Below are 57671 nucleotides of genomic sequence, written 5' to 3'. Positions count from 1 at the left end.
TGGACCGTGGACCGAGGCGTCGGTCGACTACTCGCGTCGTTGGCTGGTGGTCACGGGCTACACGGTCCCGGTGCTGGCGATGCTGTCCGCGGCATTCGTCCGGTGGAAGCACCGCGCCTACTTCGTCGCATTGATCGTCGTCGGGGTGGCAATCGCCGTCGGTACGCACCCGTACGACGACCCGTCGCCGTTCGGCGCGGTGGTGAAGAAGTTCGGCGAGGGATCCACGGTGGGTCTCGGTTTGCGCAGCGTCGGGCGCGCGGTGCCGCTCTTGGTACTCGGAGTGGCGGTGCTCCTCGGCGTTGGCGCGAACGTGCTCTCTGAGCGACTTGCGCAGCGTCATCGTCCTCGGATGGCGTTTGCCGTGTGCGCGGTCCTCGCCGTTCTGGCCGCGGTCAACCTTCCTCTCTTCTGGACGGGTGACGTCTACGGGGCGAACGTCCAGCGCCGCGATGAGATCCCGGTGTACTGGACCGATGCGATCAACGCGCTCGATGGCGAGGGCCACGACACCCGCATCCTCGAGCTACCGGGGATGGATGCCGCGGTGTACCGCTGGGGCGACACGAACGTGCCGATCACGCCCGGGCTCACGGACCGACCATATGTGGCTCGCGAGCTGATCCCGTACGGCTCGGCCGCGTCGGCCAACCTGCTGGAGGCGTTCGATCGGCGCATCCAGCGCGGATTGCTCGATCCCGACTCCGTTGCCCCGATCGCCGCGCTCATGAGCGTGGGTGACGTCGTGCTTCGCAGCGACGTTCAGGTCGATCAGTACGACCTCGCGCGACCGCGGGAGGCGTGGCTGGTGTTCCGCCCGACGCCCGACGGTCTCGTCGCGCCGGAACGCTTCGGAAACAAGCTCGCGCCACCGCTCGAGCTCGACCAGCTCGACGCCCGAGAGCTCGCCGTCCCGGACGCGGTGCCGTCACCTCCTCCGGTCGCGGTGTTCGGAGTCGAGCGCACACGACCGATCGTGCGTGCCGAGCCGGGTTCGCGCCTGTTGCTGGTCTCGGGTGACGGCGACGGTCTGGTCGACCTCGCCCAGGCCGGCCTCTTGGTTGACTCTTCCGCGTTGCGCTACTCGGCGTCGTTCTCACATGACCGCCGTCTCCTCGTGCGGGCGCTGCATGCGGACTCCGTGCTGATCGTGACCGACACGAATCGCTCACGGGCTCAGCACTGGTCGGAGCACGACGACCTCGGCTACACGCAGCGCCCGAACGAGCGGCAGATTGTGGAGGACGACCAGGACCAACGGCTCGACGTGTTCCCGGACGCAGGGCAGGACGCGTTCACCGTGATGGAGCAGCGTGGCGCAAAGGTGTCAGCGTCCGCGTACGGGACGGCCACGAGGTTCGTGCCATCCGATCGTCCCGCGCGCGCTCTCGACAGCGACCTGGGGACGGCGTGGAGGGTCGGTGCCTATGGGCCGGTCCAAGGTGAGTGGATCAGCATCCGCCCTGGCGAGGCCATCACGACCGACCACGTCAACCTCGTGCAGCCCCTGACCGGCCGTCGGGATCGGTACCTCACGCGTGTCGAGCTGCGCTTCGGTGACGGGAACGGCCGGTCGGTCGGGCAGCCCGTCACCGTGGACCTCGGTGAGGTGTCGCGCACCGTCGATGGTCAGGACGTCTCGTTCGAGCCCCGTCGGTTCGCGCAGCTCGAGGTGATCGTGCTCGCTGACAATGTGGGCGACCGCGACCGCTACCAGCACGACAGCGCCGTCGGGTTCGCCGAGATTCGCCTCGCCGACGAATCGTCGGCCGAACACGCCGTAGTCGTCGATGAGGTCGTGCGGATGCCCACGGACCTGGTGGGCACGGCGGCGGCCCGTATGCTCAGCAACCCACTTCTCTACGAGATGACGCGGCTGCGCTCGGTGCTCTCCCCGCCGAACGTCACCGAAGAAGAGGGGAGGTTGGCGCGCTCATTCCTCGTGCCGACTGCTCGCGATTTCGGCGTCGCTGGCACTGCCCGACTCTCGCCGGCGGCGCCCGACGACGTGCTCGACCGTGTGCTCGGCATTGCCGACGCCGACTCGGGGGGCGTCACCGTGCGGGCGTCTGGGCACCTCCGGACCACGGCGTTGGCCCGGGGGTCGTCGGCGATCGATGGCGACGCGGCCACGGCGTGGATCACTGACGCCGACGTGTCGCCGGTGGGGGAGTGGATCGACCTCGAGCTCCCGACCCCCGTGACATTCGACGAGCTGGCACTCGAGCTGGTCGCGGACGGAAGACATTCGGTTCCCACCCGGCTGCGACTCGAAGCCGGCGGCGAGACGCGGACGGTTGACGTGCCCGCCATCAAGGACGGGGACAATGTTGGCAGCACGGTTGAGGCGCGGGCGACCTTCCCCGCGCTCACCGGTGACCGCGTGCGGGTGGCCATCGAGGAGGTTCGCGCCGTCGAAACCATCGACTACGACTCAGGATTGGAGACCGCCCTCCCCGTCGCCGTCGCGGAGCTCGGATTCCCCGGCGTGCAGCGCGCGTCGCTTCCCGGCGCAGTGCCAACAGCCTGTCGTAGCGACCTGCTCGAGATCGACGGCGCACCGGTCGCAGTGCGCCTGGTCGGTGCGATCGAGGCCGGCTCGGCGTACCAGACGTTCCAGATCGAGCGCTGCAACCCGACGGGTGGTGCGCCATCGGGTCTACGGCTGAAGCAAGGCAAGCACGAGCTGCGGGCGGCGTCGGGCGCGGAGACCGGGATCGATGTCGACGGGCTCGTTCTCGCGTCCGCGGGCGGCGGTGACGCGCTCGACGGTCGCGGCGCATTGATTGATGTCGTCGCGGCCAAGCGGGAGCCCAGCCCGCAGGTCGACGTGCTGCACAACGGCCGGACGCGGATCGAAGCACGCGTCCGCGGCGCCGACAACCCGTTCTGGCTCGTGCTCGGGCAGAGCCTGAACCGTGGCTGGCACGCGGAGGTCAACGGTCGCGATCTCGGGGAACCCGTGCTCGTCGACGGCATGGCGAACGGATGGCGGATCGATCCCGCCCGGCGGAACCTGGAGATCAACTTCACGTGGGCCCCGCAGCGCACGGTCTGGGTCGGCATCGTGATCTCGGGGCTCACGTTGCTCGGCTGCGCGGTCCTCGCTCTCCGCGGCCGATCGCGTGCGCCGACGGTCGATGCCGACGCTGCTCCCACTGCGGCGTCACTGCTCGTGGCAGCAGGCACGACGCCGTCACGGTCGCGTGTCGTTGCGACGACCGTGATGGTCGCGGTGCTGAGCGGGCTCCTCGTCGAGCCGTGGGTCGGCGCGCTTGCGGGTGCGGCAGCACTCGCGGTGTTGCTGGTTCCAAGAACGCGCTGGCTGCTCGCGATCGGTGCGCCAGCGGCGCTCGCGGCGACGGGCTTGTACGTCTTCGTGCAGCAGAGCCGTTACGGCTATCCCCCCGGACTCGACTGGCCGTCGCGCTTCGACGCCGTCCACGTGGTCGGCATGATCGCTGTCGTGTTGCTACTCACGGACGTGATCGTCGAGACTGTTCGCTCGCGAGGTCGCGGTCTTGACACTCCATGAGCGCGCTACTACAGACAATGAGATGGCCACGATGGAACTGAACGACGTCGTGGTGATCATCCCGGCGCTCAACGAGGCGGAGACCGCGGGTGCCGTCGTTCATGCGGTGCGTGCGCAAGGCGTGTCTGTCGTGCTCGTCGACGATGGCTCGACCGATGGGACGAGAGAGGTCGCTGAGGAAGCAGGGGCGACCGTCGTTCGACTCCCTGTGAACCTCGGTGTCGGCGCCGCACTTCGGTGTGGTTTCCGGTACGCCGTGGAGCACGGGTACCGGGTCGCCGTCCAATGTGATGCGGACGGGCAGCACGACCCAGCGGACATCCAGCTCCTCTTAGAGGCGATGAACGACGAACGCGCGCACCTTGTCGTCGGCAACCGATTCGAAGCCGAACAGCGAATGGACGTCTCGCGCGCTCGCCGGATCGTCATGCGCATCCTGGCGCGGGTGGCGAGTCGCGCCGCGGGCCGACCGATCGGAGACGCGACGTCAGGCTTCCGCGCCGTGTCGGTCCCGCTCTTGAACGAGTTCGCTCGTAACTACCCGACGCAGTATCTCGGTGACACGTTCGAGGTACTCGTCGCGAGCGCGCGGGCTGGATACACAGTCGTATCGACCCCCATCGCGATTCGTGCGCGCCAAGGTGGCCTGCGTTCAGCGGGAGGTGCCGCCTCAATCGCATTCCTCGTACGGGCGCTCGTCGTCGTCGTTTTGAGAATCGGCACGCGCTATCGTCCGGCGACACCCTTGGAGCGCTCCTAATTGTTGCTCGGATTCCTCGGTCTGCTCTTGGCGCTGATGATCGTTGTGCTGGCGCGACTTCAGCTCCTCACACTCCGGTACGCGCTTGGGTGGTTCTTCGTCGCCGTCTCGATCGGAGCGTCAGGCGCACTCACTGGATTGGCGGAGCCGCTCGCTGATTCGGTCGGCTTGCGCCCGGTCGAGTTCCTGCTGGGGGTCTCGCTCTTCCTCTTGCTGCTCATCTCGGTGCAGCTGTCGATCACTGCATCGGGGCTCACTGAGATGCTGCGAACCGTGTCGGAGACGTTGGCGCTGACCGAGGAGCGTGTACGCCGTCTCGAGAAGGAGCAGGGGTCCGAACCCGCGGCGCCCCCGCCCGTGCTCACCGACAAGGAACCGCAGCCATGACCACGAAGTGGCCGAAGGAGCTGCCACCGATCGATCCCGAGCACCAAGCAACGATCGACGATGCGATCCGCCGATGGCACGAGGACCTGCCCGGGAGCTACCAGATGATCGAGCGGTTCAACCATCGTTACCCGCTCCGGTCGATGGCCGGCTTGGGGGGGCGGGTCCGCACGATCGAGATCGGCGCGGGCCTGGGCGAGCAGCTCGCGTACGAGGACCTGTCCCGCCAGGACTACACGTGCGTCGAGATGCGCCCAGAGATGGCAGCCGGCATCCAAGCGCGGTTCCCGTCGGTGACGACGATCGTCGAGGACTGCCAGCAGCAGCTGCCGTTCGACGCGGGGACGTTCGATCGAGCGGTCGCGGTGCACGTGCTGGAGCACCTGCCTGACCTCCCGACGGCGCTCAACGAGCTGCGGCGCCTGCTGCGCGCCGATGGCCGGCTCAGCGTGGTGATCCCGTGCGACCCCGGCTTCGTCTACGGGATCGGCAGGCGGTTCACCGCACAACGGGAGTTCGAGAAGCGTTACAAGCTGCCCTACGAGATCTTCGTGCGTCGGGAGCACATCAACTCGCCCAAAGAGATCACCGACCTGCTCCGCGAGCGGTTCCGGATCGTGCACCGTCGGTTCTTCCCGTTGCGCGTGCCACTCGTCGACTTGAACGTCTGCATCGGCATTACCGCCGTCGCCGACTGACGCGGGGCCGCTCGGCTAGCGGTTGAGCACGCGACCTGGGCGCGCGGCGACGGTTTCCTTGACGGGTGCTCCGTTCTCGCGTATCGGCGTCCCGTTCACGAGCACATGCTGCATGCCTTGCGGCTCGTCGGCGACGAGCCGCTCTCCGTCGGCGGGGAAGTCGCGGACTCGGTGCAACCCGCCCGGAGCGACCGTGTCGGGATCGAAGACGGCCAGGTCGGCCTTCATGCCTTCACGGAGGATGCCGCGGTCGGCGAAGCCGAACACTCCGGCGGGCTCGCCGGTGAGCTTGTGCACCGCACGTTCCAGTGGCAGCACCTCACGCTCGCGAACCCAGTTGCCGAGGAGGTCGGTAGGCAGGCACGCGTCGCACAGCTGGCTCACGTGGGCGCCCGCGTCGGACAAGCCGATCAGCATCCCGTCGGTCGTGAGGAGCTGCTCGATCATGTCCTCGTCGTTGTTGGCGAGCACGCTGCGGAAGCGCGTGGTGAGGTCTTCCTCGGCGGCGAGAGTGACCATCGCCTCGAGCGGTTCCATCTCCCGCTCGGCTGCGAGTGACGCCACACTGCGGCCCACGAGCTCGGGGTCACGCGACTCCGCGATCGTCAGCGCATCCCAGCTCGGGCGGAAGACGCGCCCCGTGGTGAGGTCGGCCTGTGCGCGCGCCACCCAGTCGGCGTCTCGATAGGCCGCCAGGCGCTCGTCGACCGGTCGGTCCATCAGCTCCTTGAACGCGGGCGCCATGTTGAACGTGAACGGGTCGGCCATGGTCATCTGGAAGGTCAGCGGACGACAGGTGATCTGAGGCCACACATCCGCGCCGGCAGCCCGTTCCCTCGTGTTCAGCTCGGCCATGTCCGACGCGAACGACGAGCCCTTGATCGTGAGCAGGGCGGTCCACGTGAACGGTCGACCGACGCGCCGCTGCAGCGCGTACGCCTCGGGGTGCGTGAAGCGCTCGCCGGGGGTGACCGCACCGACACCTCGACCGAGCTCGCGCATCGGGGAGTAGATCGCCTCGTACTCGGCGAAGCCGGCCAGCCGCGACGGGACCGGACGGCCACCGTCGCCGTTGTGCGTCTGCGCGCTGCTCGATGCCACACCCGCCGCGCCCGCGGCGACCGCCTCGCGTACGACGTCGGCCATGCGCGCGAGCTCGTCGTCGGTCGCATCGCGTTCGTAGCCGTCGTCGCCCATCACGTAGAGGCGGATGGCGGTGTGTCCGACGTACGCGGTGAAGTTGAGGACCGAGCCGTGCTGCTCCACCGAATCGAGGTACTCGGGAAACGTCTCGAAGTCCCACGGGATGCCGGCTTCGAGTGTCGGCAGGCTCATGTCCTCGACGTGCATGAGCGTGCGACCGATCAGCCCGCGGTGCTCTGGGCGACACGGCGCGATCGAGAAGCCGCAGTTGCCGGCCACGACGCTGGTGACGCCGTGCCACGACGACGGCGTCAGCGCAGGATCCCAGAACACCTGCGCGTCATAGTGGGTGTGAATGTCGATGAATCCCGGCGCGACGACATGGCCGCCGGCGTCGATCTCTCTTTTTCCTGAGAGCCCGTGTCCGATCTCCGAGATGGTGTCGCCGTCGATCGCGACGTCGGCGCGCTGCGCAGGCGCGCCGGTGCCGTCGATCACGGTGCCGCCACGAATCACGAGGTCAGGCATGTTTGGCTCCTTCTGCCCGCTCTACCCGCAGGACAGATCTGCGGTCGTGCCGGTGTGGTCCGACACCCACACCAGGCCACCCGGACCGTCCACCGTCGGCTCGGGGAAGAACAGCCCGGTACCGAGCCCGTCACCGTCGCCGTCATCCGGGGTGTCCACCACGACGTCGCACTTCGGCGTCGACTTCACGAAGATGAAGTCGATCCGGTGTGACTCCCTCGTGGTCGGGTCCTGGAGCGCGGCGAGGCTCTGGTCATCGCGACCACTCGTGCAGTTGACCCCGGTCTCGGGGACGCATTCGGCGTTGCCGGCCTCGAAGTGGGTGTCGACGAAGCCATCCTCGATGATGTACGCGTAGCGCGCGGATGTGGCGTCGACATTGAAGTCACCCATGAGCACGCGGATCGCGTTGGCTCCACCCGCCGAGTTCGCGAGAGCGATCGCGGCGTCGGTCTGACAGTCGTACACCCCACGATCGGTCTGGCACGGCGGCTTGCAGACTCGGCATGTGAGCGACGGCTCGTCCGGGTCCCCATCCTGGTGGGTGGTCACCACGACGATCGTCCCGATGGGGGAGGACAGCACGATGCGTGACGCCGTCCGGAAGCCCCCGAAGAGCTTGAGCACCTTCTTGCTCTTGACCTTCAGGGTCGTGAAGATCCTTTCGGTGTCGCTGCTCTTGGGCTGACCGCCGAAGACGATCTTGTACTTGCCGTCACAGACCGTCTTGCGAATCCGGTCGAGCTCCTTGCCGATGGTGATGTTCACCTCTTGCATACCCACGACCTCGGGGCACTCCGACTCCTCGAGTTGCTGCGCCAGGAGATCCATCCGGTCCGACGCCTGACACGCCTTGGTCTCGGGGGCGCAGAAGAGCCCGTGCAAGACGTTGAAGTTCACGATCCGAACGCTGGCATCGGACGACCCACCCGATCCTGCAGCCCGACGGGCCCCGGCCGGGCCGGCGAGCAGCCCGATGGCTACGACGGCGACGATGGTTGCGACGACAACGGTCTTGCGCATGCTTCCCCCGGTCCCTGTGGGCAGAACCCTAATTCCCGAGAGGATCGCAGCGGAGGGCGGACCGGTACGCTTCCCGCGCCGTGGCACCGTCGCTCACGCTCGAGGCCGACCACGCTGACGCGTTGCTCGAACCCGGTCCGGGCGCTCGCCTCGGCGTGACCCGGACCCGTGGCCCGATGCAGGGCCGCACGTCGGGCGCGATCGCGTGGGTGCTGATCGAGGGCGGGGCAGGCCAGCTGGTCACCGGCGATCACGCCGACGATGTGCGCGCCCGCGGTGACGTCTTCGAAGGCCCTGGCTGGTCGGCGGTGGTCGGTCCCGAGAGCAGCTTCTCGCTCGCCGGCGACCTGTCGGCCACGGTCGTCTGGCGCGCCACGGACCAAGGGCTCGAGTCGCGCACGATCGATCCCGCCACGGTTCCCGACGAGGCGCGGGGCGAGGGCACGACGGCGCGGCGCGTGCGCACGTACGTGTCGGAAGGACCGTTGATCGTCGGTGAGACGCTGAACCCACCGGGCGGATGGTCGAGCTGGCCACCGCACCGCCACGAGCACGAAGAGGCGTACCTCTACCGGTTCGATCCGGAGCATGGGTTCGGCGTGCACGTCGGGTACGACGATGGCGAGGATCGCCCGGTGATCGTCCGCGACGGGAGCATCGAGCGAATCACCACGGGATGGCACCCGGTCGTCGCCGCGCCCGGCTTCACGATGTACTACTTGTGGGCACTGGCCGGTGACGCCGACACCGTCGACACCAGGCTCGACCCCCGGTATGCCTGAGGTGCGCCGCTCTATGCTCTGCGGCGCATGACGACCGTCAAGCCACCCACCTCCATGCGCGCGGCGGTGTACCGCGGCAAGGGCGCGATGGACGTGGAAGAGCGGCCGGTGCCCGAGATCGGGCCGCACGACGTGCTGCTCGAGGTCAGCCACTGCGGGATCTGCGGCAGCGATCTGCATTTCGTGGTGGAAGGGTGGGGGCAACCGGGTTCGGTCGAGGGTCACGAGTGGTCAGGGCGCGTGGTGGCAGTCGGCGACGCGGTCACGCAGTGGAGCGTGGGCGACAAGGCCGTCGGTGGCCCCACACCGAAGTGCGGCAAGTGCGAGCAATGTCTCGCCGGTCGTCCGTCGCTGTGCGCGGCTCGCAACTCGCCGGGCGGAAGCGGCCACAACGACGGCGCCTTCGCCGAGTACGTCGTCGCGAGCGAGGCCGGGATCAAACGCGTACCCGAAGGGATGTCGCTCCGTGTGGCCGCACTCGCCGAACCGCTCGCCGTCGCGCTGCACGGGCTCACGCGCGGTGGCGTGCAAGCCGGACAGCGCGTGCTCGTTACCGGCGCGGGACCGATCGGCACGCTGAGCGTTGCCGCGGCGCGCGCACGCGGCGTCACCGACATCGTGGTGAGCGAGCCTCATCCGAAGCGCCGAGCGCTCGCGGAACGACTCGGGGCCACCGTTGTCGTTCCCGACGAGCTCGCCACGCCGCCGTCTCCGGGTGACGTCGTCGCCGAGCCGTTCGACGTGGCACTCGAGTGCTCGGGCCATGCGGGCGCCATGGAGTCTGCGCTCGGACAGCTGAAGCGCGGTGGCACTTTGGTACTCGTCGGGGCCGGGATGCACCGACCGCGCTTCGACAACAACCGCATCCTTCTCAACGAGCTGCTGATCACCGGCGCGTTCATCTACGACGCCGACGGCTTCGACCGGGCGCTCGAGCTCCTCGCCAACCGGTCGTTCCCGAGTGACACGCTCATCGAAGCCGACGACGTGCCGCTCGACAACATCCTCGGCGCGATTGCAGGACTCCACGACGGCGAGCTCGCCGCCAAGGTGATGATCGTGCCCAGGCGAGACAAGTAGGAGCAGGAAGTAGGAGGGTGAGATGACACTGGCCAAGCCGCGGAGCCCGCGCTTCAACCATGTGGCCATGAGCTTGCCGGCCGATCTGCTCGACGAGGAGCACCGGAAGCTCATCCTCGACTTCTACGACGAGGTGTTTGGGTGGAAAGAGCTCCCGACGCTCACGCAAGACAAGTACCGCCTCGTGCTGTCCTGTTACACGTACGAGCAGTTCGTGTTCCTCATCGCCGACGACCCGCCGATGACGTGCGCCCGACTCGACCACTACGGGCTGTCGGTCGAGACCGAGGAAGAGCTCGACGCGATGCTCGATCGAGCGAAGCGGTATCAGAAGCGTGACGACCGCGTCGAGATCATCGACAAGAAGGTCGACGACTACGAGATGCTGGCGATCACGAGCATCTACGTCCGCTACCTGCTCCCGATGATGGTCGAGATCCAGTGGTGGGACTTCAAGACTGACGACTACCCCGCGGAGACCACCGCTTGACGTCAACGATCGCCTATGGCGCGTTCGCGCCACAGGGTTGGAAGCTCGAGTACTCGGGGTGGGGCGCCGCGGAGTCGTGGGCGCGCACGGTCGAGTTGTCGAAGATCGCCGAACGCGTGGGTTACGACCACCTCTGGGTGTATGACCACGTCGAGACGGTGCCACGCCGCGAGCCGACCCACGTCTTCGAAGCGTTCACGACGCTCGCTGCCCTGGCCCAGCACACGGAGCGCATCCGCTTGGGCCAGATGGTGACGTGCTCGTCATATCGGAACGCGGGGTTGCTGGCCAAGGAGGCGGCCGGCGTCGACGTGGTGTCAGGTGGGCGGTTGATCCTCGGCCTCGGCGCGGGATGGTACGAGCGCGAGTACGCGGCGTACGGCTACCCGTTCCTGTCGGCCGGGCAGCGCCTCGCGGTGCTCGAAGAGACCATCGTCTGCATCAAGCGCCTCTGGACCGAAGAGACGGTCACCTTCAACGGCGACCATCTCCATTTCGACGGCGCCTATTGCGACCCGAAGCCGCTCCAGCAGCTTCCGGAGATCTGGGTGGGTGGCGGGGGAGAGCGCGTCACCCTGCGCATCGCCGCCCAGCATGCGGACAAGACCAACTGGCAGGTCGGGCTCGACCAGTTCGTGCACAAGTCCAAGGTGCTGAGCGAGCACTGCGAGCGGGCGGGGCGCGACTTCGACTCGATCGTTCGCACGCACGGCCCCGACTGCCGGCTCTTCGACTCCGAACGCGACCTGGCGTCGTGGCTCGAAGCGCCCGGCGGCGGCAGTCTGTGGGGTCGAGACGATCCGGAGGTGTACGTCCGCGACAACTTCGTCGGGACGGTCGAGCAGGTCGCGGAGAAGGTGCAGGGTTACGTCGACGCGGGCTGTCGCGAGTTCGTGCTCTGGTTCCGTGACTTCCCGGAGAGCGAGAGCCTGGAGCGGTTCGCGACCGAAGTCGCTCCTCGGGTCACGTCCTAGCGATGCGCCGACAACCGTTGCTCGCCCTCGCGCTCGGGGCGGCCGTCGTGGCGTCGGTCGTACTCCGCTTCGTCACTCGGTCGGACCTCTGGTTCGACGAAGCACTGTCGGTCAACATCGCGAGCCTCCCGCTCGGCGAGATCTCCGACGCCCTGCGCCACGACGGCCACCCGCCCCTTTACTACTTCCTGCTGCATTTCTGGGTCGAGGGCTTCGGCGACGGCGATGTGGCCGTGCGCGCGCTCTCAGGGATCTTGTCGCTGGCCACGCTGCCACTCGCCTGGTTCGCGGGGCATCGCCTCGGTGGCCGGACGGTGGCGTGGATCGCAGCCCTCGTCATCGCGTTGTCGCCGTACGCGTTCCGATACGCCACCGAGGCGCGGATGTACGCGCTGGTGATGCTCTTCGTGGTTGGGGGCTATCTGGCCTTGCGTCGCGCGCTCGAAGCGCCAACGTTGCCCCGTCTCGCCCTCGTCGCTGCGATCACCGCCGGGCTCGTGCTCACCCAGTATTGGGACCTCTACCTGGTCGCGATCGTCGGTGCGGCGTTGCTCTGGCGCGCGCTTCGTGTCGGCGACCCGGCCGAACGGCGTCGTGCGTGGCGTGTGTTTGGTGCCGTGGCCGTGGGATCGGTTGCCTTCGCGGCGTGGCTCCCCGTCTTCCTGGACCAGATCGGGAGCACGGGTACGCCGTGGGGAGACCCGCAGTTCCCGTGGGTCGTCGTGCCGAGCACGCTGATCGCCTACGCCGGCAGCAACAAAGACGGCGAGGCGTACATGCTCGCCTTGCTCCTGCTCGTGCTCCCGTTGCTGGCCGTGTTCGGTCGAGGGCTGGACTCGCGTCGCATCGAGCTCGACCTCCGGACGCGGCCCGCCGTGCGATGGGAAGCGGCCAGTGCGGTCGGCGTGCTGCTGCTCGGCTCCGTCATCTCGTACCTCACCGACACGACGTTCGCGCCGCGGTACGCGGCGATTATCTTCCCGCTCGTGGCGCTGGTCGCCGCGTTCGGCGTCACGGCGTTCCTGGACCAACGCGTCCGGATCGCCGTCTTGGCACTGATCGCCGTGCTGGGCATCGCGGGTGGTGTGCGAAACGTCGTGTACGAACGGACACAAGCCGGACTCGCGGCGGACGTCATCGAGCGCGAGTCGCAACCCGGCGATGTGGTCGCGTACTGCTCCGATCAGCTCGGACCCGACGTCAGTCGGCTGCTGCGCGGCGTGCCGGGTCTCGAGCAGGTCACGTTCCCCGATGTTGCTCCTCCGGAGTTCGTGAACTGGAGCGACTACCTCGAGCGGGTGCGGCGCGCCGATCCCGACGAGTTCGTTGCCGAGGTCTTGGACCGCGCGGGGGATCAGACGGTCTGGTTCGTCTGGTCGCCAGGGCTGAACCACTTGGAACGAGAGTGCACGGCCATCGGCGGCGCCTTCAGTCGTGCCCGCGAGGGGACCATCCACGTCTTCCCCGATGATGAGGTGTTGGAGGTCCGCGCGCTCACTGAGTACCCCGCACAGTGAGCACCACGTGGGCGCGGGTGAAGGACAGCGACTTCGTCCGGCGTGACCTGCGCGCCGCGGCGCTGCCTTGGGTGGTGGCCCGGGTGCTCGTGCTCGGTTCGCTCTGGCTCAGCCGGTTCTTCGACGATCGGCTCGTCCCTCGGCGCCATGACGGTGCGCCGGACCTCGGCCTCTTCATCTACGACGGGAGCTGGTACCGCGACCTCGCCGAGCACGGATATGCCGCGTACCCGAAGGAAGGACTCCGGTTCTTCCCGCTGTTTCCGTTGCTCGGTCGTTGGCTCGGTGCCGTCTTCGGCGACCACGTCGGCGTCGCCCTCGTCGTGATCGTGAGCGTTGCCGCGCTCGTGCTCGGTGCGCTCGTGCACAGGCTCGTGCTCCGAGAGATCGGAGACGCGCGGGTGGCCGTGCGAGCCGCATGGTTCGTCGCGGTGTTCCCAGCCGCGTTGTCGTTCGTGTTGTCGTATGCGGAGCCGCTGATGATGGTGGCCGCCGTCGGCATGTTCCTCGCGCTTCGCTCGGGCCGATGGGGCCCCGCTGCGGCGCTCGGCGTCGCGGCCGGGCTCACACGCCCGGTCGGCTTGGTCCTGATGGTTCCCGCGGCGATTGAAGCGGCGCGGGGTTGGCGCGAGTGCGGCAGGCGCGAACGCGGAACGCGACTCGCAGCAGTTGCGTCACCCGCGATCGGAACCGCGATCTATCTCGCCTGGGTCGGCATCGAGTACGACGACCCGTTGCTGCCGTTCAGTGTGCAGAGTCGCCACGACCTGCGCGGCGGCGCCGTCGACCCCATCACGCACGTAGTCAACTCGGTGGGCGACCTGCTCGACGGCGATCGTTTCGGCGCGGGGTTGCACCTCCTGTGGCTGGCGTTGTTCCTCGGGTTGCTCGTGGTGCTCGCCCGGCGCCTTCCGGCCTCGTACACCGCGTATGGCGCGGTCACGCTGGTCCTGGGCATGACGGCCTCCAACATCAGCTCGTTCGAGCGCTATGCATTCAGCACGTTCGTGTTCGCGATCGCGGTGGCGCTGGTCACGACGCGCGCCGACGTGGATCGATCGGTGAATGCCCTCGCTGCCGGCGGGCTGGTCACGTACGCCGCGCTCGCGTTCTTCCGGTTGTACGTTCCGTAGGATGCGCTGATGCCCGCCGAGGTTGCCGACCACCCGGCAGACGCGGCGCAGCCAGGTGAGAGCCAGCACTCGCATTTCCCGTGCTTCGACGGACTGCGGGCGATCGCCGCGACGGCAGTGGTCTTCCATCACGTCGGGTTCTCCACCGGGTACGGCGTCAACGGTCATTTCGGTGCGTACTTCGCGCACGGCGACTCTGGTGTCTCAGTCTTCTTCCTCATTTCGGGTTTCTTGCTCTACCGCCCGTTCGTCGCTCGGCACCTCTCGGGAGAGCGACCGATGTCGGCGGATCGGTTCTGGTGGCGACGCATCCTCAGGATCGTTCCCGGCTACTGGGCCGCGCTGATCGGCATCTACCTTGTCTTCGGGTTTCGCGACGGCACGCTCAGCTCGCCCGGTGACTTCCTCGCGTACTTCGGGTTCGCGCAGATCTACGACCCGACCCGGTTCTTCAGCGGTATCGACCAGGCTTGGAGCCTCGCCACCGAGCTCAGCTTCTATGCGTTCCTCCCGTTGTACGCGTGGGGGATCGGCCGGCTCGGAGCTCGTTGGCTTCGACACCGCGTGCATATCGAAATCGTCGGACTCGTCGCCCTCGTGGTCACGTGCGTCGTCTGGCGTCTCGCGTGGTGGGTCAACGAGACCACCGTCCAGCAGACCGCGGCCGGTGTACAACCGACACGCGGGCAAGTCGGCGAGCTGGCCACCGCGTACTGGCTCCCGAGCCACTTCGACCTGTTCGCTCTGGGCATGGGCCTCGCGGTCGCCAGCGCGTGGGTGGCCCACCGTGGGGTCGCACCTCGACTCGTCCAGTGGGTCGGTCGCGTCCCCGAGCTCTGGTGGGCGCTCGCGGCACTCACGTACTGGGCGGTCAGCACTCGTGTGGGGTTGCCGCGCTCGCTCGGCGAGGGGCTCACGCAGGGCGAGTACTTCATGCGCCAAGCGCTCTACGGCCTCACCGCGTTCTTCCTCCTCCTTCCTGCGGTGTTCGGCGATCAGGACAAGGGAGTGGTTCGGCGGTTCCTCAGGTGGGCGCCCGTCGCCTACGTGGGGCTCGTGTCGTACGGCGTGTACTTGTGGCACAAGGCGTGGATCGAGTTCGTGCGTGAGGACATCCTCGGGCACGACGAGCCGATTGGCGGGCCCGTGGTCTCCACCCTCGTGATCGCGTTCGCCTTCACCCTCGTGACCGCGACCGTGAGCTACTACCTCCTGGAGCGTCCGATCCTGCGCTTCAAGGACAACCCGCCGTGGCGACGCTCCTCGCGCGCGGCGCAGGTCTGATTTCGACACTCTGGTTCTCGTGCCCGCGACCTAGGGTTTCGGACCATGGCGACTGATCCCAAGTCCTTCTTCCTGACCCCGCCGATCCACGAGTACATCGTCGAGCACAGCTCGCCGCCCGACGAGGTGCAGCAGTGGCTGATCGAGGAGACCCGCGCCAAGGTTCCCGATCTGTCGATGATGCAGATCGCACCGGAGCAGGGCGCGTTCATGACGCTGCTCACCCGCGCGATCGGGGCAAAGTACGCGGTCGAGATCGGTACGTTCACCGGCTACTCGTCGCTGGCCATCGCCTACGGCCTGCCCCCGGAAGGTCACCTGGTCTGTTGCGACATCAGCGAGGAGTGGACCGCGATTGCACGCGACGCGTGGGCGCGGGCCGGCGTCGCTGAGCGGATCGAGCTGGTGATCGCGCCTGCCATCGAGACGCTCCGCGGGCTACCGAAGGACGTGGTGGTCGACCTGGCGTTCATCGATGCCGACAAGCAGGGGTATGCGGGCTACTACGAGGAGCTCATCCCCCGGCTGCGCACCGGCGGTGTGATCCTCGTCGACAACGTGCTGTGGATGGGCGCCGTCGCGGACCCGAAGGTCACCGATGCCGATACCAAGGCGATCCGGGCCTTCAACGACATGGTGGCCGCCGACGACCGCGTCGATACCTCGATGATCGCCGTGGGCGACGGCCTCACCCTCCTCCGCAAGCGCTGACCCCGCTTCGCCGTCAGCGGGTCGGCGGGCCGGGCGTCATGATGGCGACGGATCGCTCGAGAAGGAGGGTGTCGTGGGACGAGATTGGGTGCAGCAGCTGAAGGACACGTTTCAGCCGCATGTGACGGAGCCGGTGACCGCGGTCGGCCTGCTCCAGCCGGCGGGCACGATGGGCTCGTTCGGGCTTGCGAAGCTGAGCCCGCTCGCCGCGATGGTCAAGAACAAGGGTGTGAACGAGAAGGCGGGCGGCCTCGCCAAGACCGGTGTGTTCACGAACACTAAGCTCGCCGCCATCGTGTTGACGGCCGGGAAGGTCTACGCCTTTCGCACGAAACAAAAGGGTTACAACTGGAAGGTCGAGGAGCAGCTCGGGGAGTGGGACCGCAAGGACGTGAAGTTCTCGGTCGAGCAGAAGAAGATCACCAGCCAGGTGTCGATCGACGTGTCATCGACCGGTGACCACTACGAGCTCGAGGCCATGACCGCGGGAAGCAAAGGCTTCCACGACGACTTCTTGGCCGCGATCGGGGCGTGAAGGCCCCGGGTCCTAGAACTTCCCGGTGCGCCCGTAGCGGTAGTAGCTCGCGAACTGCTTGTTGACCTCGTCGGGCAGCGGGACAAGCTCGCCGAGCTGCTCCGCGCCCCAAATGATCTCGGCCGTGCGCTCGACCAAGTGCGCGATGTGCAGCACGTCCTTGGGGTTCTTGCCCACCGCGAACAGCCCGTGGTTGGCCATGAGCACCGCGGCCTTCTCGCCGAGGCGCTTGGCGATCTCCTCGGCCAGCTCGTCGGTGCCGGTGGTTCGGTAGTCGGCCACCTCGACGTCGCCGCCCACGAACACGTCGAACTCCTCGATGCACGCGGGGATCGCCTTGCGGGTGAGGGCGAACATCGTCGCGAACTTGGCGTGGCAGTGCATCGTCGCGTTGATCTCGTCGTGGAGTCGCAGCGCGCTGAGGTGCAACGCCTTCTCGGTCGTGGGGCTCCGTTCGCCTTCGAGCACATTGCCGTCGAGGTCGCACACCACGAGGTCGTCGAGCGTCATGTCGAGGTAGTCGAGGGACGACGGCGTGAGCACCGCGTTCCCGTCGGGCAGGCGTGCCGCGCAGTTGCCGGCCGTGCCCTGGACCAGGTTTGACGTGAGCATCTCCTTCGCAACCCAGAGGAGCTGCTCCTTCGTCTCTTGCGCGGTAAGCGCGGACTTGTCAGCCACTGAGTACCTCCGGATTCACGATGTTGTCGGGCTTGCCGCCGCTCAGCAGCGTGGCCAAGCCATCGGCGATGAGCTTCGAATGGTTGGCTTCGGTGTCGTACGTCGCCCCACCGATGTGTGGTGTGAGCACGACGTTGGTCATCGAGCACAGCGGGTGGTCGGGCTCGAGGTGCTCCCCCATGAAGTGGTCGAGCCCCGCGCCCCCGAGGTGCCCGGACTGGAGCGCAGCCACGAGTGCATCGGTGTCGTGCAAGATTGCGCGCGCGGAGTTCACGTAGATGCAGCCCTTCTTCATGCTTGCGAATTGATCCGGACCAATGATCCCAGTGGACTCGGGCGTGACCATCGCGTGCATCGACACCACGTCGGCCTCGGCCAGGAGATCGTCGAGCGAGTGGGTGGCATCGGGGTTGTAGGGGTCGAACGCGATCACCTTCATGCCCAGGCCCTCGAAGCGCCACTTCGTCGCGCGCCCGACCGCGCCGAGGCCCACGATGCCGGCCGTGCGCCCGGCGAGCTGCCAGGCGCGGTACCGCTGGTAGGGGATCGTGCCATTGCGGTACGTCTGGTTCTCCCGCACGTCGCGGTCACCCTGGACGATGCCGCGGTTCACGGCGAGCAGCAGCGCGATCGTCATCTCCGCGACGGCGTCGGCGTTGCGACCCGGCGCGCGCAACACGGGGATGCCCTTCGCTGTCGCGGCCTCGACGTCGACGTTGTTCGGGTCACCGCGGCACGAGCCGATGGCGATCAGCGGCTGGTCGAACACCGGGCCCTTCACCGAGTCCGACTCCACGATCAGGATGTCGGCGCCCTCGGCCGCGATCCGCTCGGCCAGCTGCTCGCTCTTGTACATCCGCAGCGGCTCCTGGTCGATCCAGGGATCGAGCACCACGTCGGCCAGACCGTGCAACGTGTCGAGCCCCTCCCCGCGAAACGGCGCAGTCACCAATGCCTTGTGCGTGTCGCCCACGGCCCGGAACCTACTTCTCGACCAAGTCGGGGCGGAACTCAGGGTGGTCGCTCAGGTACTTCGACGCGGCGCGCATGCTCGCCTCGTTCTGCTTGTTGATGAACTTGTAGATGAAGCCCTCGAACCACTTCCACGGCGCCTTGGTGAGGTGGTACCGCTCAGTGAACGAGAACTTCGTCTGGTTCTTGCCGATCGCCTCGAGGAGGATCGTCCCGGTCTGGTCGTTGCCCGGGTCCCTCGAGATCATCGTGTACGTGTAGCCGCGCTCGGGTTTCACGTCCTGGACGAGCTCGAGCGCCGAGCCTTCTCGACCGAACGGCATCTTGTAGATGACGCGCCGAAGTCGGCCGTTGTGGTGCTCGTCGCCGGACCAGAGCACATCGACGCGCTTCACCATCGGCGCGTAGTTGGTCCAGCGGTCATAGTCCTGGAAGAGCGCCCAGATCCGGGGCGGGCTGTGCGGCATCTCGAACGAGTACTGGTGTTCGCGCATCAGCGCCCTCCCGCGGCGCCCCGGCGGGCTGCCGAGATCCCTGACTATCGTGTCAGGTTCCACCGCCGGGCAAGGGCGCTCAAGGGGAACGATGCCGATCCACTATGAGAAGGACGACGAGCACATCGTCCTCATCACCATCGACCGGCCGGAGGCTAAGAACTCGGCCGACATGGAGCACTTCAAGGTGCTGCGGGAGTCGTGGGAGCGCTTCGACGCCGACGACGACGCTTGGGTCGCGATCATCACCGGCGTCGGCGACGCGTTCTTCACCGGTGCCGATCTCAAGCAGTACATCCCCGAGATCACCAAGATGCAGAGCCAGATCGCCAACGAAGGCGTGATGGAGATCGACGGGTACCGCCTCGATGACGGCACGAAGGCGGTGCTTCGGGGCGCCAAGATCTGGAAGCCGATCATCGCGGCGGTCAACGGGTTCTGCACCGCGGGCGGCATGGAGATGCTCGGTGGCGTCGACATCCGGGTTGCATGCCCCGAGGCGAAGTTCGCGGTGATGGAGCCCAAGCGCGGGCTGTTCGCCGGCGGTGGCACCACGGTGCGTCTGCCCCGGCAGGTGCCGTTCCCCCAGGCGATGGAGTTCCTGCTCTGCGCCGATCTCATCCCGGCCCAACGCGCCTACGAGATGGGCTTCCTGAACGCGATCGTCCCGCGCGAGGAGCTGCTCGACAAGGCGTACGAGTACGCCCGACGTATGACCGCCAACGCACCCTTGGCCGTACGGGCCACGAAGCAAGCGGTGTGGGAGGGCCTGGGCATGCCGCTGAAGGACGCGTACAAGAACGAGTCGAAGATCTCCTCGTACATCTTCCAGACTGAGGATGCCAAGGAAGGGCCCAAGGCGTTCGCGGAGAAGCGCAAGCCGAACTGGCAGGGGAAGTAGTGCGTAGCGAACGCAGCGGATGAAGCGAAGCGGAAGTAGCGGAGTGGGAGCGGAGCAATCGAGGTGACGGAAACAGATCCCCGCTCGCCCTGCATCATCGGGGTGGCCCGGCACACGTGGCACCCGAAGGACGTCGGCGAAGCCGGCGCGCCCGAGCCCCTCGACATGTGGGAGCAGATGGCGCGCGCTGCTGCGGACGACAGTGGTGCCGGCGCGAGCGCGCTCGACGCCCTCCAAAGCGTCCAGATCGTGTACTGCCAGACCTGGCAGTACGACGATCCTGTGGCGCGACTGTGCGAGCGTGTGGGTGCGTCGCCCTCCCACCGCTTCTACTCGGGCATCGGTGGCACGACACCTCAGGTGCTCGTGAACTGGGCTGCCGAAGCGATGCTGAAAGGCGAGCTCGACATTGCGCTCGTGACCGGCGCCGAGGCGCTGGCAACGCAGCGTGCCGCGCGCAAACGGGGGGAGAAGTACCGGTGCTCGTTCCCGCCCGCCGAGCGTGGTGCGTATCCGTGGGAGTGGCCACCCGATCCGATCGAGATCGCGCACGAGGCATCGCCGGCATGGCTCACGTTCGCGGTGTTCGACAACGCGCGGCGCGCGCACCTTGGTGAGTCGCTCGATGACTACCGGCGCAGCATCGGCGAGATGATGGCGCCGATGACCGAGATCGCGGCGGCGAGTCCGCACGCGTGGTACCCGGTGGCGCGCTCGGTGTCGGAGATCGTCGAGGCACGCCCCGAGAACCGGATGGTCGGGTACCCGTACACGAAGTACATGGTCTCGGTGATGGACGTCGACATGGCGTCGGCGCTCCTCATCACGACGCATGCCAAGGCCGATGAGCTCGGAGTCGCTCCCGACAAGCGCGTTTACCTGCGCGGGTGGTGCTATGCAAACGATCCCGTGCTCCTGGCCGAGCACGATGACATGTGGCGCTCACCCGCGATGGCTGCGGCAAGTGGCGAGGCGATGCGCGTGGCCGGAATCGCGGCCGACGACGTGGCCTACCTCGACCTCTATTCATGCTTCCCGTCGTCAGTGCACTTCGGTCGTGATGCGCTGGGCATGGCCGCCTCCGATCCTCGGCCGCTCACCGTGACGGGTGGCTTGCCGTACCACGGTGGGCCAGCGAGCAACTATCTCGGCCACTCGATCGGCGCGATGGCCGAGGGGCTGCGTGATGACCCGGGCTCGTACGGCATGGTGAGCGGTGTGGGCATGTTCATGACGAAGCACGTCTACGGCGTGTACTCCTCGACGCCGGGTGCCGTGACGCCACCGGACAAGGGTGTCCAGGATGCGATCACCGCAGCGCACCCGGCCCGCCCGGTCGTGCCTGAGCACGACGGCAAGGCGACCGTCGTGGCGTACTCGGTGGTCCATGGGCGAGAAGCCGCAGAGTGGGCTTTGCTCATCCTCGACATCGAGAACGGGAACGGGGGCGCCCGCACGTACGCGAAGGCGATGGAGCCCGAGCTGCTTGCTGCTGCCGAGGAGCGTGAGCTCGTGGGGACCACCGTGCACTGCGCCCCGACGACTGTGACCCTGATGACAGGTGGCGAAGGTCGCGCAAACCTTGCGACGATCTAGCTGAGCTCGACGACCCGACCGACAAAGGACCGACTGCCATGGCGTGGGATTTCACGACCGACCCTGAGTTCCAAGAAAAGCTCGACTGGATCGACGAGTTCGTGACGAAGGAGGTCGAACCACTCGACCTCGCGTTCAGCTCTCACCTCGTCTATGACCGAACACACGAGATCCACCGCACGGTGATCCCACCGCTCCAGGAGCAGGTGAAGCAGCAGGGCCTCTGGGCCTGCCACCTCGGTCCCGACCTCGGTGGCCTCGGCTATGGCCAGCTCAAGCTCGCGCTCATGAACGAGATCCTCGGTCGCTCGAGCTTCGCCCCGATGGTGTTCGGTTGCCAAGCGCCCGACAGCGGCAACGCTGAGATCCTCGCTCACTACGGCACCGACGAGCAGAAGGCCAAGTACCTCCAGCCGTTGCTCGACGGCAAGATCGTGTCGTGCTACTCGATGACCGAGCCACAGGCCGGCTCTGACCCGCAGGAGTTCAAATGTCGGGTCACCCGCGACGGCGACGAGTACGTGATCGACGGCGAGAAGTGGTTCTCGTCGAACTTCCGCTACGCGAGCTTCGCGATCGTCATGGCGGTGAGCGACCCCGACGTGCCGGTGTACCAGGGCACGTCGATGCTGCTCGTGCCGACCGACACGCCGGGCATCGAGATCATCCGCAACGTCGGGATCGGTAGCGAGAAGGCGGGCGAAGGCTCACACGCGTACGTTCGCTACAACCAGGTGCGCGTGCCCGCGGACAACCTGCTCGGAGGAGAGGGGCAGGCGTTCGCGATCGCGCAGACCCGCCTCGGTGGCGGCCGCATCCACCACGCGATGCGCACCGTCGGCATGTGCCAGCGAGCCCTCGACATGATGTGCGAGCGGGCCCTTTCGCGAGTCACGCAAGGTGAGGTGCTCGCCAAGAAGCAGATGGTGCAGGAGAAGATCGCCGACTCCTACATCCAGCTCCAGCAGTTCCGCCTCATGGTCATGCACGCGGCGTGGACACTCGACCAGGTAGGGAGCAAGACCGGTCGCATGGAGATCGCGATGGTCAAGGTGTTGACGCCGCAAGTGCTCCACGACATCGTGTACCGGTCGCTGCACATCCACGGCTCGCTCGGGACATCGAACGAGATGCCGCTCATGGGCATGTGGGCGATGATGCCGGTCATGGGTATCGCCGACGGTCCGACCGAGGTGCACAAGGTCACGGTGGCGCGGCAGGTGCTCAAGGGCTACAAGCCTTCCGAAGGGTTGTTCCCCAGCACGCACCTCCCGCCGCGCATCGAGGCCGCCCGCAAGAAGTTCGCCGATTTACTCGAGCACGAGGTGGCACAGCATTGACCGAGACCGCGGGAACGAACGAGAAGCCTTGGGAGGGCGTGGACGACGACGTCCGCACGGAGGGGCTCATCGATCGCGATGCGCTCGGTCGATGGATGGACGAGCGCGGACTGCCCGGCAAGGGGGAGCCCGTGGAGACGAAGTACCTGAGCGGCGGGTCGTCCAACGAGATCTTCGAGATCCGGCGCGGTGAGCACGCGTGCGCGCTGCGCCGACCGCCGCGGGTCGTGCCCGAAGGTCGCAACGAGACGATGCTGCGTGAGTACCGGGTACTCGAAGCCCTGAACGGGACCGACGTGCCGCACCCCGAGGCGCTCGCGGCGTGCGATGACGAGAGCGTGATCGGCGGCTGCTTCTACCTGATGGGCATGATCGACGGCTGGTCGCCCATGAGCATGGGCGACTCATGGCCCGAGCCGTTCAAGTCGAACGATGCCGAGCGCAAGCAGCTCGGCATCCAGCTGGTCGATGGGATCGCCCGGCTGTCGCGTGTCGACTGGAAGGCGCGCGGGCTCGAGGGCTTCGGAAAGCCCGACGGGTTCCTCGAGCGCCAGGCTGATCGCTGGGCTGCGCACTACGAGAAGATGAAGACTCGCGATCTCGAGGGCGTCGACATGGTCGCGCAATGGCTGCGCGACCACAAGCCGAAGGTGTACAAGCCCGGCATCATCCACGGCGACTACCAGTTCGCGAACGTGATGTTCAACCATGGTGCGCCGGCCCAGCTCGCGGCGATGGTCGACTGGGAGATGACCACCATCGGCGACCCGCTCATCGACCTCGGCTGGGTGATCCAGGGGTGGCCGCGCGACGACCAGGACTTCTCGAACGCGGGCTACGTCCCGATGGAGGGCATGCCCAAGCGTACGGAGCTGCTCGCGCACTACACCGAGGTGAGCGGCCGCCCGACCGACGAGATCGACTACTACGAGATCCTGGCCGGCTTCAAGCTTGCGATCGTGCTCGAGGGCCAGTACTCACGATTCAAGACGGGCAAGCTCGACAACCCGAAGATCGAGGCGTTCGCCCCGATCGTCGTCGACATGCTGAACAAGACCGCAGATCTCACCCGGAACGCGAATCTCTGACGTCCATTCGTCAAGGCCTTTCGGATCTCATCCGCCACCTCCTGGGGCCGGCGCTGCAGGTCGTAGGCAGTGAACCGGAGAATGCGCCAACCCAACGCGACGCGGCGGTTCTGGCGCGCGAGGTCGGCCTGCCAATCGGCGGTGCCGGCGTGATTGCGGGCTCCGTCGATCTCGATAGCCAAACGCTTCGAGTTCGAACTGAGCCGTAGCCACGACGTTAGGGATCGCCGGACTCCGTCGTCGAAGCACACGAGCAATGTCGGAACGTCTACGACCGCGCCGAGATCCAGCAAGGTGCGCGTCACCGCCGTGACTGGCACACGCTCGATCTCGGTCACGTCGCGGGCGTCGAGGCGCCTCGATTCGTGCCCGATGACGTCGTGGGCCTTCCGCCGTCGATGACGTACCGCGGTGACCTCCACACGAGCCAAGGCGAAACCTGGCAGCCGCCAGAGCGCTGCGCTCGATCGATGCGATGCGACTGCCGGGCCAGCGAGACACGCTGCGAGCAGACGTTGGTGCCAGGTCTGCGGTGTCGCGGCCAATCGGTAGACCCCATGGTCGACTGCGACCCAATGACCGCGTCTGACTCGGTGGTCAACCGCGGTCTCTGAGTATCCGCTCATCGCGCTTGCCTACGGGTGAAGACGCCATGCTGGCGGGTAGCTGTTGCAGCCAGCTCCCGATTCTTCGAAGCGTCGCTCTTGGTCCGCGCATCGTCGGCCATGCTCACCGCGGAACAAGCGCGTGCTGGGACGGTGACGTCGTTCTGCTTCCGACGTGCGTCCCTGACCACGGAATAGCCGGGTGAGGGACGCACCCAAGGGGGTGGGTCGGCCTAGCGTGGGCCGGATGAACGGCACGACTGGGGTACGCGCGCGCGGCCGTCGACTCGAGATCCTCGGTCTCGGGCTGCTCGCGTACGTGCCGTTCCTGCTGTCGTCTCCCGGCAGGATCAGCGCCGACACGAAGCACTTCCTGTATCTCGAACCCGGGCGGATGCTGTCGCGCGCTCCGTACCTCTGGGACCCGCACTTCGGCACGGGCACGGTGCCGCACCAGAACGTCGGGTTCCTATTCCCGATGGGTCCTTATTACTGGGCGATGGAGCAGGTCGGCGTGCCCGACTGGGTGGCGCAGCGCCTGTGGTGGGGGACCCTCTCGTTCGCGGCGGGACTCGGTGTGCTCTGGCTCCTCACGATGCTCGGCACCCGACGCGTCGGCGCGATCGCGGCCGCGCTGGTCTACATGCTCAGTCCGTACCAGCTCGCGTTCACGGCGCGGCTCTCGGTGTTGCTGCTTCCGTGGGCTGCGCTTCCATGGCTGGTCGGACTAACCGTCCGCGCGTTGAAACGGGGTGGTTGGCGCGACCCCGCGCTTTTCGCGTTGGTCGTGCTCGCGGCGGGGAGCACGAGCGCGCCGTCGTTGATGCTGGTCGGGATCGCGCCGGTTCTCTGGCTTGTCTTCGCGGTGCTCGACGCGCGCACGACGCCACGCGTGGCACTGGCCGCGGCCGGGCGCATCGGGGTGCTCACGATGGGGGTGTCGGTCTGGTGGGCAACCGGGCTCGTCACCCAGTCTCGATACGGCATCCCGATCCTCGACGTGACCGAGAACCTGGAGATGGTCGCGAGCGCTTCGAACCCTGCCGACCTGCTCCGCGGGCTCGGCAACTGGTTCCTGTCCGGCAGCGACCGGCTCGGCCGATGGCTCGACCAGTCGGCCGCCTTCGCCGACGACCCGTGGCTCTCGGTTGCCACGTACGCGATTCCCGGGCTTGCCCTCGTCGGCGCGGCGGCCCTGCGATGGCGGTATCGCGCGTACTTCGCGGCGCTCGTCGTCGTGGGCGTGATCGTCGGCGTCGGGACTTGGCCGTACGACCATCCCAGCCCGGTGGGCGCGCTCTTCAAGGATGCGGCCGAGAGCTCGGCCTTCGGCCTTGCGCTGCGCAACACCCCTCGGGTCGTGCCGATCATCGTGCTCGGGGTCGCCGGTCTGCTCGCCGCCGCGATCTCGGCGCTCTCGACGCGGTGCCGACTCGAGATGCTCGCCGCCGGCGTCGTGACGCTGTGCGTGATCGTGGGCTTCGCCCCGGTGTGGCAACACGGATCTCTCTCGGAGCATCTCGACCGGGCCGAAGACATCCCCGGTTACTGGGCCGACGCGACCGATGCGCTCGGAGGCGCGGACGCCCGGACGCGGGTACTCGAGCTACCGGGGTCGTTGTTCGCTGCGTACCGCTGGGGCGACACCGTGGACCCGATCACGCCGGGGCTGACCGATCGCGCCTGGGTTGCCCGCGAGCTGCCACCGCACGGGTCGCCGGCCGGGGTCGACCTCCTCGCGGCACTCGACCGTCGCATGCAGGAGGGCACGTTCGAGCCGCAGTCGTTGGCGCGCATCGCACGCTTCTTCCGATCCGGCACGCTGTTGGTGCGCTCCGACCTGGAGTACGAGCGCTTCGAGACGCCGCGACCGCGGGTGTTGTGGGCGCTGCTCACGGACCCGCTCGCCCCCGGGTTGGGGGAGCCGAAGGGATTCGGGCCCGGGGACCCGAATCGTGCGTCACCTTCCCTCGAGATGTTCGACGAGCTCGAGCTGGTCTCATCCGGATCCGACCATCCGCCTGAAGTCGCCCTCATTCCGGTGGACGATGTGCCCGGACTCGTCGGTACCGCGTCGACGCGGCACCCCGTGATCGTGGCCGGCAGTGGCGACGGCCTCGTCGACGCCGCCGCAGCCGGGCTGCTCGAAGGCGACGAGCTGGTGCTCTACGCGGCTTCGCTCGGTGACGCCGAGCTCCGGGACGCGCTCCGCCAAGGAGCCGACCTCGTGGTGACCGACTCGAATCGCCGCCGGGCCCGTCGGTGGGACACGCTGCGTGACGAGACCGGGATGACCGAGCGCGCCGGCCAGACCTCGTTGCGAGACGACATCAGCGACTATCGGCTCGAACCGGTCTCCGGGAACTCCGACGCCGAGCGAACCGTGGCCGAGCAGCGCGGCGGCCGTGTGGACGCCACCGGCTACGGCTTCACCGGCGTGTACCTCCCCGAGGATCGGCCCGTGCACGCATTCGACGGCGACACGCGTACCGCGTGGCGTGCGGCGGGTGGCGAGGACGTCGCGGGACAGAGCATCGTGCTTCGACCGCACGATCCGGTGCGGACCGATCAGGTGCGACTCGTGCAGCCCCTCGACCTGCCGAACGGTCGGTGGCTCACACGAGTGCGGCTGCACTTCGACCGCGGCGCGCCCGTGACCGTCAACCTCGACGAGTCGTCGCGCGCGCCGAACGGGCAGATCGTGACGTTCCCGGAGCGCACCATTCGGAAGTTCGAAGTCGAGCTCCTCGAGCCGACCGCGGGTGCGGATCCAGTCGGGTTCGCCGAGATCTACCTCGGCGACGTGCGCGTCGAGGAGATCATCCGCCCACCGGTCACGCTGCTCGACCGAGCAGGCCGCGAGAGCACAGACCACCGAGTTGTGTTCGTGCTGTCGCGCCAGCGTTACGAGTCGACCAGGGCTGGTCGTGAGGACGCGGAGCTCACACTCGTCCGGCGCATCCAGCTTCCGGAGCAAAGGGGGTTCTCGATCGCGGGCACGGCGCGGGTGAATCCGGATGCACGCGATGACCTCGTCGACGCGTTGCTCGGCACCGCGGCGCCCGGGGTCGAGATCAGGTCCTCCGGGCACTTGCACGGAGACGTGGACTCGCGGGCGTCGTTGGCGTTCGACAACGATCCGGAGACTCGCTGGACTGCCGCGCTCGGTGAGCAAGAGGGTCAGTATGTGGAGATCGCGGTTCCCGAGGCGGTCACGATCGATCAGCTCGGTTTCGATGTGTTGCACGACGGCCGTCACTCGGTACCGACGCGCCTCCAGCTCGTCGTGGATGGGGTGACGTCGTCGCCGCTGAACGTTCCAGCGGTGGGGGACAGCCCCGATGAGGGAGCCTCTCATTCAGGCGTGGTCCGCTTCCCTGCGGTCACCGGAACGGACTTTCAGATCGTGGTCGAGGCCGTCCGCCCGGTCACCCACGTCGGCGACAACCCAGGGTCGACGGTGACCGCGCCCGTCTCGATGAACGTGCTGCTGCCGGGCGTGACGCCAACGGTCGGATCGGGCGATCTCGACCGCACGTGCCGTGCCGACCTGGTCGAGATCGACGGCGAAGCCGTCCCCGTCCAGCTCGAGGGGGACGCAGCCGACGCGCGCACGGGCTTCACGATCGAGCCGTGCGGCCCGGCGCTCGACCTGGATCGCGGCAGCCACGTCATCCGATCGCAGGCAGGGCTCGACACCGGGATCGACATCGACCGACTACTGCTGGCGTCGTCACCGGGCGGTGGGCCCGCGCCCGATCCGACGGCTCGCGTCGGAGCCCGACCGTCCTCGTCAGGCACGCGAGTCCACGTTGTCGACTCGGGGATGACGAACGTCGACGTGCGCGTGCGCACCGACGGCAAGCCGTTCTGGCTCGTGCTCGGACAGAGCCTCAACGACGGTTGGGAGGCCGAGCTCGCCGACGGCACTTCGCTCGGCAAGCCGCGTCTCGTGAACGGGTACGCGAACGGGTGGACGGTCGATCCGAGTGAGCCGGGCACGCTCGTCATCCACCTGCGCTGGAAGCCGCAACGCCTCGTCTGGATCGGGATGGCCGTGTCCGTCATCGCGATCCTCGGTTGCCTCGTGCTGCTCTGGCGCACGCGCCGACGCGCGGGCGCGGCGCTCGGTGTGGAAGACACGGCAACCCTCACGTCACCGTTCACATTCGGAGCCTCGTCGCTCTCGCCCCGAACCGCAGTTGGTGCGGCCGTGCTGACCGGTGCCGCCGCAGCCGTGGTCTCGCGTCCCTGGATCGGCCTCCTGGTCGGTGCGGGCACGCTGCTGGCGATGCGCGTACGCGGCGGACGTGTTCTCCTGGTCGCGGGCGCACCGGCCGCATTGTTGCTGTCGAAGGCGGCGAGCGCGCCGGAGCTCGGGTGGGTCGCGGTGCTGCTGCTGGGTGCCGACGTCGTGTGCAGCTACGCGCTCACGCGCGGGGAAGCCCCAGCACCCGCTGAGCGATGATGTTCTTGTTCACCTGCGTGGTCCCACCGGCGATGGTGTGTGACCGCATCGAGACCCGGTCCCGCCCCCACGATCCTGAGTTCGCATCAGGCCCGAGCACCGCGCCGGCCACTTCACCGACGTGCTGAGCCGTCTCGCTCCACACGAGCTTGGCCAGGCTGCTCTCGGGCCCGAGCTCGCGCCCGTGCAGCGCACCTGAGAGCGCCCGCTCCGAGAGCAGCTTGAGCAGCTCACCCTCGAGGTAGACGCGCGCGAGGCGCTGGCGCAGTGCCGGGTCGTCGACCGCGACGCGACCGTTACCCAGCGGCGTGGCCTTGGCGAGGTCGAGCAACGACCGGATCTGCGCCCGCAGACCCAGATGAAGCGCTGCCACCCCGCCCCGCTCGTGGATCAGCGTCGTGATCGCCACGCGCCACCCTTCGTTCTCGGCCCCGAGCAACGCAGTCTCCGGCACCCGAACATCGGTGAAGAAGATCTCGTTGAACTCGGAATCCCCGGTCATCGTGGTGAGCGGCCGCACCTCGATGCCGGGAAGCGTCATGTCCACCAGCAGGCACGTGATGCCCTTGTGCTTCGCGGCATCGGGATCGGTGCGCACGAGGAGCTCGCACCAATTCGAGATCTGCCCGAGCGTGTTCCATGTCTTCTGGCCGTTGACGACGAAGGAGTCACCATCTCGCACCGCACTCGCCTTCAGGCCGGCGAGGTCGGAGCCCGCGTCCGGTTCGGAGAACCCCTGGCACCAGATGTCGTCACCGCGCAGCATGCGCGGGAGCAACGTTGAGCGCTGGTCGTCGGTGCCGTACTCCATGATCGCCGGCGCGATGTTGGACAAGCCGATGAGGTTCACCGTGGACGGTGCGCCCGCGCGGTGCATCTCCTCGGCGTAGACGACTTGGTCCATGATCCCGGCGCCACGCCCGCCGTACTCCTCGGGCCAGGCGATCGCGGTGTAGCGCGCATCGGCGAGCTTGCCGTTCCACTCCCGGTTCTTGGCGAGATCCGGGTCCTCGGGTTTGCACCCGATGACCGACTTCATTGAGCGGTACTCGTCGGTGAAGTTGGCGTCGAGCCATGCCCGCAGCTCGGCACGGAACGCCTCAGCGTCCGCCGGATACTCGAAGTTCACCGTGTCTCGCTCGCTCTCGGCGGGCCGGGATGCCCGGCCCGCGGCCGTTCGCCTCCATTGGTCGTCGGCGTCAAGCGCCGACTCCTGCTCCGCCGGTCGGCCGAGCCGCCGGCTCCACTCGCTGGCGAGCGCCCTACGGGCGCCGCGCGGCCATCATCCCTCGTCCACCCAACCCGCCGCGAGGCGCGCCTCGATCTCTTGCTGGCGCTTGGTGTTCTCCTCATGGAGCTCCTCGGTCGTCTTGATGCGGCCGTCGACCTTGAGCTCGCCCATCACGTGCACCTCGCCCAGCGTCTCGTGCATGTAGTCGGGACCTTCGCCGGTCGGGATGAACCAGCCCGTCGGGCACATCGTGAGCACCTCGACGAAGGTGAAGCCGCCACCGTCGCGCTGGATCTCGAACGCGCGCTTGAGCATCTTCTTGGTGCGTGCAACCGCGCCGGCGTTGTGCACCGACCCGCGTGCCACGTATGCCGCGCCCTCGAGCCGAGCCAAGAGGTCGCCGATGAGGATCGGGTAGCCGTGGTACTCGGCGTCTCGTCCGTCGAGCGAGTTCTTGGTGCGTTGTCCCAGCACGGTCGTGGCGGTCATGTGACCGCCCGTCTCGCCGAACACGCCGTTGTTCAAGAGGATGCACGTCACGTTCTCGCCGCGTGCTGCCGTGTGCAGTACCTCTTGAAGCCCCTCGTTGACCATGTCGCCGTCGCCCTGGAGCGTGAAAACGATCGAGTCGGGGAGCATCCGCTTCACACCGGTCGCGACCGAGGGAGCTCGGCCGTGTAGCGCTTGCACGAGGTCGACGTCCATCGAGCCCGCGAAGCTCGTGTAGCAGCCGATGCCGAGGACGGCGATGGACTGTTGCGCAACGCCGAGCTCGCCGAGTGACTCGAGGAACGACCGCAGCACGAGCGGCTCGCCACAGCCGGGGCACATGTTGTGCTCCTGCGTCAGCAGCAGGTCGGGCTTGAGATCGCCGACCTTGCGTGCTGCGGTGGGCGCGACGGTCGTGTCGAGCACCGGTCCCAAGGCGATGGGCGTGCTCATCTCCATTGCTTCGCTTGCTCCGCAGGCACTCTGTGCCTCATCCCTGGGTCCTCTCGTTGTCGGGTAGGGGAGGGAGCTGCGCGTCGGGGCCGCCACGGTGTACCGCGAGGATGCGGTCGCGGATGAGCTCCGCATCGAGCAGCGGGCCGACGCCGAACCCCGAGCCGTCGGTGGAGATTCCGCCGATGCCGACGACGGGCGCGGCGCCGAGCACACCGAGGCGCACGTCGTCGATCATCTGCCCGGCGCACAGCTCGAACACCGCCACCGTGCGTACGTCCGCGGCTGCGTCGGCGACGGCGGCGTACGGGAATGGCCACAGCGAGATCGGGCGCACGTAGCCGACGCGTTCGCCGTCGGCGCGCAACTGCTGCACCACGTAGCGCACGAACTTGGCCGGCGTGCCGAACGCGACCACCACGGTCTCGGCGTCGTCGGTGAACGCCGACTCGACGCGGACCTCAGCGGCCTCCATCTCTTGGTGCTTGGCGGCGATGGTGCGCAGGTGCGCCTCGATGCCTGGGCTGAGGCGGCCGTGCTTGCCGAAGCCGAGCGGCGACACCAGCCGCGAGCGGTTCGTTCCGGTGAGTGAGCCGTCGAGCGCCCACTGCTTCTCTGGTAGAGGGCCGAAGTCGATCGGCTCGACCGTGACCGACTCGCGTGTGTGCGCGGTGAGGTAGTCGCCGTAGACGAGCACCGGGTTGCGCCAGGTATCCGCGAGATGGAACGCGAGCTGGGTGAGCTCGACGGCCTCGGTGATGTCAATCGGCGCGAGGACGATGTGTCGGTAGTCGCCGTGGCCGCCACCCCGCGTGGCCTGGAAGTAGTCCTGCTGACCGCGCGCCATGTTGAAGATCACGAGCGGGAGCTCCGCGAGCGTGATCTCGGAGAATGACTCCTGCATGAGCGACAGACCCTGTCCGGTGGAGCCCGTCGCGGCACGCGCGCCGGTGGACAGTGCCCCCCACGCCATGCCGACCGCCTCGAGCTCGCTCTCGGCGTTGATGCACGCACCGCCCACGTCGGGCAGGTACTTGGCGAAGTGCTCGAGCACCTCCGTGAACGGCGTCATCGGGTACCCCGCGAAGAACCGGCACCCCGCCGCGATCGACGCCAACGCGATCGCCTCCGACCCCTCCATCAGCCCGCGCCGGGGGAGAAGATCGGGTTTTGGCGTCGATAGACCCCGCATATCGGGGTTCTTCGACGCCAAAACGCTCATTGTGCGACCTCGGTGAGGACGGGCTCGTCGTAGCGGAAGACCTCGAAGCAGAAGTCGGGGCACACGAACAGGCAGGCGGCGCAGCCGGTGCACCCGGGGTGCAACTGCGGGTAGTGGTATCCGAGACCGTTCACGGCACTGGGCGTCATCGTGAGCACGCGGGGCGGACACGCGGTGATGCACAGCTCGCAGCCCTTGCACGTCTCGGTGTCGATCGTGATCGTGCCGCGGCTCTTGATCGTTGTGGTGCTCAAGCCGGAACCCCCTCGTTGGACCATGCCGGCACCATGCCGTGGTCGACCGCGTCGTATCCCGCGCGCAGCGCGGTCTCGTTGGCCGCGATGTGCTGTGTTCGGTACGACGGGATCGATTCGCGCATGCCCTCGATCGCCGCGTCGAGCCCAACGAGCCCGGTGGTGGCCAGGTACGCGCCGACCATCACCAGAGAGCCGCCGAGCTCGCTTCCGAGCGTCGTAGCGATGTCGGTGGCAGGAACGCGCAACACCTGCAAGCGTGCCTCGTCGAGCTCGGTCGCGAAGGTTGCATCGTTCACGAGCACCAACCCGCCGTCGCGCACCTTCGGGCCGATCTGGGCCCAGAACTTGTCGTGCATGCCAATCGCCGACCACGTGTGCGAGAGCACGGGAGGTGCCTGAATCGGGCCATCGCCGACGACGACGCTGGCGTCGGTGTTGCCGCCGCGCATCATGCCGCCGTACACGCCGAACAGCTGCACGTTGCGACCTTCGATCGTCGCGCCTTGCGCGATGACCTGCGCGGCCAGCTGCACCCCTTGCCCGCCCATCCCCGTCACCATCAGCTCGCGCTCGCTCATCGAGTCCCTCCGATGCCTCGCAGTGCGAACTGCACGAGATGGCCGACCACGGCCTTCGTCGGGAGCTGCCCGCGGGCGATGGCGTCACCGGCTTGTCCCATGGCGAGGTGGTAGATCGCGTCGGCATCGCGCACCGGATCTCCGCCGGCGTCGGCAATCGCGGCACGCAGCGGCGCCATCATCTGTTCGCGCGAACGGGAGGTGTCATCCGGAAACTGATCCGCGAGACGCGCGCTGTTCACCATGAACGGTCGGGTGTTCGCTGCCGCGTCCCGGTTGCGTGCCTGCTCCAGCACACCTTCGATCCACGCGCGCACGCGCGGCGCGCCTGGATCGACGCGACCAAGGCGGGCCTCGAGGTAGGACACGAGCCGGCGCTGCCCGTCGTCGAGCACCGCGAGCAGGAGCTCGTCTTTGCCGCGGAAGTGGCGATAGAACGCCTGGTTCGACAGGCCTGCCTCCGCGACGATGTCGCTCACCCGCGGGTCGACGCTGCCGGTCCGACGCATGACGGCATACGTGGCATCGAGCAGGCGCCGGACCTCTTCGGTGTAGGTGTCGGACCGCTCCTGCAGCGTGCGTGCGGCGACGGTCTGCTCCACCGGCTCGGCCAGCGCCCTACCGACGGGAATGATATTCTGCACTGCAGGAACGCTATTCCCGCCTGGACCCTGACGCAACTACCGTCGCCCCTTGTAGGTTCGGGCCTGTGAGTCTCCTCGACCTCGAGCTGCGCCCTGACGACGGCGAGCGGGCGAAGCGCTACCTCGCCGACGGGTCATGGACCGACGAGACGCTCGGATCAATCCTGGCGGCCGGCTTCCCCGAGGCGCCGAACAACGTCGTCTCGTTCCGCTCCGATGTCCGGCCCTGGCGCGGCACGTACGCCGACGCGGCGGACCTCGCCCGGCGCGTCGCCGGAGGCCTGCGCGCCGCCGGCGTACGTCCCGGCGACCCGGTGGCGTTCCAGCTGCCGAACTGGCTCGAGGCCGCGGCCACCTTCTGGGCCACCGCGTTCCTCGGAGCCGTCGTGGTACCGATCGTGCACTTCTACGGACCGAAGGAAGTCGGGTTCATCCTCCGGCAGTCGGGCGCACGCTGGTTCATCACCGCCGACCGCTTCGGGCACCTCGACTACCTCGCCAACCTCGAGACGCTGCCCGAGCTGCCGGCGCTCGAGCAGACCTACGTCGTGGGTGACTCCGTGCCCCCCGGCGCGCGCTCGTTCGACGAGTTGTCCGCACACGATCCCATCGACGTCCCAGCCGACGTCGATCCATCTTGGCCAGCGCTCATCGCGTACACCTCGGGCACGACATCGGATCCGAAGGGTGTCGTGCACTCACACCGCACCATCGGCTCCGAGGTCAAGCAGCTCGCCGAGATGGCCGCGACCGCCTCGGAACGGGCGATGCTCGTGGGCGCACCGGTTGGGCACGCGATCGGGATGCTCGCCGCACTCCTCATCCCCGTGTATCGCCGCGAGCCGATCTATCTCATCGACGTGTGGGATCCGAAGACGGTGCTGGCGGCGATGCTCGAGGACGACCTCTCGAGCGGGTCGGGTGCGACCTACTTCCTCACGAGCCTCCTCGATCACCCCGACTTCACGCCCGAGCACGCGGCGAAGATGCGGCGCATCGGCCTCGGGGGATCCCCGGTTCCCTCGGCGGTCGGCGAGCGGGCTGAGCGACTCGGCATGTCCGTCGTCCGCAGCTTCGGATCCACCGAGCATCCGTCCATCACCGGGGCCACACACGACGAGCCGCGCGACAAGCGGCTCAGCACCGACGGGCATCCGCTGCCTGGGGTGGAGATCGAGCTTCGGGACGACGAGGGCAAGCCGGTTGCGCTCGGGGAACCCGGTGAGATCTGGAGCAAGGGTCCCGACTGCTTCGTCGGTTACACGGATCCGGTACTCACCAAGGCGTCGCTCGACGACGACGGCTGGTTCGCGACGGGTGACGTGGGCGTCCTCGACGAGGATGGCTACCTCACCATCGTCGACCGCAAGAAGGACATCATCATCCGCGGCGGCGAGAACGTCAGCGCGCTCGAGGTCGAGGACCAGATCGTGCGCATGCCCGGCGTGGCCGAGGTCGCGGTCGTGGCGGCACCGGATCCGAAGTTCGGAGAGCACGGTGCCGCGTTCGTGCGGATGCAGCCGGGAGCCGGCGCGGTGCCGTCACTCGAGGCGATGCGCGAGCACCTCGGCGCGTCCGGACTCGCCAAGCAGAAGTGGCCGGAGGAAGTGCACCCGATCGAGGAGTTCCCACGCACTCCGTCGGGCAAGGTGCAGAAGTTCGTGCTCCGCGACCGCCTCCGCAACCCCTGAGACAGATCTAGAGGTCGATCTGGAGGCCGAGCTCCGAGCGCATGCGGAGCAGTGCTTCGGCATTGCCGATCGCATCTTCCAACGCGTTGTGCGTGTGCCGGGTCACGCGCAGGTGCTCGAAGTCCTTCGTAGTGTCACCCACGATGCCCTTGTAGAGACTCCCGAGGTCGTCGCTGTTGTGTCCGAACGGGTTGGTGCCGCAGAACCGATGGAAGTACCAGTTGACGAAGCCCCAGTCGAAGCCCGCGTTGTCGGCGATGAACCAACAGTCGCCGCGCTCAATGCCGTTCAGCCACTCTCGGAACGCGGGCATGACCTCCGCGGGGTCATCGAAGGCAAGGGTCTGCTCACGGCTGAAGCCGGAGATCGCGAGCGCGTCGGGCATCCACTGGTTGGAGATCGGTCGTATGCGGCGGTAGAACGTGGTCTCGAGTGCCTTGTCGACGAGCACGGCGCCCACGGAGATCATCGAGTAGTCGCCGGGAACCGGCCCGTCGGCCTCGATGTCGACCATCACGTATCGCATGCAGGCAGTCTGGCGCGCGCGTCGCGCAAGTTCGCGGCCGGTCAGCTCTCCGAGCCGAGATAGCCCGCGACGAGCTCAGCGTGCGCCTCGCTCGCGGGACCACTCCAGCCGATGCGTCCACGGCGGAGGATGACGGCATCGTTCGCGATTCCGAGCGCGCGTTCGACGTACTGCTCGATGAGGAGGATCGTCACGCCTTCCTCGCGGGCGCGCCGGAGGGAGTCGAACACGAGATCCACGAGGCGCGGCGCGAGTCCGAGCGACATCTCGTCGGCGATCAGCAGTTTCGGCGGCGCGGCAAGCATCCGGGCGAGGCTGAGCATCTGCTGCTCGCCGCCTGAGAGCGTGCCCGCCTGTTGGCGGCGACGCTCGCCGAGGACGGGGAACAGCTCGAGGGCGCGCTCCACGGCCGCGGCGCGGTCGTCGCGCGGGACGGCATAGCGCAACAGTACGCGCAGGTTGTCCGCCACCGAGAGGTGCGGGAAGATCGCGCGCTCTTCGGGCACGTATGCAACCCCGAGTCGACTGATGTCCGCCGCCGAGCTCTTGGTGACGTCCTGACCAGCGATGCGTACGGTGCCGGCCGCAGGTGACACACGACCGGTGATCGCGGCCGCGAGGGACGACTTGCCGGCACCGTTGGGGCCGAGCACCGCGAGGACCTCTCCGGACGCGATTTTCAGGTCCACACCGAAGACCGCGCGCGCCTCGCCGTAGTGCACTTCGAGGCCCTCGACCTCCAGCACCGGTGCGGCGGTGTCGTTCACGACGGCCCCGCGTCCGCGGTGGCGGTGCCGAGGTATGCGGCCTGCACCTCGGTGCTGGCGCGGATGTAGGACGGCGGACCCTGCGCGATCACCTTCCCGAAGTCGAGCACGGTGATCACCTCCGAGATCTCGAGCACGAGCTCCACATCGTGCTCAACGACCACGAACGCAACGCCTCGATCGTCGCGAGCGCCGCGCAGTGCGGTCGCAACCTGCGCAGTCTCGTGCACGTCCAGACCAGACGTGGGCTCGTCGAGCAGCACGATGCGCGGCTCTGTGGCGAGCGCACGGGCGATCTCGACGATCCGGCCCGTCCCGAGGGGGAGCAGCACGACGGGTTGCTCCGCGACTGCATCGAGACCCAAGAGCTCGAGGATCGCGTCGACCGCCTCATCTTCCCCCGCCGAGGGCCTGCCGCCGAGCCCCAGCAAGTCGCGCACGAGGGTGCGATCGCGCCGCTGGCGCACGCGGTGCGCGACCACGAGGTGCTCACGCACGGTCATCTCGCCGAAGAGCTCGAGCCGTTGGAAGGTCCGAGCCAGCCCGAGACGAGTCCGCTTCTGCGGGCTCATGTTGGTGATGTCGATGTTGCCGAGGGTGACCTGGCCTGCTTTCGGGCGGATCAAGCCCGACAGGATGCCGAACAAGGTGGTCTTGCCGGCACCGTTGGGACCGACAAGCCCGGTGATCGCACCTTCGTTCGCGGCGAAGTCGACGGCATCCAACGCGACCACGCCGCCGAATTGCACCGTGACGCCGCGTGCGTCGAGCAGGGGAGCGCTCATGCCGGCACCTCCGCGGCCTCTGCTTCAGCTCGGCGTGCCTCACGTTGGAGGTCGCGCAGCCGGATGCGATTCATCACGTCGAACAGCACGCCGCGGGGCTGCTTGGCCAGGAAGACGGCGCCGAGACCGAACAAGATCGTCGGGATGTAGTCCCACGCCGTCCCGAGGTCGATCTCCTCCCGAACGTTGATCGGCAAGATCAACACGACCAAGGCAGTGCCGACCACATAGAGCGCGATAGCGAGGCCGATTCCCTTGGAGGTGCGCATCGCACCCGACCCGAAGAGTCGCGCGGTCATGCCCATCACGATGAAGACCACGATCACCACGAAGATCAGGCTCAGCTTGTTGGTGGGTGCCTGGAGGGCGACGAAGAGGACCGCGGACATCAACGCGCCGACGACCGAGCGGATTCCCCAGGTCACGACGATCGCGAGCCAGACGATCCCGATGAGCACGTCGAACGACGGGACGGTCGCCCTGCCGAAGCTGACGGCGTAGAGGCCTCCACCGAGACCGGCGATGAACGCGCTGAGCCCGAACACGATGAGCTTGGATCGAACGACGCTGATGCCGATCGTGGCAGCCGCGGCCTCGCTCGACCGCATGGCGGCCAGCACCATGCCCGTTGTCGATCGGCGGAGGTTCACGACGACGAGCGCGACGATCAAGAAGATGATCACGAGCAGGAAGTAGAAGTTGTCGTCGCCGTTGAAGTCGATACCGAACATCGCAGGGCGGTCGATCGTGACGCCGCTGTTGAAGTTGTCGAAGTCGGAGCGCGCGAACACGAGATAGCGGAGGAGCTGCGAGAAGGCCAACGTGGCGAGCGCGAGGTAGAGCCCGCCGAGTCGCAGGCTCAAGCCCGCCACGATGAGCCCGACCGGCACGGCCACGATGGCGCCCATCAGGAGTGCGGCCCAGACGGGCCATCCGGCGTTGGTCGCGAGCTTCGCCGCAGTGAACGCGCCTACTCCCGCGAGTGCTGTCTGCGTGAGCGAGAGCATGCCGCCCTCACCGGTGACGACGGTGAAGGTCAAGAACAGGACACCGAGCGCCATCGCTTGACTCAGGACAGTTCCGACCCAGAAGTCGCTGTTCCAAAGCGGGACCGAGAAGAGCGCCAGCGCAAGCGCGGCCGGTCCGATCGCGGCGCGCCATCCGGTGATGCGGGTGACGGGTGCGATCTCCTCTTCCGCGGGTCCGGCACGGAGGTCCACCTCGAACTGCTCGCGACGCAACCCTTGGTACGCGAGGAGCACGCCGAGCATCACGATGAAGGGGATGCTGGGTTTGAACCCGGTCTTGATCGCGGTGCCCAGGGCCGAGCTGTCGGTCAAGAACCATTTTGGGATGTACTTCTCGGACAGCCCTTGCAGGAGTCCGATGCCGAGCGCTCCGGCGAACGCCAGCGGCAGGCTGCGCAATCGTCCGACCACGACAGCCGCGAACGACACGACGAGCAGCAGCGTGAACTGCACCTCACCGAGCCCGGCCGTTGGGCTGAGGAGCACCCCCGCGAACGCGGCGAGGCCGCAGCCGAGCATCCAAGAGATGGCGCTGATCACTGCGGGGTTGATCCCGGAGAGGGCCGCGACGCGTGGCGAGTCCACGGCGGCGCGGGTGGCGAGTCCGAAGGGCGTGAAGCGCATCATGAGCCCGAACACCGCGGCGACGAGCGCCGCGCCGATGATCACGCTGGCTTGGTTCCAGTTGACGGTCAGTCCGAAGACGTCGAACTCGCCCGGCGGGCTGCCGCCGAAGCCGGGTGCGAGCACCTCGCCGCCGACCACGGTGGTCCCGTAGATCAGCTTGGCGAACGCGGGGATCGCCACCCACAGGCCCACCGTGGACACGAACCGCACGACCGGAGGCGCGGCGGTGAGTCGGTGGAAGACGATGCGGAAGAGGAAGAGCCCGAGCAGTGGGCCGACCACGAAGACGCACGTGATCGCCGCGAGCGGCACAGACCAACCTTGGAACTTGGTGAGCCAGTAGTACGTGACGGCAGCGAAGTACGCGATCGCGCCGTGGGCGAAGTTGAACACGCGTGACGCGTTGTAGGTGAGCACGAGGCCGAGCACCGAGACCGCGTAGATGCTGCCCAGCACCAGCCCCGTGAGGATGAACGGACCCATTGGCCCTTTCCGGACTACCGGCTGGGCCGGGTCACGAGGTGACCCGGCCCAGACGAGCGATCAGTTCGGGATGACCTAGCCCTTGGCCACCTCGGCCGCCTTCAGCTTCCTGACCTTGCCGTGGTCGATGAGCTTCTTGGCGCAGAGCGGCTCACCGTCGAACTGCGGCACGAACTCACCTTCCACCAGCTGCACGTAGTACACGCAGTAGAAGATGCGACCGAAGATCTCGTCGTAGTCGACCGGGACGAACGCACCGCCTCCGTCGTAGCCCTTGACCAGGCGCAGGTTGTTGATGAAGGCCTTGCGCGTCGGGCACCCCACGCCGGCCGCGATCAGGCCCTGCACGAACACGTCCGCACTGAAGTAGCCCTGAATCTGGAAGAAGTTGAGCGGGTTGGCCTCGGGGTCGAAGGCCGCGATCGCGTCCTCGTAGGCGGTGAGCCCCGGTGAGCCCACTTCGAGCGGCTTGAACTCCGTGCCCATGTACGCGCCTTCGTAGCCGGGAAGCGCCGTGACGCGGCTGTCGTAGCCGCCGGGGAACACGGTCGCCTTGAGCTCGACGCCTGCTTGGTTGAGCGCCTGGACCAGCCCGTTCGCCTGGATGCCGGCGAGGCCGGTGTACATGCCGTCGGCGCCGCTCTCCTTGATCTGCGCGGCGATACCGGTGAAGTCCTGCTGCTCGGGCGTCACGTCGGTCGTCTTGAAGACGAGCTCGAGGCCCTTGGTGTTCTCAACCGCGACGCCGGCCTGGTCCATGAAGACCGCGCTGGACGCGATGTTGGCTCCGACCAGGGCGATCTTCTTGGCGCCGAGTGCCTTCATCACGTCGGCGTTGCGACTGCTGAACGTCTCGGTCGGCTCGGGCGGCTGCGAGTTCCGCCACGAGAACATGTTGGGGTAGATGCCCCACTCCTTCTGGCCGAGGTGCCACCCACCAACGGGGATCTTCTCCTCGTTGAGGTACTCGCCGCTGCCGTCGGCGACGTTGGACACCTCGATGATGCCGAAGACCTCTTCTTCTTCGACCAGCTGCTGCGCGGCCGTGAGGTTGTTGGCCTGGTTCGCCTGGTCGTCCTTCACCACGAGCTCGATCTGACGGTCGCCGAGCTCGCCGCTCGCGTTCGCCGCGTCGATCCGGGCCCGGATGCCGTTCTCGGTGCTCGGCGCGAAGCTGACGCCCTGGGGGCCACTCAAGATCGTGATCACGCCGACCTTGATGGTGTCGTCGGTGATGCCCGGGTCGGGCTTGTCGCAGTTCGCGGGCTCCTTGATCTCCTTGAGCTTGGAGAAGTCAGGCTTCTTCTCGCCGGCACCCGCTACTGCGGTTGTGGCGATGGTGCCGCCCAAGCCGAGTGCGAGTGTGACGAGCGCGGTGGTGATCCGACGTCCAACCATCCCTTGATCCCCCCTAGGTCGTGGCGTGCTGCGGCATCTTCTAACACCCCTCACCCTGACGCAACCGTCAGGGAAACGGGGGGTCGAGGTGGCCGGATCGATCAGCCGGTCGCGGTAATCCGCTCCACGAGAAGCGTGCGCTGGATCTGTCCGGTCGCCGCTGTCCGCGGGAGCTCGTTCACCAGCTCGACCCGCCGTGGATGCTTGAATCCGGCAAGGCGCCCCTCGCAATGTGCGCGCAGCGCGTCGACGTCAACGCTGGATTCGTGTCCGACGCGTGCGACGATTACCGCGCACACGACCTCACCCCAGTCCGAGTCGGGGATCCCGATGACGGCCACCTCGGCGACCGCGGGATGGTCGGCGAGAACGGTCTCGACCTCGCCGGGCGCGACTGTCTCACCTCCCGTGCGGAGCAGGTCGCGTGCGCGCCCGACGATCGACAGGTAGCCCTCGTCATCGAGCGCTCCGAGGTCACCGGTGTGGTACCAGAACGGCCCGCCCGGATCGAGTGGCCGCAGGGCTTCGGCGGTCGCATCTGGCTGCTCGAAGTACTCGTCCATGAGCAGCTCGCTGTACACGCACACCTCTCCCTCGGGCGTGAGCCGGATCGAGACCGTCGGCGGTGGCAACCCGACCGAGCCCGCCTTACGCGCGAGGTCGGCGTCGCCGAGCAATGCGGCGGGCCCGGCTTCCGTCGACCCGTAGTACACGCGCGTCACCGTGCCCGGGAACGCTTCCTTGATCGCAGCGAGGAGTTCCGGTGGCGTCGCGGAAGTTCCCGTGTCGGCCTCGCGCACCGTCGAGAGGTCGTAGCCCGTGCGATCGTGGTCGAGCACGCGAGTCCATACCGCAGGGATGCAATAGAGACGGCTTGCGCCACGCCGCTCGGCAGTAGCGAGCAACGAATGCGCGTCGGGTGTTGGCACCATGTGCACCGGGCAGCGCATCTGCCACGCGTTGAGCGTCATCGACCAGCCCGACATGTGAAACAGTGGGAACATGCAGACGGTGCCACCGTCGTGGTCGGTGAGCAGATGCGGAAAGCTCCGCAAGAAGCTGACTCGGTTTGACAGCACGACTCCCTTGGATCGACCCGTGCTCCCGCTCGTGAAGAAGATGACATGCGTGTCGCGTTCGTCCAGGGCGGCATCGACCACATCGGTCCGCTCGCGACCCGAAGCGTCGTGGAACATCGCCGCCTGTTCGACGTACTCGAATGCGGGTTTGGTGGCGGCGTGGTCTTCGTCGACGATCGTCAGCCGTGGTCGGGCGTAGCCGATCACCTCGGACGCTTCGTCGGCACCCAACCTGGCGTTGACCGGCATGAACGCCGCTCCGAGCTTGGCGCAGGCGGCGAAGATCGGCATCGCTTCGAGTGAGGTCTCACCCCACCACGCGACCCGATCGCCTCGGCCCACGCCTGCCGCGGCGAGGGTTCGGGCCACTTGGTTCGCTGCGGATTCGAGCTCGGCGAAGCGCAGCTCCTCGTCGCCCATGGTGGCGGCGAGCTGGTGAGGCGTGACGCTCGCGGCGTGACGGATGACGTCCCCGACGAGCAGCCCCATGGATCGCGTAGGTTACGGTGCCATGACGACGATCTTCCATGACGAGGACGCTGACCTGAAGGCGCTCGAGGGCGCGACCGTGGCGGTGGTTGGCTACGGCAACCAGGGGCGCTCGTGGGCGCTGAACTGGCGCGACTCGGGCTTCGACGTGCGGGTGTGCGTGCGCGCCGATGAGACGCGCACCAAGGCCGAGACGGACGGGTTCACGCCCCTCGATCTCGAGGAGGCGAGCGACGTCGATGTCGTGTGCGTGCTCGTGCCTGACGACGTGATCCCGTCGCTGCCCATCAAGCGCAAGGCCGATGGCCTCACGATTCTCGCGAGCGGCTATTGCCTCGCCTTCGACCGCTTCGCTCCTGACGGCGACGTGGGCATGGTCGCCCCACGCATGCTCGGACCCGAGGTGCGCCTCTGCTACGAGGAAGGCATCGGGTTCATCACCGCAGTCGGCGTGCAGACCGACGTGACTGGTCGGGCGCGCGAACGCACGCTCGCCGTCGCCAAGGCGATCGGCGGGCTCCGCCAGGGCGCGATCGAGCTCACGCCCCACCAGGAGGCGCTCCTCGACCTCGCCGAAGAGCAGGTGCGCTCCGCGGTCATGACGCACGTGAGCGGTGCGTACGTGAAGTGCCTCGTCGAGATGGGAATCCCGCTCGAGGCCGTCATCACCGAGATGACGTTGTCGGGGGAGAGCGAGCGCACGATGCGACTCGTGCGAGAGATCGGGTACACGGGGCAGTTCCGCTTCCACTCACCCACGAGCCAGTACGGCCAGCTGACCCGGCGCGAGGCGTTCTCGGAGTTCGACGTCGCCCCGAAGATGCGCGAGATGCTCGAGTACATCGCGTCGGGGGACTTCGCCGACGAGTGGGATGCCGAGCGCGACGCCGGCTACCCCAAGCTCGAGAGCCTGCGCGAGCAGCACGCAGGGGAGAGCGTCGCCGCCTTCGAGAAGGAGATCCGTTCCAAGCTCGGCGAAGGCGCCCTCAAGGGCTGACGCCGCGGTCCCTCTCCCCGAGCAAGTGACGCTGAGGGTCAAATACGGAGCCTTTCCGTCACTTGCTCGAGGGGGGAGCGATTGGTAATTGACAATCGTTGTTGATAGGGTGGCCGTCGCATGAAGACGGTCGAGGAGCTCACGGGGCGGTTCCGGGCGCAGGGGCTGCGGGTCACGCCGCAGCGCCAGGCGATCTTCCGGCTGCTCCACGGCAACGCGTCGCACCCCACGGTGGAGGCGCTCCACGAGGCGGCGCGAAGCGAGATGCCGACGATCTCGCTCAAGACCGTGTACCAGACCGTCCACGACCTCGAGGCGCTGGGTGAAGTTGCGCTTCTCGACGTGGGTACGGGGAGTGTGCGGGTCGACCCCAATGTCGAGGATGCCCACCACCACCTCGTGTGCACGAGCTGTGGGAAGGCGCGCGACGTGCTCGTCGACGTCGGCGCGCTGCGCATCTCCGCACGCGAGCGGCGTGGCTTCACGGTTGCCGACGTCGAGGTGAACTTCCGCGGCGTGTGCGACGAGTGCGCCGCCACCATCGAAGATCCAACGTGACCTGTTTCGCAGCAAACGACACGAAAGGGAAAGACATCTGATGCCAGAACTCAAAGGATCCAAGACGCACGACAACTTGAAGGAGGCTTTCGCCGGCGAGAGCCAGGCGAACCGCCGCTACCTCTACTTCGCGCAGAAAGCCGACGTGGAGGGGTACCCCGACGTGGCGGCACTCTTCCGCTCGGTGTCGGAAGGTGAGACCGGGCACGCGTTCGGTCACTTCGACTTCCTCGCCGAGGTTGGCGACCCGGTCACCGGTGTGACCGTGGGAGCCACGTCCGACAACTTGAAGTCGGCGATCGAGGGCGAGACGTACGAGTACACCGAGATGTACCCGGGCTTCGCCAAGACCGCCCGCGACGAGGGCTTCGACGAGATCGCGGAGTGGCTCGAGACACTGGCCAAGGCCGAGACGAGCCACGCCGGCCGCTTCACGTCGGGCCTCGAGTCCATCAAGTAAACGTCACCACCGGGGTGCGTCCCTGACCCGGCTATTCCGGGGTCAGAGACGCACCCTTGTGACGTTTGAGTCCATGACCTCGCATCTCTACGATCCGCTCGACGCGTCCTATCTCGACGGAGGTGGCGCGCGCGCCGAGCGCGATCGCACGTTCCAGATCTGCTCCGACTGTCGGATCTGCGTGAAGTTCTGCCCGTCGTTCAAGGACCTCTTCAAGATGATCGACGAGCGCGACGACGGCGCGCACGACGTGACCTTCCTCTCTGACGAGCAGCACAAGGTCGTCGTCGACGAGTGCTACCAGTGCAAGCTCTGCTTTATCGCCTGCCCGTACACCCCTGAACAGGGTCAAGAGTGGGTGATCGACTTCCCCCGGCTCATGCTGCGCTCGTTGGCGATCCAGGCGGAGAAGCGGGACGTGCAGAAGGGCGCGCGGCTGCTCGCCCGCACCGATCTCCAGGGCAAGGTGGCCACGAAGCTCGCGCCCCTGGTCAACCGCACCAACGACGTCCGGCCCCTTCGCTTCCTCATGGAGAAGGCCACGGGCATCTCGAGGGTCCGCCTGCTCCCTGAGTACGCCCGGGAGCGATTCTCGAAGTGGTTCGCGAGGCGAACCCCTGCGCTGCGCGACCACGCGGCTGCCACGCGCGTCGCGCTGTTCACCACCTGCCTCGTCGAGTACCAGGACCCGGAGATCGGCAAGGCAACCGTCGGCGTCTGTGAGCGAAACGGCATCTCGTGCGATCTCCCCGCCGACCAGGTGTGCTGCGGGATGCCCTGGCTCGATGCCGGCGACGTGGACAAGTTCCGGGAGCACGCGGAGCGCAACGTGGCGGCGCTCGTCGATGCGGTGAAGGCCGGGTGCGACGTGATCGTGCCCCAGCCCACGTGCGCGTACGTGATGAAGAACGAAGTCCCCGACTTCCTGGGAACCGACGACGCCCGGCTGGTCGCCAAGCACACCTTCGATGTCGCCGAGTACCTCATGGCGCGCCATCGCGAACAGCCGCTCGACACGAACTTCACTGGCCCCACCCACGAGACGATCACGTGGCACGCGGCTTGTCACTACCGCGCGCAGCAGATCGGCCCGAAGAGTCGCGACCTGATGGCGCTCACGGGCGCGAAGGTCACGATGGTGGAGCGATGCTCTGCCATCGACGGCACGTGGGGCCTGCGGGCCGAGAACGTCGAGATGGCCCGACGCATCGCCAAGCCGTTGATGGAGGCAGTCAGCAAGGCCGACACCGATCTCGTCGCGGGCGACTGCCATCTCGCGAACACCGCGATCCGAGAGGCCACCGGCAAGGTGCCGAGTCATCCGATCCAGGTGCTCGCAGCCGCGTACGGGCTCGGGGAGGACTAGTGCGCAAGCTCTCCACGAGCGACATCAAGGACCTCCGCGAGTACGAGCGCGAGCGCGATGAGTTCCGCGCGGAGATCATCGCGACCAAGAACCGCCGAAGACTGAACCTCGGCGATTTGATCTCGATCGTGTTCGAGAACACCGACACGATGCGATTCCAGATCCAAGAGATGGCGCGCGCCGAGAAAATGCTCCGCGACGAGCAGATCGCCCACGAGATCAACACGTACAACCAGCTCCTGCCGGAGACGGGGGAGCTGTCTGGCACGATGTTCATCGAGATTGACGACCAGGCAGCACTCCGCGAATGGCTCCCGCGGCTCTTCGGCGTCGAACACCACGTGTCGTTCGCTGTCGCCGGCGACAGGGTGTCTGCTCGCGAGGAAGACGCCGAGCGCCTCACGCGAGAGGACGTCACCTCAGCGGTCCACTACCTCAAGTTCGCGTTCACGCCTGACCAGCAGCGCGCCTTCGCCGCGGGCCCGGTCGGCATCGCAATCGATCACCCGGAGTACCGCGCCGACATCACGTTGAGCGACGAGCAGCGCGTCGAGCTCGCGAGCGACTTCACGGCGTAGGTTCCGGCCGGTGAAGATCGAGTTCACGAAGCTCGACCAAGGGGCACAAGTCCCAACCCAGCAGCACGTTCACGACGCGGGCTACGACCTGCACGCCAACGAGAGCGTCACGCTCGCGCCGGCAGGCGGGCGGGGAATCGTGCCGACCGGTCTCGCCGTCGCGATCCCGGAGGGGTGCGCCGGCCTCCTGATCCCGCGGTCAGGGCTCGCGTTGCGTCACGGCGTCACGTGCCTCAACACGCCAGGCCTCATCGATCCGCTCTACCGGGGCGAGCTCAAGGTGCTGCTCGTGAACACGGATCCGAGCGAGCCCTACACCGTGCAACGCGGTGACCGCATCGCCCAGCTCGTGATCACGAAGGTCGAGTCACAGGTGGAGTGGCACGAAGTGGACGAGCTCGACGAGACCACGCGGGATACGTACGGCTTCGGCTCCACCGGCCGCTGACCCCCACCGCAGTAGGGTGCGGCGCCGTGGCGCATGACCGAAAGTTTCGCTTCGGAGTGATGGCGCTCAGCGCCGAGTCGGGCAAGGAGTACCGCGAGACGGCTCGCAAGGCCGAAGACCTCGGGTACTCAACCCTCTACGTGCCGGACCACTTCGTGGATCACCCGTTCGGGCCGTTCCCCGCAATGGCGATGGCCGCCGAGGCCACGAGCACGTTGCGCGTCGGGTCGCTCGTGCTCGGCAACGACTACCGCCACCCCGTCGTGGTCGCACGCGACGCGGCCACCCTCGACCTGCTCTCCGACGGCCGGCTCGAGCTCGGGCTGGGCGCCGGGTGGATGACGGTCGACTACGAGAAGACGGGCATCCCGCTCGACCGCCCCGGTGTGCGCGTGGACCGCTTGGCCGAGGCGATCACCGTGATCAAGGGACTGATGGCCGAGGGGGAGTTCTCGTTCAAAGGCGAGTACTACACGATCACCGAGCTCGACGGCATGCCCAAGCCTGTGCAGAAGCCATGCCCACCCATCGTCATCGGCGGCGGCGCGCCGCGCGTCCTGCGACTGGCCGGGCGCGAGGCCGACATCATCGGCATCAACGCCAACCTGAAGACGGGTGTCGCCAACGACCCCGGCACCGCGTCGTCGATGAACCCCGCAACGACCGACGAAAAGCTCGGCTGGGTACGGGAAGGCGCGGGGGATCGGTTCGACGCCATCGAGATCCAGGCGTTCGCCGGCTTCACGCTCTTCACCGAGGATTCGAAGCAAATCGCAGAGGCGATGGCGCCGGCCTTCGACTGCTCGCCGAAGGAAGTGCTCGACAGCCCGGTCGGTCTCGTCGGCACGGTGGACGAGATGATCGACACGATTCAGCGTCGCCGGGAACGGTGGCAGATGAGCTACCACGTCGTGGGCTCCGAGGTGATGGACGAGTTCGCAGCCGTCGTCTCCGCAGTGGCCGGCACGTGAGCAGCTGACCATGGCACACGACCACAAGTTCCGATTCGGTGTGCAGGTGTCGAGCGCGAGCTCGGCCGATGACTGGCGCACCAAGGCTCGAAAGATGGAGGACCTCGGGTACTCCACGCTCTTCATGCCCGACCACTTCATCGACACTGAGCTGGCCCCGATGGTCGCGATCGCGTTCGCCGCCGCGCATACCACCACCCTGCGCATCGGTCACCTCGTCCTCGGCAACGACTACAAGCACCCCGCAGTCACCGCGAAGGAAGCGGCGACAGTCGACGTGCTCTCCGGCGGACGCCACGAGTTCGGCCTCGGCGCGGGATGGATGCAAACCGACTACGACGCGCTCGGCATGCCATATGACAAGGCCGGGACACGCGTGGAACGGCTCGAGGAAGCGCTCGCCGTCGTGAAAGGCGCGTGGTCGGGCGAGAAGTTCAGCTTCAAGGGCAAGCACTACGAGATCACCGACTACGTAGGCGTCCCGAAGCCGGTCCAGAAGCCGCACCCGCCCATCGTGATCGGCGGCGGCGCCCCGCGCGTCCTCAAGCTCGCAGGCCGCGAGGCTGACATCGTCGGGATCAATCCCAACCTTCGCAAAGGAGCGATCACCGACGACGCGATCAAGAGCGCGCTGGCCGAGGGCACGCGCCAGAAGATCGAGTGGGTGAAGGAGGGCGCGGGGAAGCGCTTCAAGGACATCGAGCTCCAGATCCGCTATTTCCTCGCGTCCATCACCGATGACGCCGAGGGGTTCGCCGGCGCGGCCGCCGGCGGGTTCGGCTTGAGCGCGCAAGACGCGCTGGAGTCGGGCGTCGCGCTCGTCGGCACCGTCGAGCAGGTCATCGAGACGCTCCACAAGCGCCGCGACGAGTGGGGCGTGAGCTACGCGGTGCTCGGCGACGACACGTTCGAAGCGTTCGCGCCGGTGGTGGCCGCGCTCGCCGGTACCTGAGGGGGAGGAAGCAATGACCACGGATCTCGTCATCGATGCCGACGGGCACACGATGGAAGCCGACGACCTGTGGGTCGAGCGTATGGACCACGAGCGCTGGGGCGACTGGATCCCCAGGAAGGTGACCGAGGACGACGTCTACGAGACCACGTATATGGGTGGTGTGGTCAGAAGCGGTGGTCGTGAGCTGCGCGACGCGGTGGCCAAGGCCGTGGGCAAGACACCCAAGGAGCTGTACGACCTCCTCGAGAGCATCCGCATCCCTGGCGGGTACGACCCGCACGCGCGACTCGCCGACATGGACCGCGACGGCATCGACGCGGCGGTCTTGTACCCGTCGATCGCGATGTTCTTCGGCCCGGTCGACGAGATCCCTGCCTTGCACGACACGGAGTTCGTGGCCGCCTGCCAGCGTGCGTACAACGAGTGGGTGGCCGAGTACTGCTCGGCGGCGCCGACGCGACTGTTCGGTATCGGTGCGGTCCCACTCCAGGACGTCGATCGTGCCGTTGCCGAGGCCGAGCACGCGGTCAACGAGCTCGGGCTGCGCGGCGTGTTCATCCGCCCGTCGGCGTACCTGTTCGCGGACGACGGCACCGACCTGCCACTCAACCACTCCGCGTACGACCGGTTCTGGGCCGCCTGCCAGGACCTCGACCTGCCGGTCGCATTGCACCCTGGCGTGCACGTGGACACGCCGGGCGCGTGCCGCAAGTTCGCGTTGGTCGCGGTGACCGAGAACATCATGCTGTCGAACTCGGCGCGCGACGAGCTCCACGGCGGCTCGGGGCTCGGGCAAGCGGTCGGCAACACCGCCGACATGATCGTGAGCATGGGTCGGCTGTTGATGGGTGGCGTGTGCGAGCGCTTCCCGCGCTTGCGTTTGCTGTTCCTCGAAGCCGGTGGTGGCTGGATCCCCACCCAGCTCCAGCGCATGGACGAGCAGGTCAAGGCGTTCCCGCTCGAGAAGCGCTGGCTGAGCATGCTCCCGAGCGAGTACTTCGCGCGCCAGTGCTACGCGGGCTTCGAAGCTGAGGAGTGGAACATCGCCGCCTGCGCGGAGTTCCTCGGCACCGACCGGGTGCTGTGGGCGTCGGACTACCCGCACCCTGAGTTTCACCCCGAGGTGGTGAAGGAGCTGCGTGAGGGCATCGGCGGGCTCGCCGACGAAGACCAGCGCAAGATCCTCGGAGGCAACGCGATCGAGGCCTACCGCCTTCCTTTGTGATGGACCTCGGGCTCGATGGTCGCGTCGCCCTGGTCACGGGTGGGAGTCAGGGCATCGGCCGCGAGATCGCCCTCACACTCGCCGGTGAGGGCGCCGACATCGTGATCTGTGCCCGCCGGCGTGAGCCCCTCGAGGTGACCGCCGCCGACATCGGTGCGCTCGGTCGTGAAGTAGTCGCGGTGCAGGCCGACGTCGCGACCGCCGACGGCGCCCGGCACGTGGTCGACGCCGCCCACGAGCGTTTCGGCCGGGTCGACATCCTCGTGAACAACGCAGGCAAGGGGTCACCGAAGCCGCTGCTCGAGCTCACCGACGACGATTGGTACGCCAGCATCGAGCTCAACCTCATGAGCGCGGTCCGGGTGTCGGTCGCATGCGTGCCAGGGATGCGCGAGCGCGGTTGGGGGCGGATCGTGAACATCTCGTCACGGGTCGGCCGTGAGCCCGACGAGTTCTTCGGCCCGTACGCCGCAGCGAAGGCGGCGCTCATCAACTTCTCGAAGACGCAGGCCAACGCGTTCTCGCGCGATGGCGTGCTCACCAACTGCGTCGTGCCCGGGCTGATCCGCGGTGAAGGCGTGCAGGAAGCGGCCGAGCGCAGCGCCGAGGTGACGGGCAAGACGGTCGAGGAGGTCTACGAAGCCACGCTGCGCAAGCGTCCGATCCCCGCTGGTCGTCTCGGCGAGCCGAGCGACATCTCCGGGCTGGTCGCGCTGCTCGTGTCGGAGCGCGGTGCGTGGATCACCGGCAGCTGCTTCACGGTCGACGGCGGCATCGTTCGCAGCGACCGCTGACGCGGGCGGGGACCATGGACTTCGCCTTCACCGCAGAGGAAGAAGCCTTCCGGGCCGACCTGCGTGCGTTCCTCGATGCCGAGGTTCCCGACTGGTGGCGCGGCATGTTCGTCGACGACGAGCGGACGATGCCGTTCACCCGCGAGCTGTGCCGCATGCTCGCCGGGCGCGGCTGGCTCACGATGGCCTGGCCACCCGAGCATGGTGGCGCAGGCGCGAGCGTGTGGATGCAAGCGATCGTGCGCGAGGAGATGTGGGCACGCGAAGAGCCGCGCGGGCCGCAGTACATGAACCTCAACTACATCGGACCGCTCGTGATGCGCTTCGGCACCCCCGAGCAACAGGCGCGGTTCTTGCCGCCGATGGCCCAGGGCGAAGTGATCTGGACCCAGGGGTTCTCCGAGCCCGATGCCGGCTCCGATCTTGCCTCGTTGATCACCCGCGCCGAGGATCGCGGCGACCACTTCATCGTGAACGGTCAGAAGATCTGGACGAGCTATGCCGACGCGCCGGCCGACTGGTGCCTGCTGCTCACGCGCACGAATCGGGATGCGCCCAAGCATCACGGCATCTCGGTGTTGCTGGTGGACATGACGACGCCCGGGATCACCGTGCGACCGATCGACACCATGGCCGGACCGCACGAGTTCAACGAAGTGTTCCTCGACGACGTCCGGGTGCCACGAGAGTGCCTGTTGGGGGAGCAGGACCACGGGTGGGACGTGATCGTCGCCGGGCTCACCTTCGAGCGCGTCGGCATCGCGCGGTACGCACGGGCGGGACGCGTCATCGAGGTCCTCGTCGAGTATGCCAACGCGACGGGCCGCGGCGACGACCCCGCAGTGCGTGACCGCTTGGCCGACATGCGCGCCCGCTACGAGGCCGCGCGCCTCCTCAACTACCGCGCCGTCTCGATGCAAGCGGCGGGGGTGGTACCGACGATCGAGGCGTCCGTCGCCCGCATGCACAACACCCAGCTCGAGCAACAGGTTGGGCACGTCGGTCTCGAGCTGCTCGGACCGTTGGGGCGGTTGCGCTCGAAGGACCCGTTGGCACCGTTGGAAGGGGAGATCCACCGGTACTGGACGCGCAACATCCCCACGACGGTCGCGGCGGGCACGTTGGAGATCCAGAAGAACATCGTTGCTCAGCGGGGCCTCGGGCTCCCGCGCGCACCATGAACCTCGAGCTCAGTGCCGAGCAGCGGTTGCTGGCCGAGACCGCGCGCGCGTTCGTCGATCGTCACGGCACCGACGCGAGTGCTGTTGACCCATGGCCGACGATGGTGGGCGCGGGCTGGTCGGGGTTGCTCATCCCCGAGGATCAAGGTGGGGCGGGTGGCGGCATGGTCGACGTTGCCCTTGTCTGCGAGGCGTTGGGTCGTGGACCGGTGTCGTCGCCCCTGATCGCGTCCGGGGTGCTCGCCGCGCTCCCGGTGCTCTGGCTCGGAAGCGCGGAGCAGCGCGAACGTTGGCTGCCCGGTCTTGCCGCAGGAGCGACGGTTGGCACGCTCGCGCTGCTGGAGCCGGGGATGCGCGACGAGTGGGACGCGCCTCGCATCGCGGGTGCCGCATCTCTCTCGGGCAAGAAGGTCCTGGTGCCGTGGGCCGTTGGTGCGGACGTGATGGTCGTGGTGACAGCCGACGGCTTGCGTCTCCTCGAGGTGGCCGACGAGACGGTGCGCGTGGATGCCCACGACACGCTCGACGGCGAGCCAACCGGACTGGTCATGTTCGACGGCGCGACCGCCGAGCCGCTGGGCGGCACTGCAGACGCGAAGGATGTGCTGGACCGGGTCCTGGATCACGCCGCGATCGCGGAGCTCGCGTTCGCGGTGGGGGCGGCCGAGCGGGCGCTGGATCTCAGCGTGCAGCACGCCAAGGACCGAACCCAGTTCGGCCGGCCGATCGGCTCGTTCCAGGCGGTCGCGCACCGTTGCGCGGACATGCGCGCCGACGTGGACGCCTGCCGCTACCTCGCCTACCAGGCCGCCTGGGCACTCGATCGTGATCCTGCGACTGCCGTGCTCGCGGTCACCGCCGCGAAGTCCTACGCCAACGACGCCATCCGACGGGTCTTCCTCAACGCACATCAGGTGCACGGTGCGATCGGCTTCTCTACCGAGCACGATCTGCACACCTTCACCCGTCGCGCCAAGGCATTTGAGCTCACCCACGGGAGCACGGCCCGTCACCGCGACCGGCTGGCGACCGCCATGGGTCTCGGAACGCGCCGGTGACTGCAGCGACGTTCGCCGACGCGTTGGCTCAATGGGCCGCGCACCAACCGATGAAGACGGCGGTCGTGGACGCCAACCGGCGTCTCACGTACGCGGAGCTCGACGCCGCGGTCGATGAGCTCGCGGCGGGACTTCGACGCGAGGCCATCAGACCGGGCGCCGTTGTCTCGTCGCAGCTCCCGAACTGCATCGAGTCGATGCTGTTGTGCTTCGCAGTCGATCGTCTCGGCGCGGTGCACAACCCGATCGTCACGATCTACCGCGAGCGAGAGGTCAGCTTCATCCGGGAGCAGGCCCGGAGCGCGCTGTTCGTCGACAGCCCCCAGGCCGTCGTCGCGATGAGCGAACCGGGCGCCCGTCCCCAGCCTCCGAAGGTCGACCCGCAGTCACCGCATTACCTCCTGTACACGTCCGGCTCTACTGCCGACCCAAAGGGTGTCCTGCACTCCGATCACACGTTGCTGGCGGAGTGTCGCGCTCAAGCCGAGTTCCACCGCATGACGAGCGACGAGGTCTTCGTGATGCCGTCGCCGGTCGCGCACATCTCGGGGCTGCTCTACGGCATCTTGCTCCCGGTCCTGCTCGGCGCAAAGAGCGTGCTGATGCCCGCATGGGAGCCCGGCCACTTTCTCGAGCTGGTGGAAGCCGAACGCGGCACGTTCTGTGGTGGCGCCACGCCGTTCCTCCAGGGCGTGGTGGACCATCCCGACCTCGATCGCTACGACCTTTCGTCGTTCCGGCTGTTCCCGTGTGGTGGTGCCGACGTGCCGCCGGACCTGATCCGCAGAGCCATGGTGCGTCTCGGCGTACGAACCGGACGCGGCTACGGCTCCACTGAGTTTCCGAGCATCACGAGCTCATCGGGGCCAGGGGAGCCCGATGAGAAGCGTGCGGAGACCGACGGCCGGCCGATCGGCGGCAACGAGGTGCGCATCGTCGATGGCGAGATCCAGGCGCGCGGGCCCGAGATGTTCCTCGGCTACAAGGATTCGTCGCTCGACGCCGACGCGTTCACGAGCGATGGCTGGCTGCACACCGGCGACCTCGGCTTCCTCGACGACGAGGGCTACCTCACGGTCACCGGCCGGTTGAAGGACATCGTCGTGCGCTCGGGCGAGAAGCTCAGCGCGCGCGAGATCGAGGACGTGCTGCACGAGCACCCGAAGGTACGAGCCGCCGCGGTCGTGGCGGTGCCCGACGATCGGACCGGTGAGCGCGCATGCGCATGCGTTGTGCCGCGTGACGCGGCCGATCCGCCGGCGCTCGAGGACCTGGGGGAGTTCCTGCTCGCGCGCGGGCTGTCACGGCGCAAGCTTCCCGAGCAGCTCGACCTGGTGGCCGAGCTCCCGATGACCGCCAGCGGCAAGGTCAAGAAGCACGAGCTGAAGGCGCGGCTGGCGTCCCCTGGCGACGACAACGGCGGACGATAGGGTGCCCGCCATCAGCGAGCCCACGAGTCTCCTCCTCGAGCGCGACGGCGCGGTCCAGTGGATCCGGTTGAACCGCCCCGAGAAGCGCAACGGCATCGACTTCGCCCTGCGCGACGAGCTCACCGCGCTGTTCCCGGCGCTCGACGCCGACCACGAGGTCCGGGCCGTCGTCATCACCGGCACGGGCAAGGACTTCTGCACCGGTGGCGACCTCACGCCCGGTGGTGACACGAAGATCGCCGTACGCACGTCCATCGGCGTTCTGGACTACCGATCTCATGTCGAGACCTGGCAGCGCATGTTCCAGGCGCTCTGGGAGATGGAGACCCCGGTCGTCAGCGCGGTGAACGGCACCACGGCCGGCGCCGGCTGGATGCTCGCCTTGCTCGCCGATCTCGTCGTCGCGGCCGAGGGTGCGCGCTGGACGCACGTGTTCGCGCGGCGCGGCATGGTGCCTCACGGCGGTGACGGCTTCTTCCTGCCTCGGATCCTGCCGTTTCATCGTCTCAATGAGATCGCGCTCCTTCCCGACGGTGTGACGTCGGAGACGTTGCACGAGTGGGGTACCATCAACCGCCTCGTTCCTGCCGATCAGGTCGAGGCGACGGCTGGCGAGCTCGCGCAGCGCCTCGCGTTTGGTCCGACGCGCAGCCTCGGGATGACGAAGCGCCTCTACCGCCGTTCGCTCGTGAGCGACATGGCGACCGCGTTCGCCGAGGAAGCCGCGGCGACCGCGATGATCTCCCAGACCCAGGACCGGATGGAGGGCGTGAAGTCACTCATCGAGGGTCGCAAGGCCGACTTCATCGGCGACTGACGATGGCGCTGCTCGACGGCCTCCGCGTCGTGGAGGTGGCGCTGCTCGCGCCGAACATGCTCGGCATGCACCTCGCCGACTTGGGCGCTGATGTGATCAAGGTCGAAGATCCTGGCGCGGGTGACTACACGCGCCATGTCGGTGCGGCGAAGCAAGGCGAGCTCTCGTTCCTCCATCTTCGTTGGAACCGCGGGAAGCGCAGCGCGGTGATCGACCTCCGCACCTCCGAGGGGGCTGACGTGTTCCGCGACCTCGTGATGTCGGCCGAGGTCGTGATCGAGGGCATGCGCGCGGGTGCGCTCGAGCGTCGTGGACTCGGATACGAGGCGCTACGGGCCATGAAGGCGTCGATCGTCTTCTGCAGTCTCTCCGGACTCGGTCAAACCGGTCCGTACCGAGACTTGGCGAGCCACGGTGTCGCGTATGACGCGTATGCCGGGCACGCGCCCCCCGAGACCACGGACGACGGCTTCGTCACCATCCCGCGCCGGTACTACGACATCGGCACCCAGGCGGGTGGTCTCTACGCGACGGTCGGTGTGCTCGCTGCGGTGATCCATGCACGCGCGACTGGTGAAGGTGCGTACCTCGACATCGCCCAGGCCGACGCCGCCGTCTCGTGGAATGCCACGCGTCTCGACCCGCTCCTGAGTGGTGCGCCGGCCATCGGGGCGCGTGGCCCTGATCTCCAGGAGTCGGTGCGCTACCAGTACTACGAGACGTCCGACGACCGGACGATCCTGTTCGCCGCATCAGAGCGGCACTTCTTTCGCCGGTTCTGCAAGGCGGTCGAGCGTGACGATCTCGTGAGCGAGTCCGACGCCGAGTTCGGTGAGCACGGACGTGGCGACGTCGCGCTTCGCCAACAACTCGCGCAGCTGTTCAAGACGCGCACGCAGGCAGAGTGGGTCGCGCTCTTCATCGACGCCGATGTGCCCGGTGCACCGGTGAATGCCACCGCCGATCTGCTCAACGATCCCCAGTTTCTGGACCGCTCGCAGATCGTCGAGCACGTGCATCCCGAAGCCGGCCCGCTGCGGATGCTCGGGACGCCGATCCACACCCGCGAACCGATCGTTCCCGTGGGCCCGGCGCCGGCGCAGGGTGAGCACACCGACGAAGTGCTGGGAGAGCTTGGCTACGACACCGGTCGTGTCAACGCTCTACGAGAGCAGGGCGTCGTGCGGTGATCAATCCCTCGACCGGCTCCACAGGTCCGCGACGGCCGCAGTCGTGGTGACGGTTCCCAGCATGGACACGGTGTTCTCGAGCACCGCGTCCGCATAGGTCGCGTCCACGCCGGCCACCGCGTCCCGCGGTATGACCACCTGGTAGGCGCGGTTGACCGCATCGAACACGAGCCCGAGCAGCGCCACGTTCAAGGAGACCCCGGTCGCAACGATGGTCGTGATGCCCTCGTTGCGCAGGATGGTGTCGAGCGACGTTCCGGTCATCGGTGACGCGCCGTGGGCGCGGGGGAGCACGATGTCGCTCGGTTCGGCCCCGACATCGGCGTGCACATCGAACGCGCCGACTGGTGCCGCCTTGCCGGTGCGCGCCTTGTTAGCAACGGCGAACAGCTTGGCGTTGCGGTTGGCACCGAACCCGTCGGGCCGGGCTTCTGCCGTGCAATGGATGACGGGAACGCCCGCCTTCCTCGCCGCGCGAGCGAGGGCGGCGATGTTGGCGAGCATGTCGCTGGCGGCGACCGCTTCCGCCAGCGCGGGCAGCACGCTGCCGCGACCGACGACCGCGTTCTGGACCTCGACGGTCAGCAGCGCGGTGTGGCTCGGGTCAACGAGTTGGCTCAGGTCGATCGGGATATGTGCTTCCTATCCGACCGAACGGAGTTGGCGCTACCGCGCGACGGCTCGGGCGAGTTGCGCCTTGGTCATCCTGGAGCGGCCAGGGACGTTCTTGCGCTTCGCCTCTTCGTAGAGCTGCTCGCGAGTCCGGCCACCCGGCCCGCTGTGGGAGCGCAGACCGCCGCGGCGACCCGAGGAGATGTCGGTTCGAGACAGTCGGCTCGACGACTTCGCCTCACCGCTTCGTGCCCGCTCCTTGTTGACCGTGCGAGCCGCGATCTCCCCGGCCACGTCATCGGACCACCCGTGCTTCTTCAGCCCGGACTTGACGTGCTTGTACTGGCGCTCGCGTGTGTCACTCCATGCGCGCTGCGGCACGGCCATCACCTCCAAGATGTTCAAGAGGGAGGTTCCCGCCACGCCGGCTCGGCAAACCCGCCGCGTCGCTGGTCCGACCGCCCGCGATATCCTCGATGGCTCACGCGGACGTGGCTCAGCTGGTAGAGCATCACCTTGCCAAGGTGAGGGTCGCGGGTTCGAATCCCGTCGTCCGCTCCAA

The 57671-nt window shown here is 67.6% G+C and carries 53 protein-coding genes and 1 tRNA gene (1 of these 54 running past the window's edge); 35 read left to right on the top strand and 19 right to left on the bottom strand.

Going from position 1 to position 57671, the window contains the following annotated elements:
• The 4 genes in view from WEE69_04365 to WEE69_04350 are tightly spaced (at most 22 nt apart) and all read left to right on the top strand, a layout consistent with a single transcriptional unit that may run on beyond the window.
• Positions 1-3535: the 3' portion of an alpha-(1->3)-arabinofuranosyltransferase family protein gene (locus tag WEE69_04365; protein ID MEX1144524.1), read on the top strand. The gene continues 884 nt to the left of window position 1, outside the view; 3535 of the gene's 4419 nt are visible here — the last part of the coding sequence; its start codon lies beyond the left edge, outside the window; it ends in the stop codon at positions 3533-3535.
• A 22-nt stretch (positions 3536-3557) separates the two neighbouring features.
• On the top strand, positions 3558-4295 hold the full coding sequence (locus WEE69_04360; GenBank protein ID MEX1144523.1) for a glycosyltransferase family 2 protein: 738 nt from the start codon (positions 3558-3560) through the stop codon (positions 4293-4295).
• Positions 4296-4682 carry a DUF2304 family protein gene (locus WEE69_04355; protein MEX1144522.1) on the top strand — a complete coding sequence of 129 codons (387 nt, stop codon included), beginning with the start codon at positions 4296-4298 and terminating at the stop codon, positions 4680-4682.
• Positions 4679-5380 carry a class I SAM-dependent methyltransferase gene (locus tag WEE69_04350; protein ID MEX1144521.1) on the top strand — a complete coding sequence of 234 codons (702 nt, stop codon included), beginning with the start codon at positions 4679-4681 and terminating at the stop codon, positions 5378-5380. Before WEE69_04355 ends, WEE69_04350 begins: the two co-directional genes overlap by 4 nt.
• A 15-nt stretch (positions 5381-5395) precedes the next feature.
• Here the strand turns inward: WEE69_04350 and WEE69_04345 are convergent, their stop codons facing one another.
• Both WEE69_04345 and WEE69_04340 read right to left on the bottom strand, forming a co-directional pair.
• On the bottom strand, positions 5396-7051 hold the full coding sequence (locus tag WEE69_04345) for an amidohydrolase family protein (GenBank protein MEX1144520.1): 1656 nt from the start codon (positions 7049-7051) through the stop codon (positions 5396-5398).
• A 21-nt stretch (positions 7052-7072) separates the two neighbouring features.
• Positions 7073-8074 carry an endonuclease/exonuclease/phosphatase family protein gene (locus tag WEE69_04340; protein ID MEX1144519.1) on the bottom strand — a complete coding sequence of 334 codons (1002 nt, stop codon included), beginning with the start codon at positions 8072-8074 and terminating at the stop codon, positions 7073-7075.
• 80 nt (positions 8075-8154) lie between these two features.
• On the opposite strand from WEE69_04340, the gene WEE69_04335 reads away from it, so the two are divergent.
• The 9 genes from WEE69_04335 to WEE69_04295 all read left to right on the top strand — a co-directional run bounded on the left by WEE69_04335 (position 8155) and on the right by WEE69_04295 (position 16580).
• On the top strand, positions 8155-8856 hold the full coding sequence (locus WEE69_04335; protein MEX1144518.1) for a 5-deoxy-glucuronate isomerase: 702 nt from the start codon (positions 8155-8157) through the stop codon (positions 8854-8856).
• 27 nt (positions 8857-8883) lie between these two features.
• Positions 8884-9936, top strand: coding sequence for an alcohol dehydrogenase catalytic domain-containing protein (locus tag WEE69_04330; protein MEX1144517.1), 1053 nt, complete (start codon positions 8884-8886; stop codon positions 9934-9936).
• A gap of 22 nt (positions 9937-9958) precedes the next feature.
• A complete protein-coding gene (locus WEE69_04325) occupies positions 9959-10426 on the top strand; it encodes a hypothetical protein (protein MEX1144516.1) in 468 nt (155 codons plus the stop codon).
• Positions 10423-11400: a TIGR03560 family F420-dependent LLM class oxidoreductase gene (locus WEE69_04320; GenBank protein MEX1144515.1), complete on the top strand. Its 978-nt coding sequence runs from the start codon at positions 10423-10425 to the stop codon at positions 11398-11400. Before WEE69_04325 ends, WEE69_04320 begins: the two co-directional genes overlap by 4 nt.
• Before the next feature lie 2 nt (positions 11401-11402).
• On the top strand, positions 11403-12917 hold the full coding sequence (locus WEE69_04315; protein ID MEX1144514.1) for a glycosyltransferase family 39 protein: 1515 nt from the start codon (positions 11403-11405) through the stop codon (positions 12915-12917).
• Entirely contained in the window at positions 12914-14050 is a 1137-nt protein-coding gene (locus tag WEE69_04310; protein ID MEX1144513.1) for a hypothetical protein, read from the top strand. Before WEE69_04315 ends, WEE69_04310 begins: the two co-directional genes overlap by 4 nt.
• A 9-nt stretch (positions 14051-14059) precedes the next feature.
• Positions 14060-15334 carry an acyltransferase gene (locus WEE69_04305; protein ID MEX1144512.1) on the top strand — a complete coding sequence of 425 codons (1275 nt, stop codon included), beginning with the start codon at positions 14060-14062 and terminating at the stop codon, positions 15332-15334.
• A 45-nt stretch (positions 15335-15379) separates the two neighbouring features.
• Positions 15380-16045, top strand: coding sequence for a class I SAM-dependent methyltransferase (locus tag WEE69_04300; protein MEX1144511.1), 666 nt, complete (start codon positions 15380-15382; stop codon positions 16043-16045).
• A 73-nt stretch (positions 16046-16118) separates the two neighbouring features.
• Complete coding sequence (locus tag WEE69_04295; GenBank protein MEX1144510.1) at positions 16119-16580, top strand: hypothetical protein; 462 nt, start codon at positions 16119-16121, stop codon at positions 16578-16580.
• Positions 16581-16592: 12 nt separating this feature from the next.
• On the opposite strand, the gene WEE69_04290 is transcribed toward WEE69_04295, so the two are convergent.
• The 3 genes from WEE69_04290 to WEE69_04280 are packed head-to-tail and all read right to left on the bottom strand — an operon-like array spanning position 16593 to position 18724.
• Positions 16593-17258 carry a class II aldolase/adducin family protein gene (locus tag WEE69_04290; protein MEX1144509.1) on the bottom strand — a complete coding sequence of 222 codons (666 nt, stop codon included), beginning with the start codon at positions 17256-17258 and terminating at the stop codon, positions 16593-16595.
• A complete protein-coding gene (locus WEE69_04285) occupies positions 17251-18231 on the bottom strand; it encodes an NAD(P)-dependent oxidoreductase (GenBank protein MEX1144508.1) in 981 nt (326 codons plus the stop codon). The genes WEE69_04290 and WEE69_04285 overlap by 8 nt, the downstream gene beginning before the upstream one ends.
• A gap of 10 nt (positions 18232-18241) precedes the next feature.
• On the bottom strand, positions 18242-18724 hold the full coding sequence (locus WEE69_04280) for an SRPBCC family protein (GenBank protein MEX1144507.1): 483 nt from the start codon (positions 18722-18724) through the stop codon (positions 18242-18244).
• Between the two features lie 91 nt (positions 18725-18815).
• On the opposite strand from WEE69_04280, the gene WEE69_04275 reads away from it, so the two are divergent.
• The 5 genes from WEE69_04275 to WEE69_04255 all read left to right on the top strand — a co-directional run bounded on the left by WEE69_04275 (position 18816) and on the right by WEE69_04255 (position 28722).
• Positions 18816-19625, top strand: a complete 810-nt coding sequence (locus WEE69_04275; GenBank protein MEX1144506.1) for an enoyl-CoA hydratase-related protein — start codon at positions 18816-18818, stop codon at positions 19623-19625.
• 63 nt (positions 19626-19688) lie between these two features.
• The gene (locus tag WEE69_04270) at positions 19689-21221 is read left to right on the top strand and encodes an acetyl-CoA synthetase (GenBank protein ID MEX1144505.1); all 1533 of its coding nucleotides are present in this window, start codon (positions 19689-19691) and stop codon (positions 21219-21221) included.
• Between the two features lie 38 nt (positions 21222-21259).
• Positions 21260-22561: an acyl-CoA dehydrogenase family protein gene (locus WEE69_04265; protein ID MEX1144504.1), complete on the top strand. Its 1302-nt coding sequence runs from the start codon at positions 21260-21262 to the stop codon at positions 22559-22561.
• A complete protein-coding gene (locus WEE69_04260; protein ID MEX1144503.1) occupies positions 22558-23649 on the top strand; it encodes a phosphotransferase family protein in 1092 nt (363 codons plus the stop codon). Before WEE69_04265 ends, WEE69_04260 begins: the two co-directional genes overlap by 4 nt.
• An 852-nt stretch (positions 23650-24501) precedes the next feature.
• Positions 24502-28722, top strand: coding sequence for an alpha-(1->3)-arabinofuranosyltransferase family protein (locus WEE69_04255; GenBank protein MEX1144502.1), 4221 nt, complete (start codon positions 24502-24504; stop codon positions 28720-28722).
• Here WEE69_04255 and WEE69_04250 read toward each other — a convergent pair.
• The 6 genes from WEE69_04250 to WEE69_04225 all read right to left on the bottom strand — a co-directional run bounded on the left by WEE69_04250 (position 28685) and on the right by WEE69_04225 (position 33596).
• Positions 28685-29851, bottom strand: coding sequence for an acyl-CoA dehydrogenase family protein (locus tag WEE69_04250; GenBank protein MEX1144501.1), 1167 nt, complete (start codon positions 29849-29851; stop codon positions 28685-28687). The two genes, WEE69_04255 and WEE69_04250, sit on opposite strands and share 38 nt — an antisense overlap.
• A gap of 153 nt (positions 29852-30004) precedes the next feature.
• Positions 30005-30895, bottom strand: coding sequence for a thiamine pyrophosphate-dependent enzyme (locus tag WEE69_04245; protein ID MEX1144500.1), 891 nt, complete (start codon positions 30893-30895; stop codon positions 30005-30007).
• Positions 30896-30932: 37 nt separating this feature from the next.
• Positions 30933-32036: a hypothetical protein gene (locus WEE69_04240; GenBank protein MEX1144499.1), complete on the bottom strand. Its 1104-nt coding sequence runs from the start codon at positions 32034-32036 to the stop codon at positions 30933-30935.
• 77 nt (positions 32037-32113) lie between these two features.
• Positions 32114-32371, bottom strand: a complete 258-nt coding sequence (locus tag WEE69_04235; protein ID MEX1144498.1) for a 4Fe-4S binding protein — start codon at positions 32369-32371, stop codon at positions 32114-32116.
• Positions 32368-32952 (bottom strand): 2-oxoacid:acceptor oxidoreductase family protein, encoded by a 585-nt coding sequence (locus WEE69_04230; protein ID MEX1144497.1) that lies wholly within the window; start codon positions 32950-32952, stop codon positions 32368-32370. Before WEE69_04230 ends, WEE69_04235 begins: the two co-directional genes overlap by 4 nt.
• On the bottom strand, positions 32949-33596 hold the full coding sequence (locus WEE69_04225; protein ID MEX1144496.1) for a TetR/AcrR family transcriptional regulator: 648 nt from the start codon (positions 33594-33596) through the stop codon (positions 32949-32951). The genes WEE69_04230 and WEE69_04225 overlap by 4 nt, the downstream gene beginning before the upstream one ends.
• A gap of 65 nt (positions 33597-33661) precedes the next feature.
• Between WEE69_04225 and WEE69_04220 the strand changes: the two genes are divergently transcribed.
• Positions 33662-35287 (top strand): AMP-binding protein, encoded by a 1626-nt coding sequence (locus WEE69_04220; GenBank protein MEX1144495.1) that lies wholly within the window; start codon positions 33662-33664, stop codon positions 35285-35287.
• A gap of 7 nt (positions 35288-35294) precedes the next feature.
• On the opposite strand, the gene WEE69_04215 is transcribed toward WEE69_04220, so the two are convergent.
• The 6 genes from WEE69_04215 to WEE69_04190 form a co-directional block, all read right to left on the bottom strand.
• Positions 35295-35813: an exonuclease domain-containing protein gene (locus WEE69_04215; protein MEX1144494.1), complete on the bottom strand. Its 519-nt coding sequence runs from the start codon at positions 35811-35813 to the stop codon at positions 35295-35297.
• A 41-nt stretch (positions 35814-35854) separates the two neighbouring features.
• On the bottom strand, positions 35855-36580 hold the full coding sequence (locus WEE69_04210) for an ABC transporter ATP-binding protein (protein ID MEX1144493.1): 726 nt from the start codon (positions 36578-36580) through the stop codon (positions 35855-35857).
• The gene (locus WEE69_04205; protein ID MEX1144492.1) at positions 36577-37365 is read right to left on the bottom strand and encodes an ABC transporter ATP-binding protein; all 789 of its coding nucleotides are present in this window, start codon (positions 37363-37365) and stop codon (positions 36577-36579) included. Before WEE69_04205 ends, WEE69_04210 begins: the two co-directional genes overlap by 4 nt.
• Positions 37362-39503: an ABC transporter permease gene (locus WEE69_04200; protein MEX1144491.1), complete on the bottom strand. Its 2142-nt coding sequence runs from the start codon at positions 39501-39503 to the stop codon at positions 37362-37364. Before WEE69_04200 ends, WEE69_04205 begins: the two co-directional genes overlap by 4 nt.
• 75 nt (positions 39504-39578) lie before the next feature.
• Complete coding sequence (locus WEE69_04195; GenBank protein ID MEX1144490.1) at positions 39579-40901, bottom strand: ABC transporter substrate-binding protein; 1323 nt, start codon at positions 40899-40901, stop codon at positions 39579-39581.
• Positions 40902-41002: 101 nt separating this feature from the next.
• Positions 41003-42469 carry an AMP-binding protein gene (locus WEE69_04190; protein MEX1144489.1) on the bottom strand — a complete coding sequence of 489 codons (1467 nt, stop codon included), beginning with the start codon at positions 42467-42469 and terminating at the stop codon, positions 41003-41005.
• A gap of 22 nt (positions 42470-42491) precedes the next feature.
• On the opposite strand from WEE69_04190, the gene WEE69_04185 reads away from it, so the two are divergent.
• The 15 genes from WEE69_04185 (at position 42492) to WEE69_04115 (ending at position 56497) form a co-directional block, all read left to right on the top strand.
• Complete coding sequence (locus WEE69_04185) at positions 42492-43466, top strand: NAD(P)-binding domain-containing protein (protein ID MEX1144488.1); 975 nt, start codon at positions 42492-42494, stop codon at positions 43464-43466.
• Between the two features lie 120 nt (positions 43467-43586).
• Positions 43587-44024 carry a Fur family transcriptional regulator gene (locus WEE69_04180; protein MEX1144487.1) on the top strand — a complete coding sequence of 146 codons (438 nt, stop codon included), beginning with the start codon at positions 43587-43589 and terminating at the stop codon, positions 44022-44024.
• Between the two features lie 40 nt (positions 44025-44064).
• Positions 44065-44484, top strand: coding sequence for a rubrerythrin family protein (locus WEE69_04175; GenBank protein MEX1144486.1), 420 nt, complete (start codon positions 44065-44067; stop codon positions 44482-44484).
• A gap of 73 nt (positions 44485-44557) precedes the next feature.
• On the top strand, positions 44558-45850 hold the full coding sequence (locus WEE69_04170; GenBank protein MEX1144485.1) for a heterodisulfide reductase-related iron-sulfur binding cluster: 1293 nt from the start codon (positions 44558-44560) through the stop codon (positions 45848-45850).
• Positions 45850-46428 (top strand): DUF3501 family protein, encoded by a 579-nt coding sequence (locus WEE69_04165; protein ID MEX1144484.1) that lies wholly within the window; start codon positions 45850-45852, stop codon positions 46426-46428. Before WEE69_04170 ends, WEE69_04165 begins: the two co-directional genes overlap by 1 nt.
• Positions 46429-46438: 10 nt before the next feature.
• Positions 46439-46876 (top strand): dUTP diphosphatase, encoded by a 438-nt coding sequence (gene dut / locus WEE69_04160; protein ID MEX1144483.1) that lies wholly within the window; start codon positions 46439-46441, stop codon positions 46874-46876.
• Positions 46877-46902: 26 nt separating this feature from the next.
• Complete coding sequence (locus WEE69_04155) at positions 46903-47847, top strand: TIGR03621 family F420-dependent LLM class oxidoreductase (GenBank protein MEX1144482.1); 945 nt, start codon at positions 46903-46905, stop codon at positions 47845-47847.
• A 10-nt stretch (positions 47848-47857) separates the two neighbouring features.
• Positions 47858-48799, top strand: a complete 942-nt coding sequence (locus tag WEE69_04150) for a TIGR03621 family F420-dependent LLM class oxidoreductase (protein MEX1144481.1) — start codon at positions 47858-47860, stop codon at positions 48797-48799.
• Positions 48800-48812: 13 nt separating this feature from the next.
• Positions 48813-50027, top strand: coding sequence for an amidohydrolase family protein (locus WEE69_04145; GenBank protein ID MEX1144480.1), 1215 nt, complete (start codon positions 48813-48815; stop codon positions 50025-50027).
• On the top strand, positions 50027-50821 hold the full coding sequence (locus tag WEE69_04140; protein ID MEX1144479.1) for an SDR family NAD(P)-dependent oxidoreductase: 795 nt from the start codon (positions 50027-50029) through the stop codon (positions 50819-50821). The genes WEE69_04145 and WEE69_04140 overlap by 1 nt, the downstream gene beginning before the upstream one ends.
• A gap of 14 nt (positions 50822-50835) precedes the next feature.
• Entirely contained in the window at positions 50836-52002 is a 1167-nt protein-coding gene (locus WEE69_04135; protein MEX1144478.1) for an acyl-CoA dehydrogenase family protein, read from the top strand.
• A complete protein-coding gene (locus WEE69_04130) occupies positions 51999-53060 on the top strand; it encodes an acyl-CoA dehydrogenase family protein (GenBank protein MEX1144477.1) in 1062 nt (353 codons plus the stop codon). Before WEE69_04135 ends, WEE69_04130 begins: the two co-directional genes overlap by 4 nt.
• Entirely contained in the window at positions 53057-54490 is a 1434-nt protein-coding gene (locus tag WEE69_04125) for an AMP-binding protein (GenBank protein MEX1144476.1), read from the top strand. Before WEE69_04130 ends, WEE69_04125 begins: the two co-directional genes overlap by 4 nt.
• A gap of 1 nt (position 54491) precedes the next feature.
• Complete coding sequence (locus WEE69_04120; GenBank protein MEX1144475.1) at positions 54492-55307, top strand: enoyl-CoA hydratase/isomerase family protein; 816 nt, start codon at positions 54492-54494, stop codon at positions 55305-55307.
• Positions 55308-55309: 2 nt separating this feature from the next.
• Positions 55310-56497 carry a CaiB/BaiF CoA-transferase family protein gene (locus WEE69_04115; GenBank protein ID MEX1144474.1) on the top strand — a complete coding sequence of 396 codons (1188 nt, stop codon included), beginning with the start codon at positions 55310-55312 and terminating at the stop codon, positions 56495-56497.
• Here WEE69_04115 and WEE69_04110 read toward each other — a convergent pair whose 3' ends face one another.
• A complete protein-coding gene (locus tag WEE69_04110) occupies positions 56498-57130 on the bottom strand; it encodes an isochorismatase family protein (protein MEX1144473.1) in 633 nt (210 codons plus the stop codon).
• 33 nt (positions 57131-57163) lie between these two features.
• Positions 57164-57532: a plasmid stabilization protein gene (locus tag WEE69_04105; protein MEX1144472.1), complete on the bottom strand. Its 369-nt coding sequence runs from the start codon at positions 57530-57532 to the stop codon at positions 57164-57166.
• Between the two features lie 62 nt (positions 57533-57594).
• Here WEE69_04105 and WEE69_04100 point away from each other — a divergent pair.
• A tRNA-Gly gene (locus WEE69_04100) sits at positions 57595-57670 on the top strand.
• The last annotated feature ends 1 nt before the right edge of the window (position 57671 follow it).

The organism is Acidimicrobiia bacterium (genome assembly GCA_040881685.1).
Classification (GTDB): domain Bacteria; phylum Actinomycetota; class Acidimicrobiia; order IMCC26256; family PALSA-555; genus SHVJ01.
Note: the sequence above shows the minus strand (reverse complement) of the source record. Positions and strands in the feature narration are given on the sequence as shown.

Bases quoted from the DNA above. Each gene is read 5' to 3' on its own strand.
- WEE69_04360 (MEX1144523.1), top strand. From the start codon at position 3,558: ATGGCCACGATGGAACTGAACGACGTCGTGGTGATCATCCCGGCGCTC.
- WEE69_04350 (MEX1144521.1), top strand. From the start codon at position 4,679: ATGACCACGAAGTGGCCGAAGGAGCTGCCACCGATCGATCCCGAGCAC.
- WEE69_04345 (MEX1144520.1), bottom strand. From the start codon at position 7,051: ATGCCTGACCTCGTGATTCGTGGCGGCACCGTGATCGACGGCACCGGC.
- WEE69_04340 (MEX1144519.1), bottom strand. From the start codon at position 8,074: ATGCGCAAGACCGTTGTCGTCGCAACCATCGTCGCCGTCGTAGCCATC.
- WEE69_04330 (MEX1144517.1), top strand. From the start codon at position 8,884: ATGACGACCGTCAAGCCACCCACCTCCATGCGCGCGGCGGTGTACCGC.
- WEE69_04325 (MEX1144516.1), top strand. From the start codon at position 9,959: ATGACACTGGCCAAGCCGCGGAGCCCGCGCTTCAACCATGTGGCCATG.
- WEE69_04315 (MEX1144514.1), top strand. From the start codon at position 11,403: ATGCGCCGACAACCGTTGCTCGCCCTCGCGCTCGGGGCGGCCGTCGTG.
- WEE69_04305 (MEX1144512.1), top strand. From the start codon at position 14,060: ATGCCCGCCGAGGTTGCCGACCACCCGGCAGACGCGGCGCAGCCAGGT.
- WEE69_04300 (MEX1144511.1), top strand. From the start codon at position 15,380: ATGGCGACTGATCCCAAGTCCTTCTTCCTGACCCCGCCGATCCACGAG.
- WEE69_04280 (MEX1144507.1), bottom strand. From the start codon at position 18,724: ATGCGCGAACACCAGTACTCGTTCGAGATGCCGCACAGCCCGCCCCGG.
- WEE69_04275 (MEX1144506.1), top strand. From the start codon at position 18,816: ATGCCGATCCACTATGAGAAGGACGACGAGCACATCGTCCTCATCACC.
- WEE69_04265 (MEX1144504.1), top strand. From the start codon at position 21,260: ATGGCGTGGGATTTCACGACCGACCCTGAGTTCCAAGAAAAGCTCGAC.
- WEE69_04255 (MEX1144502.1), top strand. From the start codon at position 24,502: ATGAACGGCACGACTGGGGTACGCGCGCGCGGCCGTCGACTCGAGATC.
- WEE69_04245 (MEX1144500.1), bottom strand. From the start codon at position 30,895: ATGAGCACGCCCATCGCCTTGGGACCGGTGCTCGACACGACCGTCGCG.
- WEE69_04240 (MEX1144499.1), bottom strand. From the start codon at position 32,036: ATGGAGGGGTCGGAGGCGATCGCGTTGGCGTCGATCGCGGCGGGGTGC.
- WEE69_04230 (MEX1144497.1), bottom strand. From the start codon at position 32,952: ATGAGCGAGCGCGAGCTGATGGTGACGGGGATGGGCGGGCAAGGGGTG.
- WEE69_04215 (MEX1144494.1), bottom strand. From the start codon at position 35,813: ATGCGATACGTGATGGTCGACATCGAGGCCGACGGGCCGGTTCCCGGC.
- WEE69_04205 (MEX1144492.1), bottom strand. From the start codon at position 37,365: ATGAGCGCTCCCCTGCTCGACGCACGCGGCGTCACGGTGCAATTCGGC.
- WEE69_04200 (MEX1144491.1), bottom strand. From the start codon at position 39,503: ATGGGTCCGTTCATCCTCACGGGGCTGGTGCTGGGCAGCATCTACGCG.
- WEE69_04195 (MEX1144490.1), bottom strand. From the start codon at position 40,901: ATGGTTGGACGTCGGATCACCACCGCGCTCGTCACACTCGCACTCGGC.
- WEE69_04190 (MEX1144489.1), bottom strand. From the start codon at position 42,469: ATGGGGCTGCTCGTCGGGGACGTCATCCGTCACGCCGCGAGCGTCACG.
- WEE69_04185 (MEX1144488.1), top strand. From the start codon at position 42,492: ATGACGACGATCTTCCATGACGAGGACGCTGACCTGAAGGCGCTCGAG.
- WEE69_04180 (MEX1144487.1), top strand. From the start codon at position 43,587: ATGAAGACGGTCGAGGAGCTCACGGGGCGGTTCCGGGCGCAGGGGCTG.
- WEE69_04175 (MEX1144486.1), top strand. From the start codon at position 44,065: ATGCCAGAACTCAAAGGATCCAAGACGCACGACAACTTGAAGGAGGCT.
- WEE69_04170 (MEX1144485.1), top strand. From the start codon at position 44,558: ATGACCTCGCATCTCTACGATCCGCTCGACGCGTCCTATCTCGACGGA.
- WEE69_04150 (MEX1144481.1), top strand. From the start codon at position 47,858: ATGGCACACGACCACAAGTTCCGATTCGGTGTGCAGGTGTCGAGCGCG.
- WEE69_04145 (MEX1144480.1), top strand. From the start codon at position 48,813: ATGACCACGGATCTCGTCATCGATGCCGACGGGCACACGATGGAAGCC.
- WEE69_04140 (MEX1144479.1), top strand. From the start codon at position 50,027: ATGGACCTCGGGCTCGATGGTCGCGTCGCCCTGGTCACGGGTGGGAGT.
- WEE69_04135 (MEX1144478.1), top strand. From the start codon at position 50,836: ATGGACTTCGCCTTCACCGCAGAGGAAGAAGCCTTCCGGGCCGACCTG.
- WEE69_04130 (MEX1144477.1), top strand. From the start codon at position 51,999: ATGAACCTCGAGCTCAGTGCCGAGCAGCGGTTGCTGGCCGAGACCGCG.
- WEE69_04115 (MEX1144474.1), top strand. From the start codon at position 55,310: ATGGCGCTGCTCGACGGCCTCCGCGTCGTGGAGGTGGCGCTGCTCGCG.